Source organism: Ancylomarina sp., from assembly GCF_041555295.1.
Taxonomy (GTDB): Bacteria; Bacteroidota; Bacteroidia; order Bacteroidales; family Marinifilaceae; genus Ancylomarina.
This window is the reverse complement of record NZ_JBFFKR010000002.1, coordinates 1-52,803: the sequence shown is the minus strand read 5'-3', so window position 1 is coordinate 52,803 and position 52,803 is coordinate 1. Positions and strand designations below refer to the sequence as shown.

Genomic DNA, 52,803 nt, shown 5'->3' with positions numbered 1-52,803 from the left:
GCCAAGGGCAATGCCTACCCAATATGTTTCATGATTTTAATTGAATAGATAGGGCATGAAACATAGCAAAACTTGCCCTCCACCCAGTTACAACCACCCAGCCTCAAAAAAGCCGCCAAAAACCGCTGGCTGTCAATCACAAGTGCCTTGTTTTACTTGCCAGTCACGGCCTCCCACTCGCAGGCGGCTCGCGCCTTTTATGAAGCATTGCTTGATGACCACCAACTAACCCCACCACCACCCATTTTTAATGCAGGCATTAAAAACAAAAAGGAATGAAAGATTAGCAGTAGTATTTAAATAGTGAACTATTCAGGATAAACTTTGGATCCCTTAGCTGGGATTTTTCCTCCTACCTGATAAACAAGTTATTCCCTTGCCAGTAGCAGGAGAATCCAATTTCTTACGCATTAGCTTTTTATCTCTACCAGCAAGTCAAGGTCGGGGCCTTCGGTTTTATCCGATTTTTGATTCAGGTTTATTTCTTAGGGTATAAAAATCCGATAAAAACCTTGACTGGGCAGCCCGCATAGCGGAAAATTAAAAGTTGTTTAACAGGAAGTAGCAAAAGATCTGTAGGTGAATTTAGCCGTTGATGATTTCCAACGCAATTTGCTTCCCCTGATTCTCAGCTTCAGTAATTTTTAGACTCAGCTCTTTCTCCAGGCTACCTTGAATAATCTGATTGGTCACTCTATGTTTGGCAATTAGAATACAGCCTTCAGTATCTGAATGTCGGTTACCTCCATGAAAGCGAATGCCCTTAAATTGGATGCCCATAGCATTCACGCTTTCATCATTTTGATTGTAAATCAAAGGCATCATTCTTTCATACTTCGGACTAAAACTCAGTTTGACCTGATATTGGTAAGCGGGGAGTGCCGTATGACCTTTCACCTTAATACCAAATGCCCGGACGGTATCTTCCAGTGTATAACCAAAAAAATGTCCATCAATATACATTTTCCCAATAGTGGTTTGACTTGTGAATTCTTCTCGAATAATCCTCAGATGTAAAATATCATGTTCTTTCATAATCAAGCAATTATACAAATTGATGTAGTTGAGTGCAATGCACTGTAAATCAATTCAGTAGTGATGATTTTTGACTTTAATGTATGTATTTTAAACCTATGTTTAACCATTAAAGTCATTGAAAATGAAAAATATACCATCTTTTCTGATTGGCACTGCATCAACCATGGGTATAGCAGAATCCATTGGGATTCAGCCCGACGTTCTTGATGCGGCACAAAGCCTTCCACTTGATAGTACCGAAGCCATGGTTTCAGTAGTTGGTGGAACAGTTTCGACTATAGTGATTGCTTTATTAAAGCGACTATGGGCGAAAAAAGCTAGAAAACGTGATCGCAAAAAGTGAAAGCGTAGAGACAAAAAGGAGTAAGGACATGTAGGTACCTGCTCCGTACCTGTCTCAATTCTATGTTAACTAATCATTTACTAACCCAAATTTTAAATGTCATGGGAAAATACAATCAAGGGATCCTGGGCCCATTCTCAGGTAAAGTTGGCTCCGTAGTGGGGAGCTCATGGAAAGGCGTGAATTATATCAAGTCGCTTCCTGGCCCGAATGCTTCGAATACTGAAGCGCAGCAAAAACAGAGAAGCCGATTTAAGTCGGTGGTCAGTTTAGCCTCATCATTGATGTCAAGTCTAATCCGTCCTGTATGGAATTTAGTCGGTGGCAAGATGACTGGTTATAATCTGTTTGTGAAAACCAATATGCCTGCTTTCGATGAAAGTGGAGTATTGGTGAACTATACTGACTTTCATGCTTCGATGGGAGCTTTACCTCTTCCTCAAATTTTGATACTTCAGGATGATGCAGATGTTGCTTCTGGTATTGAGTTGTCTTGGAAAGATGATAGTGCTACTGGTATCGGTTACGCCGATGACAAATTGCATCTTTTGGTGATGAACGCAGACAATGTTCACATCTTAAACACAGCTTCAGTTCGTTCTGATCAGTCAGCCGAAATTACTTTGCCAGTTTCAGCAGGTGATGTTCATGTGTATGCGTTTTTTGGAACTGCAGATGGAGATAAGTTTTCTCCAGATAGTTATTCTAAAATTGTTCTTTCTTAGAATTTATCTAAATTCTAAGTTCTTTAAGCTGCTTCGCTATGCGTTGCAGCTTTTTATTTTCTAGCCGTAAAAGTGAGTTATTTGTTACACCTATGTTGCACCTGGCTTAGTTTAAATGAAAAAAGCAGCATTTGATAAATGCTGCTTCCCTTGTAAACACTGGCGGAGAGAGAGGGATTCGAACCCCCGGTACCTTGCGGTACACATGCTTTCCAAGCATGCACAATCGGCCACTCTGTCATCCCTCCAGATGTTGAGATAACAAAAGTAGAATAAAAATTGGCTTTACAAAACATGGGTGGACAGAAAACTAATAAAGAGTTTGGTGTACTTGAGTTTTGTTTCTCTTATTCAAGCTTCTATGTAAAAAGTTTCTTCATGACAATAGATTTCGACTATCTCTTATATCTTTGCAGCTTGAAAATAAATATGACTTGCAGATTGAGGTTTTATATGCATAGCAAGTCTAAAAATAAGAAGAATGGTTTCAGTTGATGGTTTGGCGGTAGAGTTTGGTGGCACTACCTTATTTAAAGATATTTCCTTTGTTATAAACGAGAAGGATAGAATAGCCCTTATGGGGAAAAATGGGGCTGGTAAATCGACTCTATTGAAGATTATTGCAGGTGCCGACAAACCTACTCGTGGGCGAATTGGTGCTCCTAAAGATGCTGTGATTGCATACCTGCCTCAGCACTTGATGACAGATAATACACGTACCGTATTTGAGGAAGCCTCTCAAGCTTTTTCCAGGATTTTCGAAATGGAAAAGGAGATTGAGGATTTGAATCTACAAATGGGTTCGCGTACTGATTATGAATCTGAAGAGTATTATCAGTTAATAGAACGTGTTTCTGCATTAAGTGAAGTTTTTTATTCGATTGAGGAAATTAATTACGATGCTGAGGTTGAAAAAACTTTACTTGGTCTTGGGTTTATGCGCGGAGATTTCACTCGTCCAACTTCTGAATTCAGCGGAGGATGGCGTATGCGAATTGAGCTAGCAAAAATTCTTTTGCGTCAACCCGATTTAATTCTTCTTGATGAGCCAACTAACCATTTGGATATTGAATCGATTCAGTGGCTTGAGAATTTCCTTAAGGAATCTGGGAAAGCTGTGATCGTGATTTCTCACGACCGTGCTTTTGTGGATAATATTACGACTCGTACCATTGAGGTGACCATGGGGCGAATTTATGACTATAAAGTAAACTATTCGGAGTATTTGGAGTTGAGAAAGGATAGACGTCTTCATCAGCAGAAAGCCTTCGAGGAGCAACAAAGAATTATAGCCGATAATCAGGCTTTTATTGATAGATTTAAGGGGACCTACTCTAAAACGAACCAAGTATCATCTCGTGAAAAGATGCTTGAGAAAATGGTTATTGTAGAGGTTGATGAGGAAGATACTTCAGCTTTACGCTTGAAGTTTCCACCTTCACCTCGGTCAGGTAATTATCCTATTATAGCTGATGGATTAGGCAAGTCATATAATGATAATTTAGTTTTTTCTGATGCTAAATTTACCCTTGAGCGTGGAGAAAAAGTGGCTTTTGTTGGTAGGAATGGTGAAGGGAAATCGACTTTGGTAAAAGCCATTATGGATGAGATTGATTATACGGGTACTCTAACATTGGGGCACAATACCATGATAGGATATTTTGCACAAAATCAGGCTTCATTATTGGATGAAAATCTAACTGTTTTTCAAACGATTGATGATGTTGCAGTAGGCGATATCAGAACAAAGATTAAAGACATGTTGGGAGCCTTTATGTTTGGAGGTGATAATTCAACCAAGAAAGTAAAAGTACTTTCAGGAGGAGAACGTACCAGACTGGCAATGATTAAACTTTTGCTTGAGCCTGTTAACCTTTTGATTCTAGATGAGCCTACAAATCATCTTGATTTAAAAACCAAGGATATTTTAAAGGATGCATTGTTGGCTTTCGATGGAACATTAATACTTGTTTCTCACGACAGGGATTTTCTAAATGGTTTGGCTGATAAGGTCTACGAATTTGGAAATAAGAAAGTGAAAGAACATTTGTGTGGTATATCCGAATTTTTGGAGAACAAAAAAATGGAGCATCTTACTGAGTTAGAAAAGAAATAAGAATAGCTTCAATTTTAAAATCATATAAAGCTTGTAGAATTAATTTCTACAAGCTTTATTATTTCGGTATTCAGGAAATAATGGGACAAAAAAAAGACCATCCCTCAGGATAGTCTTTTTTGAAATATTGCGTTTCAGTAAATTACTTTACTGAATCCATGTATTGGATTAACTCACATACTTTAGTTGAGTATCCCATTTCATTATCATACCATGCAACAACTTTTACGAAGTTTGGAGATAATTGAATACCAGCAGTAGCATCGAAAATAGAAGTACGAGTATCACCGATAAAATCGTTAGATACAACAGCATCTTCAGTATATCCTAAGATACCTTTTAATTCGTTCTCAGAAGCTTTCTTCATCGCAGCACAAATTGCTTCGTAAGAAGTTCCTTTTTCTAAACGAACAGTTAAGTCAACTACAGATACATCAGGTGTAGGAACACGGAAAGACATACCAGTTAGTTTACCATTCAAAGCAGGAATTACTTTACCTACAGCCTTAGCAGCACCAGTAGAAGAAGGAATGATGTTTTGACCAGCACCACGTCCACCTCTCCAGTCCTTAGCAGAAGGTCCGTCAACAGTTTTTTGAGTAGCTGTTGTTGCATGTACAGTTGTCATTAAACCTTCAATAATACCGAAGTTATCGTTCAAGACTTTAGCTACAGGAGCTAAACAGTTAGTTGTACAAGAAGCGTTAGAAACGAAAGTAAGATCGTTAGTGTATTCTTTGTTGTTTACACCCATAACGAACATAGGAGTATCGTCTTTAGAAGGTGCAGACATTACAACTTTTTTCGCACCGCCATCGATATGACCTTGACAAGTTTCTTTAGTTAAGAAGAAACCTGTAGATTCTACAACGTATTCAGCAGATACTGCACCCCAGTTGATATCAGCTGGATTTCTTTCTGCAGTAACACGTACTACGTTACCATTAACGATCATTTGACCATCAACAACTTCAACAGTACCGTTGAATTTTCCGTGAGTAGAATCATATTTTAACATGTAAGCCATGTAATCTACATCTAAAAGGTCGTTAATAGCTACTACTTCGATGTTACCTTGAGCAACAGCCTGACGGAATACGAAACGTCCAATACGTCCGAATCCGTTGATACCAATTTTAATCTTTGACATTTTGTATAAAGTTTTAATTTAATAAACCCTTTGTTTCTTGTAAGGCAAAAGTATAGAAATAAATAAGAAAACGAGAGGTAAACGTGAAAAAAAATCATGTATTTCCTGATCACGCGAAAGGCTTTCTTTCTTATTAGTCAGTTTGTTATGCGAATCTGTAACGATTGCAATTAAGTGATATTAAAGCAAAAAAAAATCTCATTCTAATGAGATTTTTTACTTTTTATACTGTTTTCATGGTTTTCTGTGTTTCAACTTTAGAATATGCAGGACATTTTTTTTCAGTAGCACAAGAACTTAAAACGGTTCCTACCAACATAAGTAGGCAAAGTGCATAAAGTAGTTTTTTCATAGTGTTATTTTTTTCGAATCAAGATTCAAATTTAATATTTATAGGTTAGACTCAAGGGTTATTAAAGAAAAACTAAGCATTTTTGTTTAATAATTTGTAAAAGATAATGATAATCTTGTAACTACAGAAATTATCATTCATTTTTGAATCTAATTTTAATCATTCGGAATCATAACTTGTTTTTGTTTAAGCCAAATATGAAACTTTACAATATTAATATCTTAATTCTGTTTAAGATCAGCTTATTATTGATTTTGTTGTTGGTGATATCACCGTCTTTATTATCTCAAAATAAGGTTTGCCACTTAAAACTAATAGGAAGTGATATCTCAATATTTAGGAAGCAAGCCAAACAAATTAAGCGATATCATTTTAATGATGAAAAGACTCTGAACTTAAAAGTTGAGCAATTGAAGTCTTATTATATTGAGAAAGGCTATCTAGAAACTAATATTGATAGCATTTATAAAATTTCCGATACACTTTATGCGGTTTTTCATATTGGAAAACCATATGTATGGAAAGACTTAAATTTAGTTGTTGATAAACCTATTGGTAGGGAATATTTAGCCTTTAATTTTAAAGGCTCTAAAGGATTTTATTTTAAAGAGGGTACAGATGAGCAGTCTGTAATATTGGATTATTATTCAAATCACGGATACCCTTTTGCTACATTAAGTCTATCTGATATAAAAATTGCTGATGGTGAAATAAGAGGTCATTGTTTTTTGAGCCCTAATCAGCGAGTTGTTTGGGATAGCATGCTGATAAAAGGAGATGCTCAAATACATTCTAAATTTATTGAAAATCACCTAGGTATAAAGCCTGGGCAAGTCTATTGTGAAGAAAAATTTGAAGCGATTTCCCAATTGATTTCTAAGCTTGACTTTATATCAGAAATTAAACCATCTGAACTTGAATTATTCGATGGAGTAGCCAAAGTTCATCACTATCTAAAAAAGCAATCAGCTAATCGATTTGATGGGATTATTGGTTTTCAAAACAATAATGAAACGGATAGGTTAGAGCTCACGGGTGAAGTGAATCTGGATTTGGTTAATTCATTTCATAGGGGAGAACGTATTCAGTTTAATTGGCGAAAATTAGAAGAGAGTAGCCAGAATTTGAAAATTGATTTTCACTACCCCTATATTTTTAATTCAAAGCTGGGTACTGATTTTTCATTTCAGCTCATGAAGCAGGATAGTACTTATGTGAATACAAATTTAAGGTTGGGGCTCAATTTTCAGCAGACAGGGAACAGTGGTGTACGTTTATTCTATCAATTGAAGTCATCCAGTCTTATTTCTTCCAAGCATTTTGCAGGCTTAACGGTATTGCCTGATTTTGCAGATTCAAAATCGAATCTCTTGGGTTTTCAATATGAATATGAGAAGTTGGACAGGAGGTATAATCCTCTTAAAGGCTGGCATTGGATTCTTGATCTATCGGGTGGTGAAAATAAGATTAAGAGAAACATCAATATTCCAGACGAGTTATATGAAAATATCGATTTAAAAACGAAAATCTTTGAAGGTACCCTTAGTCTTAAAAGCTATATTCCCCTAGGTTCAAAATTGGTATATCATTGGCAAGTAATGGCTGCGTGGATGGAGCGAGTCAATTATTTTGAAAATGATTTATATCGTTTGGGAGGGATGAAAAGTATCAGAGGCTTTAACGAAGATTCTTTTAGAGCCTCAAAATATGCCCTTACTAGGCAGGAATTCCAATTTGTTCCTAGTCGAAATACAAGTATTTATCTATTCTATGATTTGGCTTGGTATGAGCAAGAAATACAAGAAAAGATAATGTCAGATCATCCTATGGGTTATGGATTTGGTTTAAACTTTTCTGCGGGATCAGGCATGTTCACTTTAAACTATGCTTTGGGAAAGCAAAATGAAGAATCTACGGATTTTAAATCTGCCAAAATCCATTTTGGATTTATCGTTAAATTTTAATTCAAAAATGGCTGAACACAGGAGTGAACAGCCATTTTAAACATCAAACTTCAAATTATTAGTCGCGATTTCATCAGTACTTTGAATTAAAATCAACAGTCAAAACTAGTCATAAGTTTGGAGTTTGTTAGATCTTGAAAATAAGTTCTTAAACATGGCGCAAACGTTTGTATTTGTTTTATATTTGCATCTATATTAAGCGAGGTGGGCTTCATTTTACCTCTTGATTTCCCTCGCTTTCTTTCAATAAAAAAAACACCCACTTAAAAGTGAGTGTTTCTATCTCTATCAGCCTTTTAGGCTAAGCTTATAATCTATAGTTCAAAAAGAGTTTTGTAATTGGTATTAATTAATTCATCTACTTTTTTATAAAAAGCTTTCATCTCATTCTTATTGATTCCTTCTTTTCTCCATTTCTTTAGGTTGTCTTGACTCAGTTTAAGGATTTTATTTTCAGCATTCTCTAGTTGTTGAATGATTCCTGTTTCTTCTTTGTTATAAGCTGCAGTTGTGTTCATATAGTCTTCACCAGCTCCTCTGGATACAGGAAAGAACTTTTTCTTCAATTCTAAGGTTTTGATACACAATTCTGCATTTTTATCTTTGTCAGCGCAAACAGTCTCTGGTAAATCAACATTTTTTAAACTCCAAGTTGGAACAGCGACTGATGCAAGAGGAAAACCAAGTAAAGTCCACATGGTTGTTAGTCTAGGATCTTCATTGTTCTTAACGCCTTGAATAACAAAAGAGGAAGTTGATATGTAACGATTGATGCAGTCTTTTACTACGATAAAGTTATTCTGATTTTCAGATAAATTTTGATATGACTTAACATCGTCTTCAGTCAGGAAATTCTCAAGAGATCGACACTGGTTTTTAAGAATGAAAGTTGGATCAAGTTGGTTGGTTCCTGCTGCTGCAAAGAATTCCTTTTCAGCATTCATATAACGTATGTAGCCATAACCTTCGTTTTCTCTGCCAGTAAATGAATAGTTTGCTCTAATGATATAACCATTAGGAGCTACTTTCTTATCATTAGCATCAAATTTCACGAAACCTTCATCGTTTGTTTCGAAATAGGCTGCTCCTCCTTTTGCATCAATCACACCAAAATTTGCTTCTAATCCCATCGGTTTTGGCAAGTTTGCAAGTAGTTTCTCAAAATCCTCTAGTGTTTTGCAACTCTGTAAGGCTTTCTTCATAATTATACCTTCTTGATCTTTAAACTTGGCATCATTATCTTCTCTTAGATTAAAAGAAGCTGAGTTCATAATCGCAAAGCCAAATTCGTTGTTCCCTCCCCAAATTTGGTGACCATTTTTATCGTTAGAGTTGATTAAGCCAACGTAAGTAAAAGCGCCATCATTGAAAAGGCGTAGTTTGTTTTGGTAACTTTCAGAGTCGCGATGTTTCCACAATATAGGACGCCCATCTTTTGTAGATTTACCTGAAATAACGGCTGTTGTACATGCTATAGAAGAACTATAAGCTAATCCTAAAAGGAAGCTTAATAGTGTGATGTGTTTAATGAATTTCATTCTAGTGTTAGTTGGTAGTCAAAAACTGAGGTTTAGTTTTCGATTGAGTTAGTTTACTGTTTTATTTGGTCGGTTAAGTATATAATTACAGAAAATAATACTCAATAGAGTAATTCCTGAATTGGCCACAATAGGTAAATCATGTGGCAAATATATTTTAAGTGCAAAAATTAAGAGAAAGGCGATAAGGATTCCCATTAGAAGGGCTGAAAACATGTTTTTTGAGTTTTCGACACTAGCTTCTTTCCCAATTTGTTCTATCCCATCAATGTCAACTTTGAAATTAATCATGGCTTCGTTGAATGCTTCAGCTTCTTTTGAGAAGAATAGTTTCGTTTTTGTTGATAAAAACTGGCCTGCTGAACTAAACTTATATTGGGCAAAAAGATCGTAATCCATTTTTTCAACCTTGATGACATCAAGCCTAACTATGGTTCTCCAATTTAAGGGATTAAGTGAGGTTAAGTTTCCCCACCATGATCCCTTTTTCAAAGTCATTCCATATGCATTCGCATCAATTAATGTATAGCCCCTTGTTTCGTAGAATTTGATAATATCTGAAACGAGAAGCTTCTTATTACGTTTTATATTGCAATTGCTCAATTTGTCCATAATGCAATTTTATTGATTACGAAAGATACTTAAAAAATATAGATGGTCTTTATTGTTTACGATTCACATCTCTTGCTGATGCTTGGGATGAAGGCATAATAAGAATATCGTTGATTGAAACATGCTCAGGACGCGTTACAATAAAAAGTAAGCTTTCAGCGATGTCTTCAGCTTTTAACGGTTTAAATCCGTCATAGACTTGTTCAGCTTTGCTTTCATCACCTTTAAAACGAACAAGAGAGAATTCAGTTTCAACCATGCCAGGAGCAATTGAGCTAACTCTGATATTGTGTGGTAATAAATCAATTCTCATTCCCTTAGTAATAGCCTCTACTGCATGTTTTGTCCCACAATATACATTTCCACCAGGATACGTTTCTTTTCCTGCGATAGAAGAAATGTTGACAATTAATCCCTTCTTGCGAGTAACCATTAGCGGACTTACACAGCGTGTTACATAAAGAAGACCTTTAATATTAGTGTCAATCATGCGATCCCAATCGTCGATAATGCCTTGTTCGATTGGAGAAACTCCAACTGCTAAACCAGCATTATTAACTAAAATATCAATATTCTTCCATTTTTCAGGTAAAGAATTTATTGTTTTTTCTACTTCTGAGTAGTTTCTTACATCAAGACATAGACTAAATACCTCTCTATTATATGTATCTTGAATTTTATTAGCGAGATTTTTAATGTTTTTTTCACGTCTGCCTGCAATAATTAAGTCAAATCCATTTTCGGCTAATTTTAATGCACAGGCTTCACCTATTCCTGCTGAGGCACCAGTCACTAAAGCTATTTTGTTCATATTCTGAGTTTTGTTGTGTTTTATGAATGTCTTTTGTTCTACAAGTATTAAGTTTAGAACTCAATTTTTTCAGCCCTAAATTTAGAAACAAAGTATCTAATTGATGTTAGTGTTCATTATTTTTTTATAAATTTAGTTAATCATCTGGCAATGGGAACAATCGTGTTACTATATAGACAGATTAATTGCTATATGTGTTTTGATCTTTAAAAGTTTATGTTTTAATAAAGTTATAATTATTGGCAAAGAATAAATAATTGGTAATCAGATGAAATGAACCGTGAATAACTAAGAGCTAGAGCGGTGACTTCCATGTGCTATTAATATAAAAATTATAAACACATGAAAAACAAGGCGAATACGTTAAAGGTTGCGGAAGAATTAGAAGGTTATAAAGACGTTTTAGATTCAATATCAATGAAATTAGGTCGAGAACTTAATGAGTTGGAGTTGCTTATTTATTCTGCCATGTGGGCTGAAAGGATTTCTTATAAAAGTTCTTACCAATGGATAAAATCTTTACCTTCAGAAGGGGATAGGGTTGTTGTTGGAGCTGGAGTAGCAAATTCTGGGGCTGTTGATATTGGTAATGATCTATGTTGTGTTTTTAAAATGGGAAGTCACAATCATCCATCAGGCATAGACCCCTACGAAGGGGCTGCTACTTGTGTTGGTGATATTATTCGAGATGTTGTGTCGCTTGGAGCAAAACCAATTATTTCTCTGAATTCTTTTCGCTTTGGTAATCAAAATCTCGATAGAACGCAATGGTTGATGGAAGAGGTGAGAAAAGGTGTCTACGATTATTCTTCCTTACAATACGTTAAAAATATTAATAGTGAAATCCGTTTCAACTCCTGTTTTAATTGTAATCCACTCGTAAATGTATTAGTTGCTGGTCTTGTACATAAAGATCATCTTATTTTAAACAGAGATATTCGTGTAGGTAGTGCTGTGTTTATTGTTGGAAATTTAACGAGTAATGATGGTATTGCTGTTGATGAAAAAACAGGTTCTGTTGCTAAAAGCAATCCAGATTTGTCAAGTTCAATGATAAAAACAATCTTAGAATTAACTGAGCAAAATGCCTTACTATGTGTTGAAAATATGGATATAGCAGGTTTAGTAAGTGCCTGTTCATCTATTGGTGCTAAAATTGAATATGGTATTGATATTGAGTTGAATAAGATCCCTTTAGCTAAGGATGATTTATCAGTGGAAGAAGTCATGTTATCTCGAACTCAGGAGAGAATGATGCTTGTAGTTGATCAAACAAAGATTGAAGATGTAAGGCATTTTTTTAATAGATCAGAAGTTCTTTGTACACAAATTGGAACGATTGTAGAGAATAAGACATTAACGTTCTTTGATGATAATGATGTGGTTGCAGAATTTTTTCCAAAAGACCTTGTTATGGGTTGTACTGCTCCTCAAGAAACGAGAAAATATATTCCGTTAACTGAGAGTAATCATAGAGATCTTTTAGAAACTATTCCTGAACCAGATGACTACTGGAAATTGATTAAACATTTGTTGAAAGATAAGAATATTGGTGTTAAATCACATATACAGTTGCACAACCAAATAGAAGAAAATCATTCACCTTCTGATGCCATTGTGTTGTATGATAAAAACACAAATCCACTGTGTTTTACAATTTCTGGAAACTCCAATTATTGCAATTCTAATGCTTTTGTTGGGACACAGATTAATGTGGCAATGGCTTTACGTCGAATTACATGTACAGGTGGAAAAGCACTAGCGATTAATGATTGTTTGAATTTTGGAAGTCTCTTAGATGAGAAAATTTACGCACAACTTGTAGAATCTGTTACGGGTTTATCTGAAGCTTGTCAATTCTATAATATTCCAGTTTTAGGCGGGAATGTTAGTTTCTATAACGAAAGTACGATCGAGGGAAATCGAATTTCTATTCAGCCAACACCAGTGATAGGAATGATGGGAATTATAGATTATCCTCAAGATCATACGTCTTATATTTACAGAAAGAAAGGAGATATGATCTTTCTTATTGGGCAATCACGTAATGATATTGCTGGATCGCAATATTTACAATGTATTAGGAAAGGTACTCCTGAGGGAATTCCTTACTTTTCACTTTACGAAGAGAAAAAAGTGAATGATTGTATTCAAAAACTAATTAAACAAAAGTTGATTGTTTCGGCACATAGCGTAGATGAGGGAGGTTTGTTTTTCAATTTAGTATCATCTGCTATGCCATTAGGCTTTGGTTTTGATGTCACTTCGCCTGCAGAAGTTCGAAAAGATGCCTTCTTGTTTGGAGAATCTCAGTCTAGAGTTGTCGTTTCCGTATCAATGGAAAACGAAGATGATTTTATTGATGCAATGATGGAGTATGGGGTATCTTTTTCAACTTTGGGACATGTTACGAAAGGGGAATTGCGCATTGATGATATTCCTTTTGGTTTTATTGATGATTATAAAACCGATTTTCAGTTGAGTTCTCCTTTTGATTGATTAGGAATCATGTAAATAAAAGTAAATTTTGTAATCGGCTTGTCTTGACAATTAATATATTTGCGTTTGGTTTCTCGACTCTATTTTTTTAGAGAATCTCAATTATCAGATTTATTAACCTTAAGAAAATATATTTTAGTGGTCAATCCATATAAAGATTTAGATAAAGGGAAAAAAGCACAGGTTGCCTTGATGTTCAATAATATAGCTAGGAAGTATGATTTCTTGAATCATTTCCTCTCTCTTGGGATCGACAAGCTATGGCGAAAAAAAGCCATAAAACTACTTCGTTCTCATCAGCCCAAACGAATGTTAGATATTGCTACTGGTACTGGCGACTTTGCTATTGCCGCCCTAGAATTGAATCCTGATTCAGTTATTGGTATCGATATTTCGACAGAAATGTTGGCTGTTGGTCGTGAGAAAATTGCTAAAAAAGGATTAAAAGATAAAATTCAGCTTTTCGAAGGAGATTCTGAAAATATTCGATTTGATAATAATTCATTTGATGCCATCACTGTTGCCTTTGGAGTTCGAAATTTTGAAAATCTGGAAAAAGGAATTAGTGAAATGTATCGTGTATTAGATAAAGGAGGAAAGCTTGTTGTGTTAGAGTTCTCAAAACCACGCAAGTTTCCGATTAAGCAACTCTACAACTTCTATTTTTTCAAAATTTTGCCTTTCTGTGGACGAATCGTTTCAAAAGATGTGTCAGCATATACTTATTTACCTGAATCTGTCGAGAATTTTCCTGATGGGGAAAAATTTCTTGAGATTTGTAAATCTTGCGGTTTTAATACGGTGAAGGAGCAAAGATTAAGTTTTGGTATTGCCTCGATTTATATTGGGACTAAGTAGAACAATAATATTTAAATAATCAGGTTATTTATTGAAACAACACATTCAAGTTTGAAGAAAGCACTTATTATATTATTGCTCTTATTCTCGTCTAGTTATCTATATTCTCAAGGGGTTTATCGTTCTGGGCGTATCTTAAACAATCAAAAAGTCGATCAGAAACGATTGCATTTTGGTTTCACTTTAGGATTGAATGCTATGGACTATGCCATTCGGAATTCTGCTAAAGATAATACACGAGCAGAACAAGTGACTTTCTCACCCGGTTTTTCAGTAGGAATTGTTTCTGATTTGAAATTACATGAGAATTTCTCTTTACGTTTTCAACCTGGTTTAGAGTTTGGAGAGCGAATGATTTTATATTCAGATGATTCTGATTTAGAAACCCCACCAGCTGAATCGATTCAAGAGAGTGTCGTAATAAACCTACCTTTTTTATTAAAGTATAGAGCAAAGAGACTCGATAATTTTCGACCTTATTTGGTTGGAGGTTTTAGCTACAAAATGGATGTGCAGGCTCCTAGTCATTTAGATCCAGAAGATAATGTCATGGTCAGTTTAAAACCTAATTATTTTAGTTTAGAGCTAGGGGCTGGTATTGATTTTTATTTACCATATTTCAAGTTTGCTACCGAGTTAAAATTCTCTCTTGGTTTGCAGGATATTTTGAATCATAAACTTGATTCTGAAAATCCAGATGCAGATTTTTACACTCATTCAATCAATAGGATGAGTTCGAAAGTGGTGACGCTTTCATTTCATTTCGAATAAGATACACCTTTTACATACACATATGATTACCGAAATTAATTTGGTTTTAAGTCCGCGCGAAGCTTCAGAAGAACGTTTCTATAAACCATTAGTGGCCAATAATTTGAAAATATATGCTTCTAGAATCACTGGAATTCAGATTCTTCGTCGATCGATAGATGCCAGACAACGAAATGTCAAAATGAACATGCGTTTTCGTGTGGCTTACGATGAGGATTTTCCTGACTTGAAATTATCTGATTTTAGCTATCAGGATGTCTCCGATGGAAAGAAAGTGATCGTAGTAGGAGCAGGGCCGGCAGGTTTGTTTGCTGCACTTAGGTTGATTGAATTAGGCTATTGTCCTATTGTATTGGAAAGAGGAAAACGAGTAGAGGACAGAAAGAAAGATCTCGCGGCAATCCATAAAGATAGAATTATTGATCCTAATTCGAATTATAGTTTTGGTGAAGGAGGAGCTGGTACATTTTCTGATGGTAAATTGTATACGCGTTCTAAAAAAAGAGGTAATATTAAGAAAATACTTGAAGTTTTGCACTTTCACGGAGCTCAGGAAGACATACTGATTGATGCCCACCCACATATTGGAACTGATGTATTGCCTAAAGTGATTGTTCGAATTAGAGAAAGTATTATTCAGGCTGGAGGCGAAGTTCATTTCTCAACAAAGGTGAACCATTTACTTATAAGCGATAATAAGATATCTGGTGTTAGAATTGAGTCTGGTGATGAAATTAAGGCAGAAGCGGTTATTTTAGCAACAGGTCATTCAGCTCGTGACATATATTACCTTTTGGATTCCCAGAAAATAGCTATTGAAGCAAAGACATTTGCAATGGGCGTTCGTATTGAGCATTCTCAGAACTTAATAGATCAGATTCAATATCATAATCCTGAAGGACGTGGAGAGTATTTGCCAGCGGCAAGTTATAGCTTTGTTCAACAGGTTGACGGACGTGGAGTGTATTCATTTTGTATGTGCCCTGGTGGTGTGATTGTTCCTGCTGCGACTGGAGATAATCAGCAGGTTGTAAATGGGATGTCATCCTCACGAAGAAACACAGCCTTTGCTAATTCTGGAATGGCTGTTGAAGTCATGGAAGAAGATCTGAAGGAATTTGAGGCGTATGGTGCTTTAGCCGGAATAAAATTTCAAGAAAAAATAGAGGCTTTAGCTTTTGAAAAGGGAGGTTCAGATTTAACTGCTCCAGCTCAGTGTATGTCTGATTTTGTAAATGGTGTTCGTAGTTCAAGCCTTCCTCAATCTTCATATCAGCCAGGACTAAAAAGTTCCGCCTTACATGAGTGGTTGCCTAAACATATCAGCTATCGTCTTCAGGAGGGGTTTAAGGCATTTGGAAGGAAATCAGAAGGTTTTCTTACTAACGAGGCTGTTATTCTCGCTGTAGAATCTAGAACGTCTTCTCCTGTTAGAGTTCCTCGTGACAATAAAACCTTGCAACATATTCAAGTTTCTGGTTTATTTCCATGTGGCGAAGGCGCTGGTTATGCTGGAGGAATTGTATCTGCAGCAATGGATGGTGAACGTTGCGTTGAAGCCTTACATAATTTGCTCCTCGAATAATATTGTGAAAATTAGTAGACATGAAAAAGCCTTTCGAATATTAATTCGAAAGGCTTTTTTATGCACGGGCGGAGAGACTCGAACTCCCGACACCTGGTTTTGGAGACCAGTGCTCTACCAACTGAGCTACGCCCGTATTTGATTGAGGTGTTACCCCCTTTGTTCGCTGACAAAAGTAGAACAAAATCTGAGATGTGCAAATTGTTTTATGAAAGAAAGAAAATAATTTTTTCTTTCTGTAAGGCTTGGTTTTGCTACTGTTTTAAGAATGAGCTTTTTAGTTTGGAATGTAGAGTGTCTAAATTTTTAATGAAATTTTCATTTAAAAGTATTAAATTATGAATTAGAGGCTTTGACTGTTAATTTAAAAAAAACGACTGATATGAAAAATACTAAAAAAGAATATAGTAATGGTGAAATTACTGTCGTATATCAGACTGATTTGTGTATTCACTCTGAAGTATGCTCAAAAGGATTAGCATCGGTTTTCCAACCAGGAACTCAGCCTTGGATAAAAATTAATGCTGCAAGCAATGATGAAATTATGAAGCAAGTGCAAAAATGCCCAACCAGAGCACTTTCATTTTATGTAAATATGCCAGAGGAGGAGGATCGAGAGGTGCCAATAGCTATTGAATCAGGATTGAAAGTAAAGGTTTTGACAAAGGGGCCGTTAATGGTTGAAGGATCAATAACATTGGTTAATACTAATGGGCAGAGAGAAATTAAATCAGGAGAAACGTATTTTTGTCGATGTGGTACATCCAAGAATAAGCCATTTTGTGATGGATCACACAATGTGATCGATTTTGAAGACTAAAAAAAAGCTCTGATACATTTTGTATCAGAGCTTTTTTTTAGGGCTAGGAGATTATTTTTCCTTGTTTTTTAGAATCTGAATTCTTAAAGCATCAACAACAAGTTCTGCAGCTGCTTCAAATGAATTAGATTGTTTTTTAGCGAAAAGTTCATTCCCTGGCAAGTTTACTTTTACTTCAACAACTTTATTCGCTTTAGGATCTGAATTTTCAATATTTAAAGTGACGTTGTAATCACTAATATTATTATCGAATTTATTTAGTTTACTCAACTTCTGATTGATAAAAGCTTCAAGTTTCTTATCTGCTTTAAAACCTACGGATTGCATCTTCATATTCATCACAATTCCTCCTATATTTTAGTGCTCAAGAGAGCATGAGTTAATATTTCGTTAAATAGTAACTGATCAGTATTAAATGTGCACAGGTGGCTTGTAATAGCCATTTTGATTAATCTTATTACTTTGAAAGTAAGTATAATTTTTCAATTAGGAAAGCCTTTGTGAATAATTATTATGATGAAGAAATGTTAATTTATCTTAAGAGCCTTATTACTAGAAGAGATAGCCTCTGGAATTTCTTTGAAATATAATTGTGAGGCTTATTTTATACTATTATTTTGATTTCTGGACACTGAATTTAGCACATGGTAAAGTTGATCATCCAGAAAGTGATTTTCGAAATCAGCCATTATGCTTTTAAATAGAGGTAAAGTTTTGCCTTCCATTATAAGTAACATGTCACCTAAGTTGTGATCTGCAATCTTAATCGGAATGTAGACAGCTTGTTTTCCTGATTTAAGTTTAAATTTCGTAATTGTGTCAGATTTGAATTTATCAATTTCTTCACCAGAATTGTAGACGTATTTTTTGCACCCATTGAAATGGAAGTTACCTCCAATTACATTTGCACCCGGGTAATCAAAAAAGTTAATAATAAAATCTGCGACTTCTTTCTGAAAATCTTCACAGTTTTCATATAATTCAAGAGCAACCTTGTCTTTGATAACATCAAATTTTCTTGAAAGTTTATAAGGAATAGAAAGGATTGTATAGAAATAGACACCTGATACAACAGCCAGAAGTGTTCCTATTATTGTAGCGGGTATTTGCCATAGGCTTATACCAAAAGCTAATTCAATACCATACCACGAGCAAATGGACCATACTAGAATCCAAAAACTCAATAGTAATTGCAAAGAGAATTTATAGATGATTTCAAATGAACTAAACATGATTTATTGAATTAAAATATTGAATGAAATTTAAAGTTAGATGTATCATTAAATATAAGCAAAAACTTTTACCAGCTTGAAGTAAAATAATTAGCGATTAATTGAAGGTATTCGCCTAAGCCTCCTGGTTGTCTGAGATACTTAATAAATGAACCTGCTGTTTGTGCAAGAAAAGATTCACTGCCAGTGTAATATTCTGCAGCACCGATAGCATATAATATAAATATGAGATACAGAATACCTAAAATTACAACATGGCGTTTTCTTAAAACGGTACTGAAGTAGAAGATTCCAATAGTTATTAGGGTGACTATTAATAATACGACTCGAATATCAACAAGGGTTGATCCAGCTTCGGTAAATTCGATCTTTTGACCAGTAAATAATAAAAACAAGGCAAGTGGAAGTCCCAAGCTAATTGATATATCAAAAATATTCGATCCTAAAATATTAGCTAGAGAGTCATCGTAGTTTCCTTTTTTAGCATCTCTAATTGATATAATGGTATCTGGAACGCTACTAGCAGCTGCAATTAATATCAATGCAACAAACAAAGGGTTTATTCCTAAGGAATCTGAAATTGCCTTACAACCTTCAACGAGTCCAGCACAAGCGGCAGCGATGACCAAAGTGGAGCCTACTAAAAGTAGCCAGCTTCGGCGTTTTCTTCCTTTGTTAGTTTTCAATACATAAGTAAGATACCTACCGTCTTCGTTTTCATTATTAGCTTGGGGTTCAAATCTTTCACCCTTTTTCATCGATATCATCGTGTATGCAAGATAGACAAGATAGAAAAGTGTAAATGCCCAGCCGTGCCAATGTGTGATATATTTACTAGAAAGCAATATAATAAGTAAGACTTCGGCAGCTATAAGGAATAAACCATCTCGAAGAATAACTTTTTTACTGATTTTTATTCCAACTATGCTTGGTACAGTTGCAAAAACGGTTCCTATAACTAGCATAGGGATAGCAATGCTATTGAATATAGCAGAACCCGTATTCCCACCTATACTTGCTGCTAAATCTCTTGCCAGGTTGGCATGTGAGGCGAATATAAGGAAAAAGACTGTTGTTAAAAGTTCAGGAATTGATGATCCAATTGCGTTTAATGAAGCTCCTTTTACACCCTCACTCATGTTTCTGCCTAGGTAGCCAGTTGCAACCTCAAAGCTATCACATGATTTTGCTATAATAATGGAGCAAAGGATCATTAATGTGAGACCTCCATACCAGGTATGGAATATAAAATTTAAGATATCCATGGTTTTCTAAAAGATGAGTTCAGACGTTGTTCTTATTTACGTCCCGAAAATAAAGGTAATTTTTTAATTAAAATCGGTAAAGTCATTATTTAAATGCCATAGGTTTTATCTGTATAGCTATTTCACGGGGCCTGATTTTACAATTATTTCGTTTTGTGTTTTCAGGTGAATATTTTTTCTTAGCTCCCTGTTTTCCAAATACTCTATAAGTAATTTAGGTTCATCTGTTACGATGATATTGGCACCAAAATCGAGAGCCCATCCCCATTTGGTTTTAGAATTAGGTGATTTTTCTCTGTTGCTATAGTTGCGAACATTTTCATTTGTGGTTGTACTTACCCAAATTCTGCAAAAATTTTGTTTCAGTTTATTTATAAGTGGAAGTAGTAACGAATCTTTTTCTGTGAGATTGATATCGAAAACAAGAGGTTTGTATTTTTTTATATAATTATTGGTATAGCGCTCTAGTTTTTTATTTTTTCTAATTATTTGTGGGATGTAAATAAGTCGATTTTTGGAGCATTTTTTTTGAAGATTGATTTTATAAAAATCATCTCTTTTTTTTATTATAATTTGATTTAAAGTATTTGTTTTATAAAGGTGTTTAACGATTTTATTCAAATGCATTGTGCACTTGTCTAAGTTGATTAAAATTTTTCCTTTTGACAGAATTAAAGCCTCGTCTAAGGTTGGTATTTTATGAAAGGTAGGCTTGCCTTCTCTATCAGTTAGAAATATTCCCTTTAAATCGTTTAATGTAAATTTTGATACTTTACCGCTTCCAGTTGTTGTCCGGTCTAATGTTTTGTCATGTATTACGACAGGAACTTTATCTTTAGTAAGCCGCACATCAATCTCTAAGATGTCTACTCCAATTTCAATGGCATTTTTTATGGCTTGTAGGGAATTCTCTGGTGCATTTGTCCAATCACCTCTATGTGCAACAACCATAACATAGGAGTCGGAAGGTATGTTTAATATTTGAAGTAGGGAATCAATTCTGTTATTAGCTTGCTGTTTTACTTCAATATTTTCACAATAACAATTCCCAATTAAAGAAAGGAATAGTGTTAGGATAAATAAGATTGTAAACAGATATCTCATAGAATAGTTCGTGTATAGATAGATGTTAAATGTTGATTAAAGAGGGGCTCCATAATCATTGCTTAGCTCTATACTTTAATTTACAATTTATATTGTAAATATTCTATGCCTAGTCTACGTGTTTTGACCAATGAAATTATTTTATCCATCACACGGTAGGTAATAGTCTTTCAAGGGATTGATTAGGAGGATAGGGTTTGGGTAATGATTAATAAAGTATTTTATTTTTTTAGAATTGTACCTGAGTAAGAAGACGCCTTGAACTTTTCCTGTCATTAGTACAACAAGGTCCGATTCATTAGTTGTAGCTGTTTTAAAAGCTTCTTCATCGATATGTTTGCTAGAGAACTCCGATTTGTGGATTTTGTAATCAAATATAAATTGAGAGAACATCTTCTTTGTAAATAGTAATGTGTTCCTAATCGTTTTCTTGAGAGTCTCTTCCTTTTCAGTAGCTGGAATTAATTGAACCACTGCATTATTGAACCTTCCAAAATAACTCGCCCAAATCATTTTTTCTTTCGACTCTTTCTTATGATCAATAGGCAGAATGATATTTGAATAATCCGTTTTGATTGATGTCTTATAGCCTACTATGAATGTTGGGATTTTAGCATTAAGAATCCATGAGAATATGTTGTTTTTTAAATAGAACTTGAAATCGTTTTTTTTATCAATTTCAATAAGCATGAAAATGATATTGAATTCTTTTATCATTTTATTTGGCTGGTCGTCTGCAATGGTTAGTTGAAATGTGCCTGCATTATCATGATCAGAGATGTAATTTTCTAAATCCTCATTTGGGATTTTATTTTTTGAAAAAGGTGAATTTGAGATTAAGACTTTTGATTTGAAGATATTAGCAATCTTTAGCGCATGATTTAAGGCTTTTTTGTTTGGATTCAATTTCTGAATAAGAAGTAGTATGTGTTGATTTTTATTATACATGTATTAAAGAAAAAATAAGTTAAATGAGATAGAGATATTGTTATTTTAATACTTTACTTCTTAACTTAATGATTAATTGTTATGGATTTAAGTTAATAATTGGTACAAGAAACGCCTTTTTATCAAGATATGTTCAATTTTGATTGATTTTAAACAGATTGATAGCCTAGAATCATTATTGCCTAAAAGAGTCGAATTGAATTCAACATAAATTCAACTTAAATAACGAGAATTATTTTCGTGTAATTATTATTAATCTAATAATTACAGGCTTGTGTCGTGTTTTTTAGCATGTTTGGCGAGATTGAATGATATTGTTTTTTCTAGACTCTAGTTTACAGTGCTTTTCTTTATTAGTACTCATTAAAAACTGTTATGAAGCATAGTTATTTAGACTAAATATGTATTTTCCACTTTTCCTTTCATTCCGTCTTTGTGTGTTCTTTTATCTTGCTCTATTTCTTATCTTAGCATCGTTGTTCATACAAATAGCTGAACATAATATAATAATAAAAGATGATAAAGGTCTCTCAAATACTTAATGTTTTAAATGCTCAGATTGTCTGTGGGAATACAGATTTAAATCAGGATATTGATTTTGGTTTTGCTTCTGATCTAATGAGTGATGTCTTGACTGTTGATTCTGACAACCTGCTGTTGGTTACGGGTTTGAATAATTTACAAACGATTAGAACTTCTGAAATGTCAGATATTCCTTATATTTTATTTGTGCGCGATAAAAAAGCCTCTGATGAAATGAAGAATCTCGCAGTGGAAAGTGGCATTACACTTATGGAATGCCGTTATTCAATGTTTCGTGCTTGTTCGCTTTTGTGTAATATGGGTTTGGAACCCGTTTATTAATTCTGACATATGGATTTTAAATTTGATATTGAAGGAGGCAATTTTTCAAAGGCTGGTGCAGCTTCAAGCGATGTGAAGAAGGTATTGAAGAAGCTTAATGTAGATCCAAAGTTGATAAAACGAATTGTTGTTTCTATTTATGAGGCTGAGGTTAACGTTGTTGCTCATGCCTACGAAGGAGAGATGAATGTTTCAATCTTTCCAGATAAGATAATCGTACGTATTGTTGATAAGGGACCCGGTATTCCTGATATTGAGTTAGCAATGCAAAAAGGGTATTCCACTGCTTCGCCTCAAGTTCGAGAAATGGGGTTTGGCGCTGGTATGGGATTGCCTAATATAAAGAAGAACACCAATGAGTTGAATATAAAATCAGAGGTTGGTGTAGGTACTGAAATTGAACTAATTAACTATTTAAATTAGAACAATGGAGAAGCTTCCTTTTTATCATGCTCTAAAAGTTGTCGAAAACGTTTGTATTGGCTGCACACATTGCATAAATGTGTGTCCTACAAAGGCAATTCGTGTGAAATCAGGTATAGCTGACATTGATAAGAATGCTTGTGTTGATTGTGGTGAGTGCTTAAAAGCTTGTCCTGTGAATGCTATTATCGTCGAACAGGACGATTTTAATCAGATATTCAGCTTTAAACAGCGAGTTGCATTATTACCTACTGTGCTATTAGGGCAATTCCCTGATGAAATTACAGAAGAACAAATCTATTCTGTAATTCAAGAAATGGGTTTTACTCATGTTTTTGAAGTTGATGAGGCTGTTGATTTATTGATTGAAGGTACTAAGGAATATATGCGAAAGCATCCACAAATGCGCCCATTTATATCTAGTTTTTGTCCATCTGTAGTTCGCTTAATTCAGGTGCGTTTCCCTTCTTTGGTTGAAAATATTGTACGTCTTAAACCAGTTGTTGATATCTCTTCTCAGTTCTATCGCAAGAAATTAATTGACGAAGGTTTCAATAATGATGAGATTGGTATTTTTTATATAACACCTTGTGCTGCTAAAATTGCAGCGGTGAAATCTCCTGTCGGTGAAGAGGAATTATTAATTGACGGAGTAATTAATATGGACTTTATTTATAATAAGGTCATGTTGAGTATAAAGAAAAATAGTAAGGAAAAGCAAAATATTTCGAATTATCGATACTTGTCAAAAACGAGTATAGAGTGGACTTTAACCAATGGAGAGGCATCTCAATACTCAGGACGTTGTTTAGCAATTGATGAGATTCATAATGTAATTGCTTTTCTGGATAAGCTAGAAAATGAAGAAATTACCGATATTGATTTTCTTGAGCTAAGGGCTTGTGATAGGAGTTGTGCAGGAGGTGTATTGAGTACCGAAAATAGATTTTTGGCTGTGGAGCGTTTAAGTAAGCGAGCCAATAAAGATATTAAGAAGCAGAAAGAGACAGAGGAGATGTATGACACTTATCGTCCTTATTTGCTCAATAATATGGCCATTTCAGAAATAGAGCCCAGATCAATATTGAGTCTGGACTCTGATATGATGATAGCCATGGATAAAATGAAAAAGATTCAGCGTATCATGAGAGTTTTGCCAGGCATTGACTGTGGAGCTTGTGGTGCGCCAAAATGTAAAGTTTTAGCTGAGGATATAGTTCAAGGGAAAGCTAAGATGACGCAGTGTGTGTTTTTACAGAAAATGCTAACAAAAGAAGAATTAATAAGCCCACAAGAATCTTTCGATATATCTGAGAGGACATGGGGTAAAGGGCGTTTTGAGAAGAAAAGCTTAAAAGGATAAAAATAGATAACAATGAAAGTAAGTGATATTGTTGAGGCGTTAGGCTTAAAGGTTTGTTCGGGAGAACAGGGCTTAAATAATGACATTGAAGGAGGTTATACTTCTGATTTGTTGAGTGATGTTATGGGTAATGCCGATTCTAATCAAGTTTGGGTAACGCTTCAAACTCATAAGAATATTATGGCTATAGCCTCATTAAAAGAATTAGCAGCTGTTATCTTGGTTAAAGGTTATGAGCCGGAAGCTGATGCGGCAAATCAAAGTAATATAGAGGGGATTCCAATTCTTTCATCAGAAGAGGAAGCTTTTGAATTGACAGGTAAGCTTTATAAACTAATTAGTGACTAGTAATTGAAATCATGCGAACGTTTCGAGTCGACTTACATACACATACAGTGCTTTCTCCTTGCGGAGATTTGGAGATGAGCCCTGTTAATATTGTGAATAAGGCTAAAGAACGAGGTATCGATATATTAGGAATAAGCGATCATAACTCAACCTTGCATGCACCGCTAATAAAAGAGTTAGCTGCAAAGGAGGGAATCGTTGTGATGATGGGAGCAGAAGTAACAACGAAAGAAGAAGTGCATTGTCTTTGTTTTTTCGAAACAGAGGAAATTCTGGCTGTTTTTCAAGCTTATTTGGAGGAGCATCTGCCACACGTACCCAATGATGACGAAAAGTTTGGTTATCAGGTAGTGGTAAATGAAGCTGATGAAATTGTAGGTGAAGTTGAATGGCTGTTAATTTCAGCTCTTGATCAGAGTATCGATCAATTAGAAAAGAAGGTTCATGAATTGGATGGCTTATTTATTCCAGCTCATATAAACAAAATGCAAAATAGTGTTATCTCACAATTAGGCTTTATTCCTTTCGATTTGAATGTGGATGCACTAGAGGTAACAAGGCATATTAGTAAAGAGTCGTTCTTGGAAAAGAACACTTATTTGAAAGGTAAGACATTTATTAAGAGCTCCGACGCTCATTGTATTGAATTGGTTGGAGATATTTATACCGAATTCCTTCTACAGGAAGCCAGCTTTAATGAAGTGAAGATGGCTTTAAGAAACGAAGATGGCCGTACAGTGAATTTATAATAAGAAGACGTGAGAGATTTGTCAGAACATATTATGGATATTATTCAAAACTCGGTGAGTGCTAATGCGACTCTTGTTGAGCTTGAAATAATTGAGGATGTGAAAAATGATAATTATAAACTAATATTTAAAGACAATGGTTGTGGTATGTCTGAAGAGGTTTTGGTAAAAGTTGCAGATCCTTTTTTTACATCTCGTACAACGAGAAAAGTAGGTTTGGGTATTTCGCTTTTAAAGCAAAATGCAGAACAGACTGGAGGTAGTTTAAATATTTGGTCTAAAGAGGGTGAAGGGACTGAGGTAGAAGTTGTTTTTTCTCATTCGAATATCGATAGGCCAGTATTGGGAAATATAGCCGAAACCATTATGTTGTTGGTGGGAGCTAATCCAGAAATGGATTTTCTATACAAGCACACAACGCCGCAGGGAGAATATGTGTTTGACACAAAAGAAGTGAAAGAAGTTTTAGAAGGAATATCGCTGAGCGACCCTAATATTCTGGTTTACGTTAAGGAAATGATAAACGAGAATATTAGTACAATTATATAAAAATGAATTTAGTTTCTAACCTTAAATATTTGAGATTATGGCAAAAGTAAAATCTCTTGCAGATCTGAAGAGAATGAAAGAAGATCTTCAGTCAAAAATGGATCTTAGAGAAAAGAGTAATGCTCCAGATAGTGTTGTGCAAATTAAAGTAGGTATGGCTACTTGTGGTATTGCTTCTGGTGCAAAAGAGGTAATGAATTTCTTTATCGAGGAAAGTGCCAAGAGAGGAATTTCAGCTATTGTAACCCAAACAGGATGCATGGGCTATTGTTTTGCAGAACCTACTATCGAGGTAATTATGCCAGGTAAGGATCCAATAGTTTTTGGTGAAGTAGATGTGAAAAAAGCCGACGAGATTATTGAGAAATACGTTAAGAATGGTGAATTGGTTGATGGGATTATACCTGTAAACTATAATACTATTGACTAATATCTAAACCTAAACACTGTTATGGAAAAGTATAAAATGCATATTCTTATTTGCGGAGGAACAGGATGTCGTGCATCTGCAAGTGAGCTTATTCAAACTAATTTAGAAAATGCACTTAAAGCGAAGGGGCTTGATGATGAAGTGCAGGTAGTGACCACAGGTTGCTTTGGTTTCTGTGAAAAAGGACCAATTGTAAAGATTCTTCCAGACAACACTTTCTATATTGAAGTAAAGCCTGAAGATGCTGATGAGATTATTGAGGAGCATATCGTTAAGGGACGCCAGGTAATGCGTTTGCTTTACAAAGATCCTGATAAAAAAGAGATTGTAAGTGATGCGAAAAATATGGGTTTCTACAAGAAACAAATTCGTATTGCACTAAGAAACTGTGGGTTTATTAATCCAGAGAATATCGACGAATATATTGCTCGTGATGGATATGGTGCACTGGGTAAGTGTTTCGAGATGACTCCTCAGGCAGTTATTGATGTGATTAAAGAATCAGGTCTACGCGGACGAGGAGGAGGAGGATTCCCAACAGGCTTGAAGTGGGAGTTTGCTGCTAAGAATGATGCTGATCAGAAATATGTAGTTTGTAATGCTGATGAGGGAGATCCAGGTGCATTTATGGACCGTTCTATCCTTGAAGGTGATCCTCACTCGGTACTTGAGGCTATGGCTATTTGCGGTTATACAATGGGTGCTGATATAGGTGTTATCTATATTCGTGCTGAGTATCCTCTTGCAATTGAGCGTTTGAAGATTGCTATTGCTCAAGCTCGTGATTATGGTTTGTTAGGTAAGGATATCTTAGGTTCTGGATTCAATTTCGACGTTGAGATGCGTTATGGAGCTGGAGCTTTCGTATGTGGTGAAGAAACTGCTTTGATCCATTCTATGGAAGGTCTTCGTGGTGAGCCAACTGTTAAGCCTCCATTCCCTGCGGAATCAGGATATAATGGTAAGCCAACTAACGTAAATAACGTTGAGACTTTTGCTAACGTTCCAGTTATCATTAACAAAGGAGCTAGCTTTTTTAATGCTATTGGTACTGATAAGTCAAAAGGAACAAAGGTTTTTGCTTTGGCTGGAAAAATTAACAATGTTGGTTTAATCGAGGTGCCTATGGGAACTACACTTCGTGAAGTAATTTACGAAATTGGTGGTGGTATCAAAGATGGTAAGAAATTTAAAGCTGTTCAAACAGGTGGTCCTTCTGGGGGTTGTTTAACCGAGAAGCACTTAGATACTCCAATTGATTTTGATAACCTTATTGCTGTAGGTTCGATGATGGGATCAGGTGGTATGATTGTTATGGATGAAGATGACTGTATGGTTTCTATGGCTAAGTTCTACCTTGAATTTACTGTTGAAGAATCATGTGGTAAGTGTACGCCATGTCGCGTAGGTAATAAGCGTCTTCACGAATTGCTTGATAAGATCACCGAAGGTAAAGGAACAATGGAAGATATCGACTTATTACGCAATTTAAGTGCTGTAATCAAAGATACTTCTCTTTGTGGTTTAGGTCAAACGTCTCCAAATCCAGTACTTTCGACTATCGATAACTTCTACGATGAATATATTTCGCACGTTAAAGATCATAAATGTGTGGCAGGTCAGTGTAAGGCGTTAATGCAATATGTTGTTGATCCTGAATTATGTGTTGGTTGTACGCTTTGTGCTCGCAATTGTCCAGTTGATTGTATTGCTGGAGAACGTAAGGAAGCTCATATTATCGACGTTGAGAAATGTATAAAGTGTGGTGCTTGTATGGATAAGTGTAAGTTTAACGCCATTAGCATACAATAAGGAGAATTGAAAAATGGAACAAATGATAAAATTAACCATCGATAATAAAGAGGTAGAGGTTGCTAAGGGAACTACTATCTATAAGGCTGCAAAAGGGATAGGAATCGAAATTCCTACGCTTTGTTATATGCACCTTGAGGATATGAAAATCGAGCATAAGCCTGGTGGATGTAGAATTTGCGTTGTTGAAGTTGAGGGCAGAAGAAATCTGGCTCCTTCATGTAATTCTAAATGTGAAGCTGGTATGAATATTAAAACTCACTCTATGAGAGTTTTGAATGCTCGTAAAACCGTAATGGAATTGATGCTTTCTGATCACCCATTCGATTGTTTGGTATGTGCAAAATCAGGAACCTGCGATTTACAATCTATAGCTCAAAACTTAGGTGTTCGCGAAATTCATTATACCGGTGCTAAGTCTACATACAAGATTGATACGTCTCCAGCTATCATTCGTGATATGGATAAGTGTATCATGTGTCGCCGTTGCGAAACTATGTGTAACGATGTGCAAACTGTAGGTGCTCTTTCTGCTGTAAACCGTGGATTCGAGTCAGTTGTTGCTCCAGCATTCGAAATGAATCTTGAGAAATCAACTTGTACTTATTGCGGACAGTGCGTGGCAGTATGTCCTACTGGTGCATTAACCGAAAAAGATCATACCAACCAATTGATTAGAGATCTTGCTGATCCTAAGAAAACGGTTATCGTACAAACTGCTCCTGCAGTACGTGCTGCTCTAGGTGAGGAGTTCGGTATGGAAGTTGGAACTTTGGTAACTGGTAAAATGGTAACTGCGCTTCGTAACTTAGGTTTCGATAGCGTATTTGATACCGATTTTGCTGCCGACCTTACAATTATGGAGGAAGGTACTGAGTTGTTAGGTCGTTTGGGTGCTCACCTTGCTGGTGATAAAGATGTTAAATTACCTATTCTTACTTCATGTTGTCCAGGATGGGTGAATTTCTTCGAGCATCACTTCCCAGAGATGAAAGATATTCCATCTACAGCTCGTTCTCCTCAGCAAATGTTTGGCCCTATTGCTAAAAACTATTTAGCTAAAGAAATGGGTGTTAAGCGTGAGGATATGATTGTTGTTTCTATTATGCCTTGTTTGGCTAAGAAGTACGAATGTCAGCGCGACGAGTTCAAGGTTGATGGTGATCCTGATGTGAACTATTCAATTTCGACTCGCGAGTTAGCCAACCTAATTAAGCAAGCGAATATGGACTTCGTTAATCTTCCTGAAGAGGCGTTTGATAATCCATTAGGAGAATCTACTGGTGCTTCAGTTATTTTTGGTACTACAGGTGGTGTAATAGAAGCTGCTGCTCGTACAGCATATGAAATATATACTGGTAAGACACTTGAGAAAGTCGATTTTACAGCTCTTCGTGGTTTGGAAGGTATTCGTAGTGCTAAAGTAGACTTCGATGGCTTAGAGCTTAATATTGGTATTGCTCATGGTTTGGGTAACGCTCGTAAATTGCTTGAAGATGTACGCGATGGAAAATCTGAATATCACGCTATTGAAATCATGGCTTGTCCTGGTGGATGTATTGGTGGTGGTGGTCAGCCATTGCACCATGGCGATACTTCGGTATTAGCTAAGCGTGCTGCTGCTCTTTATCGTGAAGATGCAGGTAAAGCGATTCGTAAGTCTCATGAAAATCCTTATATCATTAAATTGTACGAGGAGTTCTTAGGCAAGCCTTGTGGTGAGTTATCGCATAAACTGTTGCATACTCATTATTTCGACAAGCAAAATGAAATCGAAATTGAATAGTATTACTATAGATTTGAGAATTGAGATGTGAGACTTTAGATTGTTTACATCTGACTCATATCTCATATCTATTATCTTAAATATAAATATTATGGCAAAAATAAAATTAGCAAAGGACAAGATTGAAAAGCTTGTTGATATTTGCAAATCATTTAATAATGAGGGTAGTGAGCTGATTAATGTGCTTCATCAAGCTCAGCATAACTTCGGTTATCTTCCTGCTGAAGTGCAGGAAGTTGTTGCACGTGAATTAAATGTTTCAGTTGCGCATGTATATGGTGTTGTTACTTTCTATTCATTCTTCACTATGGTTCCTATGGGTGAGTTCCCTATTTCAGTATGTATGGGGACGGCTTGTTACGTACGTGGTGCAGAAAAGGTGTTAGAAGAGTTTAAAAAGCAACTTAAGGTGCCTATTGGAGAAACGACGGCAGATGGTAAATTTTCTATTTCATGTCTTCGTTGCGTGGGTGCTTGTGGTTTGGCTCCGGTTGTAACAATTGGTGAGCGTACCTATGGACGTGTTGCTGCGGGTGATGTTGCTGATATCCTAAAAGAATATCAAAACTAGATTTTGATTTAATAGAAAATGAAGCCTTCGGAATTTTCGAAGGCTTCATTTTACCGTAAGTTGCAGATAGTGAAATTTGTATAGTGCGAAATTTATTATAATTTCAAGGTCGTAATCTGAATCTGTTGGCTGTGGTTGAGTGGGTAATGTTGTTCTCTTTATATTGACATGTCTTACAAAAAGCATTTAAAAACTTATTTTTCGTTTTCCTCTTCAGAAAGGAAGAGTCTGATTATTCTTCTGACTATTCTAGTAGTCGTTTTTGTATATCCCTTTTTTATTCTTGATGATCATGTTCTTGTTTGGAATAGTAATCCTGAGAAGCAGAAACAATTGGATAGCCTTTTGTCAGTTTTACAAAACAAATCAGATGGTAGGCAAGTAGCAGTTAAACCTCAAGAATTATTCTTCTTTGATCCTAATAAGGTTGATAGCTTAGGTTTATTATCCCTAGGTTTTTCAAGTTATCAGGCTAAGAATCTTTTAAAATATAGAAGCTCAGGAGCCCGAATATCTAAAGATTTTGATCTGAAGAAGATATATGGCATGACAGATGTTCTGTATCAGAAGCTACAACCTTTTGTTCATATTTCACCAGAGAAGTATATAGGTAGTCCTGTATTTAAAGCTCAGTTAAGGCCATTTGATCCTAATAAAGCTGATTCTTTGACTTTATTAAGTTTGGGTTTTTCAAAATTTCAAACTCGCAATATCCTTAATTATAGAAGAAATTCTGGTTGGTTTAATAAAAAGGATGATTTGATTAAGATTTATGGTGTTGATTCTTCAGATTTTAGGATATTTGAGAAATATATTGTAATAGAATCAGATCGAAACATGAGAGAAAGCTACTTGTTTTCGTTTAATCCCAATAGTATAAATAGGAGTGGTTGGGATAGTTTAGGTGTTAGAGAAATTACAATTAATAGAGTGAAGAAGTTTTTAGCTAAAGGTGGGCGTTTCCAAAAGGCAGAAGATTTGAAGAAAATATATGGGTTTGATTCCTTGAAATATTCAGAATTATACTCGTATATCGATATCCCCAAAGAAAAAGCTGTTGAAACAGTTCTGATTGATTTGAATAGGGCAGACTCGATTCAGTTGCTTGCATTGCCAGGAATTGGTCCATATCTTTCACAGCGTATTATCAATTATCGCGAAAAACTTGGTGGTTTTTATAGTATGAATCAATTGGTGGATGTTTACGGATTAAAAAAGAGTCGGGTTGATAGTATGTGTTCTTCTCTTAAAATTGATTTGAGTCGTTTGCGTAGTATTAATGTTAATATTGCTACAATTGGAGAATTGAGTATTCACCCATATATAAGTTATCGAGAAGCATCTGATATTTTACGTTTAAGAAAACGTAGAGGGCAGATTTTAGATTTGGAAAGCCTTCGAAAGAAGAAAATATTCCAAGATTCAGCCTTTAGTAGAGTGAAACCCTATCTAAGTTTGGAATAAATCACTAAATAAGTAGCTTGTTTTGAGGCATGGAATAGGCTAAATACCTCAGTTTTTCACTTGAATCAAATTAAATTAAAGTATTTGGGTAGATTTTTATAAATTTACTTGAAATATCGTGAATGAATTAATAAGTTTGCGGCTCATTTAGAAATAATTAAATAAAAGAAGAAACTATGATTATTATTCCTATGAAGGAAGGCGAAAACATTGAAAGAGCCTTAAAAAAATTCAAAAGAAAATTCGAGAAAACAGGTGTGATCAAAGAATTACGTGAGAGAAAGGTTTATGTAAAGCCTTCAATTAAAAAAAGAAAAGCGAAGATTCACGCGATTTATGTTGAGCAAATGCAATTGAACGAAGATTAATTTCTTTTGAAAAAGGTTTCGATGTCTTATTTTTTTTGTAATTTAGTTTATCTAGACTATGAATTAAAAGTGTATGAGATATAAGGAATCTTTTCTGTCTTATTTACGGTATGAGAAACGATACTCCAAACATACTTTGGTATCATACGATTGTGATTTAAGTCAATTTTTTTTGTTTTTATCGTCCTATGGGATTGAAGAAGGTGAAATTGGTGATTTGAATTTCAAAGATGTTAGGAAATGGATTGTTTCTTTAATGAACGAAGGCTGCTCAGCCCGAACTGTAAATAGGAAGTTATCTTCTTTGAAATCCTTTTTTAAATATTTATTGCGAGAATCGCTAGTTCAACAAAATCCTATGGATCGAGTTGTTGGGCCCAGGCAAGGGAAGAAGCTTCCGAATTTTGTTGCCGAGCACAGTATGCGATTGTTACAAGAAATAGATTTTGGTGAAGGATTCGAAGGGATTCGAGACAGACTGGTAATTGAAATGTTTTATCAATCTGGCATGCGTTTATCTGAATTGATGAACCTAAAGGTGTCAAGTTTTGATCGTTCTGCCTCTGTTGTTCGAGTTTTAGGTAAGAGAAATAGGGAGAGGATTATTCCTGTTAGTGATAATCTCGAGACACTTCTGAATGAGTATTTAGAGTATAGGTTGTTGGTTTGTTCTAGTAAGGATGGGATTTTGTTTGTTACAAACAAGGCAAAGCCTGCATATGAAAAGCTGTTGTATAGGATCGTGATAAAGCATTTGTCAAAGATTACAACACTTTCAAAAAAAAGTCCTCACGTGTTACGCCATACTTTTGCGACACATTTACTTAATAATGGAGCTGAGTTGAATGCTATTAAAGAGTTGTTAGGACATTGTAATCTGTCTGCTACTCAAATATACACTCACACTAGCTTTGAGAGGTTAAACGATGTTTATAAACAGGCTCACCCCAGAGCTTAAAATTGGAGGATAGAGTATGAAAATTAACATTCAGGCAGTCGGTTTCAATGCTGATGTACAATTGGAGGATTTTGTTAATGCAAGAGTAAATAAGTTGCTCAAGCTTGATGATGATGTGACAAATGTTGAGGTCTTTTTAAGAGCTGAAAAACCATCGGTTGTAGAAAATAAAGAAGTAGAGATAAAATTTAATATCCCGGGAGGTGATATATTTGCACAAAAGCAAAGCAAAACATTTGAGGAAGCGGTTGATTTAGCGACAGATGCCTTAAAGCGTCAGATCACTAAGAGAAAAGAAAAGCTTCGTGGAAAATAATTGGAAATATTATTTGATAGTTTTGTTATATAGGTAAAATGTTTTTACATTTGCAGACCATTTGTGAGGGGATTGTATGTCCTTGTGCGAATGGTCTGTCAATTGCCAGTGTAGCTCAGTTGGTCAGAGCAGCTGATTTGTAATCAGCAGGTCGTCGGTTCGAATCCGTCCACCGGCTCTTTTTTTATTGATATATTATTGGGGAGATACCAAAGTGGCCAACTGGGGCGGACTGTAACTCCGCTGACTTCGTCTTCGTAGGTTCGAATCCTGCTCTCCCCACATTGAATTTTCACATATACTATATATGGTAGTTGTGATTTGCGGGAATAGCTCAGTTGATAGAGCATCAGCCTTCCAAGCTGAGGGTCGCGAGTTTGAGTCTCGTTTCCCGCTCAATAAGTTTTGCCGTTGTAGCTCAGGGGTAGAGCGTTTCCTTGGTAAGGAAGAGGTCATGAGTTCAATTCTCATCAATGGCTCAAGAAAATATAAAATATTGTTTTAATTGTTGTCTAATCATTAATTAACTTTTCGAGTTATGGCTAAAGAACATTTTGATAGGTCAAAACCACACGTAAATATTGGTACTATCGGTCACGTTGATCACGGGAAAACTACCTTAACTGCCGCTATTACAACTGTATTGGCAAAAAAGGGTTTCTGTGAAATAAAATCTTTCGATTCTATCGATAATGCACCTGAAGAAAAAGAAAGAGGTATCACTATTAATACTGCTCACGTAGAGTATTCTACAGAGAACCGTCACTACGCTCACGTTGACTGTCCAGGTCACGCTGACTACGTAAAGAACATGGTTACTGGTGCTGCTCAGATGGATGGTGCGATTTTGGTTTGTGCTGCAACTGACGGTCCTATGCCTCAGACTCGCGAGCATATCCTTTTAGCTCGTCAAGTAAACGTACCTAAAATGGTAGTTTTCTTGAACAAAGTTGACATGGTTGACGATGAAGAGATGCTAGAGTTGGTAGAAATGGAGATGCGTGAGCTTCTTGAGTTTTACGAATTTGATGGTGATAATACTCCTATTATTGCTGGATCTGCTCTTGGTGGATTGAACGGTGAGCCAGAGTGGGAAGAGAAGATTATGGAGCTTATGGCTGCTGTTGATTCTTGGATTCCAATTCCTCCACGTGATGTAGATAAGCCATTTTTGATGCCTATTGAAGATGTATTCTCTATTACTGGTCGTGGAACTGTTGCTACAGGTCGTATCGAAACTGGTATTGTTAAGACAGGTGAAGAACTTCAGATTATCGGTTTAGGTGCTGAAGGAATGAAAACTGTTTGTACTGGTGTTGAGATGTTCCGTAAGATTCTTGACGAAGGTCAAGCTGGTGATAACGTTGGTTTATTGTTGAGAGGTATAGATAAATCTGCTATTAAGCGTGGTATGGTTATCTGTCACCCTAAAACTATTACTCCTCATACAAAAATCAAAGCTGAGATTTATGTATTGAAGAAAGAAGAAGGTGGACGTCACACTCCATTCCATAACAAATACCGTCCTCAGTTCTATATCAGAACTCTTGATGTAACTGGTGAGATTACTCTTCCAGAAGGTGTTGAGATGGTAATGCCGGGTGATAACGTTACGATCAACGTTGAGTTGATTACTCCTGTTGCTTGTTCTATCGGTTTACGTTTTGCTATCCGTGAAGGTGGTAGGACTGTAGGAGCTGGTCAGATTACTGAAATTGTTGAGTAATTTTTGATATAAAGAATGATTCGGATTTACTTCCGAATCACTCTTCTTTACGGATGTAGCTCAGTTGGTAGAGCACTGGTCTCCAAAACCAGGTGTCGGGAGTTCGAGTCTCTCCATCCGTGCTAAAGGATATTTTGTCTTATGAAATAAGTCTCACAAACTGGATTTATTTAGACTGTGAGACATCTTCCATGTGAATTAATAAAACTTTAATTACAAGCACATGAAATTAGTAAATTATATTAAAGACGTTTATATAGAATTAACAGAGAAAGTATCGTGGCCATCATGGACTGAGCTTCAAAGCAGTGCTATCGTAGTAATGATAGCTTCAGCGATTATTGCAATTGCAATATCGGCAATGGATTTCGGATTCAAAGCAATGATGGACACAGTATATAGTATGTTTTACTAATCACTGAAACTTTAAGATGGCTGAAATTGACAAAAAATGGTATGTTCTACGGGCTGTAGGAGGAAAAGAAAAGAAGGTCCAAGAGTATATCTTAAGTGAGATTTCTAATCTTGGACTTCAGGATTACGTATCACAGGTTCTCATTCCAACCGAGAAAGTGTTTGTGGTGCGCAACGGTAAAAAGATTAGCAAGGAAAGAATTTTCTTACCAGGCTATGTTTTAATCGAGGCAGCATTGACAGGCGAAATTCCTCACATCCTTCGTAGTGTTACGAATGTGATTGGCTTCCTGGGGGATACTAAAGGCGGCGACCCGTCTCCATTGCGACAATCAGAAGTGAATCGTATATTGGGTAAGGTTGACGAACTTACTAATAAAGATGAGGAAATTAGTATTCCTTATTTTGTTGGCGAGTCGGTAAATGTGACTGATGGACCATTTAATGGTTTTGCTGGTGTGATAGAAGAGGTGAATGCAGAGAAGAGAAAACTTAAAGTTATGGTTAAGATCTTCGGACGTAAGACGCCTCTCGAATTAAGTTTCATGCAAGTAGAAAAAGAATAAAAAACCTTTAGAAAAGTAAAACTATGGCTAAAGAAGTAGCAGGATTAATAAAGTTGCAGATCAAAGGTGGTGCTGCAAATCCTTCACCTCCAGTAGGACCGGCATTAGGTGCTAAGGGAGTAAATATTATGGATTTTTGTAAGCAATTCAATGCTAGAACGCAAGATTTGGCTGGGAAAGTTGTTCCAGTTGTAATTACCGTTTATAAAGATAGCTCTTTTGAATTCATTACAAAAACTCCTCCTGTTGCTGTTCAGGTTTTAGAAGCTGCAAAATTAAAATCAGGTTCTGCGGAATCTAACCGTATTAAGGTTGGATCTATTACTTGGGAACAAGTAAGAGAAATCGCAGAAGGCAAGATGAAAGATTTAAATGCTTTTGAAGTTAAGAGCGCCATGAGTATGGTTGCTGGAACAGCAAGAAGTATGGGTGTCACTATTTCTGGTGATAATCCACTTAATCAATAATTTTTAATACTGCAATTAAAATGGGTAAACTAACAAAAAATCAAAAGTTAGCTTTAGAAAAAGTCGAAGCAGATAAGATCTACACTATCGACGAAGCCGTTGCATTGGTTAAGGAGATTACCACTACTAAATTTGACGCTTCAGTGGATATGGATGTCCGCTTAGGAGTTGACCCAAGAAAAGCGAATCAAATGGTTCGTGGTGTGGTGACTCTACCTCATGGTACTGGTAAAGATGTTCGTGTTTTAGTACTTTGTACTCCTGATAAGGAAGAAGAAGCTAAAGCGGCAGGTGCTGACTTTGTTGGACTTGACGAATATATCGCTAAGATCAAAGGAGGATGGACTGATATTGATGTTATCATTACTATGCCAACTGTTATGGCTAAAGTAGGTGCACTAGGACGTGTATTAGGGCCACGTGGTTTAATGCCAAACCCTAAGAGCGGAACTGTAACTATGGACATTGCTAAAGCTGTGAACGAAGTTAAGGCAGGAAAGATAGATTTCAAGGTCGACAAATATGGTATTATTCACTCTTCAGTTGCTAAGGTATCTTTTGAAGTAGATAAAATCAAAGATAATGCTAAAGAATTCGTAGGTATTATCAATAAATTGAAACCAACTTCATCAAAAGGGACTTACATTAAGAGTGTATACCTGTCAAGTACAATGAGTCTTGGGATTCAAGTAGATCCTAAGTCACTTATTGACTAATCAAATTATTTTTTAATCGAGACCTTGGTAATCATGAAAAAGGAAGACAAAATTCAGATTATTGATAGCTTGACAGAACAAATCAACGCATCAAATCACTTTTATCTAGCTGACACTTCAGGAATGAATGCAGAAGCAACCTCTACTTTACGTAGAGCTTGTTTTGAGAAGCAAGTTAAAATGATTGTTGTGAAGAATACTTTGCTTCGTAGTGCTTTGGTAAAAGCAGAAGTTGAGTGCGACGGTTTGACTGAAATACTTAAGGGAGCTACCTCTCTTATGCTTTCAGAAGTGGGAAATGTTCCTGCTAAGCTTATCAAAGAATTCAGTAAAGGAAAAGATTTACCAGCTTTAAAAGGTGCTTTCGTAGAAGGTGCTGTTTATATTGGAGCAGGTGAGTTAGACACTCTTGTAGCTATTAAGTCTAAAGAAGAATTAATTGGTGACATTATTGCAGCGTTGCAGTCTCCAATTCAGAAAGTTATTTCTGCTTTAGAAAATGGTAAGGGTGAAGATACTGAAGAAATAGTATCAGAGTAAGAGTAATATATCTAGAGTATTTAAATTTAAAAAATCAACCAAAATGGCAGATTTAAATAAGTTTGCAGAAGAATTAGTTAATTTGACTGTTAAGGAAGTAAGTGAATTAGCTCAAATCTTAAAAGATGAGTACGGAATTGAGCCAGCTGCTGTTGCTGTTGCTGTAGCTGGTGGAGCTGCTGCAGGTGAAGCTGCTGAGCAAACTGAATTCGACGTTATTCTTGTGGCTCCAGGTGGTGCGAAACTTGCTATCGTGAAATTAGTTAAGGAATTAACAGGTTTAGGTCTTAAAGAAGCTAAGGCTACTGTTGATGCTGCTCCTACTGCATTGAAAGAAAAAGTTTCTAAAGTAGAAGCTGAAGCATTAAAAGCACAATTAGAAGAAGCTGGAGCTGAAGTTGAAATTAAATAGAATCACTAAGACCTTTAAATAAGGTATTATGGTTTAGAGTTTCATTGATTTGGAACTCTAAGCCTTTTTGTTGTTTATTATTGTTTAGGTTCAATTAATTTTAAGTAAATGTCTTCAAATACTATTAGTCAAAGAATTAGTTTTGCTTCAAATAAGAATCAGTTTTTATATCCTGACTTTTTGGAAGTACAATTAAAATCTTTTCAAGACTTTTTTCAGTTGGAAACAATTTCTGAAAAAAGAAAGAGCGAAGGATTATTTAAGGTATTTAGTGAGAATTTTCCAATTACCGATACGCGTAACAATTTTGTATTGGAATTTCTTGACTATTTTGTTGATCCACCACGTTACTCCATCGAAGAGTGTATAGAGCGAGGTCTTAGCTATTGTGTCCCACTTAAGGCTAAACTAAAGCTATATTGTACTGATCCTGAACATGAGGATTTTGATACAGTAATTCAGGATGTATATCTTGGAACCGTACCTTACATGACAGAAAAGGGTACCTTCGTAATCAATGGTGCAGAACGTGTTGTTGTATCTCAGCTTCATCGTTCACCAGGTGTATTCTTCGGACAAAGTTTGCATACCAACGGAACTAAATTATATTCCGCACGTATTATTCCTTTTAAAGGATCATGGATTGAATTTGCTACTGACATTAACAATGTCATGTATGCTTATATCGACCGTAAAAAAAAGCTACCAGTTACCACTCTATTAAGATCGATTGGTTTCGAAAGCGATAAAGATATTCTTGAGATCTTTGATCTCGCTGATGAAATTAAAGTTTCAAAAACCGGACTTAAAAAAGTTGTTGGTCGTAAACTTGCCGCTCGTGTTCTTAAATCTTGGATTGAAGACTTCGTAGATGAGGATACAGGAGAGGTTGTTTCTATCGAACGTAATGAAGTTATTATTGATAGAGAAACTATAGTTGAACCAGAACACATTGAAGAAATTCTTGAATCAGGGGCTAAGACTATCTTATTACACAAGGAGCAGCAGAATCTTGCTGACTACGCAATTATTTATAATACATTGCAGAAAGACCCTTGTAACTCTGAGAAAGAAGCAGTTCTTCATATTTATCGTCAATTAAGAAACTCTGAGCCACCAGATGAGGCTACAGCACGTGACGTAATTGATAAATTATTCTTCTCTGACAAACGTTACGATTTAGGTGATGTTGGACGTTATAGAATTAACAAAAAACTAGGTCTTAATACTGATAGAGATACTAAAGTATTGACCAAGGAAGATATTATTGAAATTATAAAGTACCTTATCAAGCTATTGAATGCGCGTACTGATGTGGATGATATTGATCACTTAAGTAACCGTCGTGTTCGTACTGTTGGGGAACAATTATATAGTCAGTTTGGAGTTGGTTTAGCTCGTATGGCTCGTACGATTCGTGAAAGAATGAACGTTCGTGACAATGAGGTATTTACTCCTATTGATTTGATTAACTCGAAGACATTATCTTCAGTTATCAATTCATTCTTTGGAACTAATGCTTTATCTCAGTTTATGGATCAAACGAATCCACTTGCTGAGGTAACTCATAAGAGAAGAATGTCAGCTCTTGGACCAGGTGGTCTGTCTCGTGAGAGAGCAGGTTTCGAGGTTCGAGATGTTCACTATACTCACTATGGTCGTTTATGTCCTATTGAAACACCAGAGGGACCAAATATTGGTTTGATCTCTTCATTGTGTGTATTCGCTAAGATTAATGATCTTGGGTTTATTGAAACACCATACCGTAAGGTTGTTGACGGAAAAGTTGATTTAAGTAATGAAGGCGTTGGATATCTTTCTGCTGAAGAAGAAGAAGGATTGACTATTGCTCAAGCTAATGCGCCATTAAATGACGATGGTTCATTTGTAAATGCTAAAGCAAAGTCACGTAAAGATGGTGACTTCCCATTTGAAGAGATTCAGAACTTAGATCTTATGGACGTTGCGCCTAATCAGATTGCTTCTATGGCGGCTTCGTTGATTCCGTTCCTTGAGCATGATGATGCCAACCGTGCTTTGATGGGATCGAATATGATGCGTCAGGCTGTTCCTGTTATCAAACCTGAATCTCCAGTTGTAGGTACAGGTCTTGAAGCAACTGTTGCTAAAGACTCTCGTACTCAGATTGTAGCTGTAAGAAATGGTGTGGTGAAATTTGTTGATGCAACAAAAATCATAATCGACTACGAAAGAACCGAGGATGAGGCATTTGTAAGTTTTGAATCAAACGTTATCACTTACAAATTACCAAAATATCAAAAAACTAACCAGGGAACGACTATCGACCTTAAGCCAATTGTATCTAAGGGCGATAAGTTGGTTAAGGGACAAATCCTAACAGATGGATATGGAACTCAAACTGGTGAGTTAGCACTTGGTCGTAACCTTAAGGTGGCGTTTATGCCATGGAAAGGTTATAACTATGAGGATGCGATTGTAATTTCTGAGCGTATTGTCAAGGATGATGTATTTACTTCAATTCATGTTGATGAGTACACTCTTGAAGTACGTGATACAAAACGAGGAATGGAAGAATTAACTTCCGATATTCCAAATGTTAGTGAAGAAGCGACACGTAACCTTGATGAAAATGGATTGATTCGTATTGGTGCGAATGTAGAACCTGGTGATATCCTTATCGGTAAGATTACTCCAAAAGGAGAATCTGATCCTTCTCCTGAAGAAAAATTGCTTCGTGCAATATTTGGTGACAAAGCAGGTGATGTAAAAGATGCATCTCTTAAAGCTTCACCTTCACTTCGTGGTGTTGTGATTGAGAAAAAGTTATTCTCTCGTGCCGTACGCGATCGTAAGTCGAAGCAAAGTGATAAGCCAATACTGCAGAAACTTGATGAAGAATTCGATAGTACTGTTGTAGCTTTAAACAACCTTCTTATTGAGAAGTTGTTTACCATTACAAATGGTAAAACTTCACAAGGTGTTAAGGATTATTTGAGTGTTGATTTGATTCCTAAAGGCGTTAAGTTTACTCAGAAATTATTAGCGGAGATTAATTATCTGCAAGTTGACCCTAATAAGTGGACAACTGATAAGGATAAGAATGATACCATTAAAACCTTACTGCATAACTACGTAATTAAGTACAAAGAGCTTGATAGTGCAAGTAAGCGTAAGAAATACAATGTTACTATCGGTGATGAAATGCCAGTAGGTATCATCCAAATGGCCAAGGTTTATGTTGCTAAAAAACGTAAACTACAGATTGGTGATAAGATGGCTGGTCGTCACGGTAATAAAGGTATTGTTTCGCGTGTTGTTCGTCAAGAAGATATGCCATTCCTTGAGGATGGAACGACTGTTGACATCTGTTTGAACCCACTTGGTGTACCATCTCGTATGAACCTTGGACAGGTATTTGAAACCGTTCTTGGTTGGGCAGGTATTGAGCTTGGGTTGAAATTTGCGACACCGATTTTCGATGGTGCAAGTCTAGACGAAATTACTGCATATACTGACAAAGCTGGTGTTCCTGCTTTTGGTAGAGCCTACCTTCATGATGGAGGTACTGGTGTAAGATTTGATCAACCTGCTACGGTTGGTGTTATCTACATGCTGAAACTAGGTCACATGGTTGATGATAAGATGCACGCGCGTTCTATCGGTCCTTATTCTCTGATTACTCAGCAACCACTTGGTGGTAAGGCTCAGTTTGGTGGTCAGCGATTTGGAGAGATGGAGGTATGGGCTCTTGAGGCCTTTGGTGCTGCTCATGTTCTACAAGAAATCTTGACCATTAAGTCGGATGATGTAATGGGTAGAGCGAAAGCTTATGAAGCTATCGTTAAAGGTGAACCTATGCCAGCTCCAGGTATTCCTGAATCTCTAAATGTGTTATTACACGAACTTAGAGGTCTTGGCTTGAGCGTTAAATTAGTATAAGCCTTATATAGAAAGTGAATGTTGGTTTTCCGACATTCACTTTTCATGAATCAATTTGTTAATATCCTAATTTTCAATATATGGCATTCAGAAGAGATAACAAAGTAAAGAGTAATTTTACAAAAATCTCTATCAGTCTTGCTTCTCCAGAAGAGATCTTAGAAAGATCTAGTGGTGAAGTTTTAAAGCCTGAAACCATCAACTATCGTACTTACAAGCCAGAACGTGACGGTTTATTCTGTGAAAGAATTTTCGGTCCTGTAAAGGATTATGAGTGTCACTGTGGTAAATACAAGCGTATCCGTTATCGCGGTATTGTTTGTGACCGATGTGGTGTTGAGGTAACCGAGAAAAAAGTACGTCGTGAGCGTATGGGACACATCCAATTGGTTGTGCCTGTAGCGCATATTTGGTATTTTAAATCGTTGCCAAATAAAATTGGTTACCTTTTAGGTTTACCAACAAAAAAATTAGATACTATTATCTATTACGAGCGTTATGTCGTAATTAATGCAGGTGTTAAAGCCGCTGATGGTATCAACTACCTTGATTTCCTTACAGAAGAAGAGTATCTAGATATTCTGGACGAACTTCCAATGGAAAATCAACATCTTGATGATGAAGATCCAAATAAGTTTATTGCTAAGATGGGTGCTGATGCACTTTGCAGTCTACTTTCTCGTTTAGATCTTGATGCATTATCGTATGAATTACGTCATAAGGCTAGCACTGAGACTTCACAGCAACGTAAAAACGAAGCTTTGAAACGTCTTCAAGTTGTTGGTGCTTTCCGTGACTCTAAGGAAGTAAACAACCCTGAATGGATGGTTGTTAAAGTTGTTCCAGTAATTCCACCTGAATTGCGTCCTTTGGTACCTTTGGATGGTGGTCGTTTTGCAACTTCGGATTTAAATGACCTTTATCGTCGTGTAATTATCCGTAACAATCGTCTTAAGAGGCTAATTGAAATCAAAGCTCCAGAAGTAATTTTACGTAATGAGAAACGTATGCTTCAGGAAGCTGTAGATTCACTATTTGATAACTCACGTAAATCTAATGCGGTTAAGACAGAAAATAACCGTCCTTTGAAATCTCTTTCAGATTCACTAAAAGGTAAGCAAGGTCGTTTCCGCCAGAATCTATTGGGTAAGCGTGTTGACTATTCTGCTCGTTCGGTAATTGTTGTAGGTCCAGACTTGGAAATGCACGAGTGTGGTATCCCTAAGGATATGGCAGCTGAACTTTATAAGCCTTTCGTTATTCGCAAGCTTATTGAGCGTGGAATTGTTAAGACTGTAAAGTCAGCTAAGAAAATCGTTGATCGTAAAGATCCTGTGGTTTGGGATATTCTTGAGAATGTTTTGAAAGGACATCCAGTGCTACTTAACCGTGCCCCAACTCTTCACCGTTTGGGTATTCAGTCTTTCCAACCAAAATTGATTGAAGGAAAAGCGATTCGTCTACACCCTCTCGCATGTACTGGTTTCAATGCCGACTTCGATGGTGACCAGATGGCGGTTCACTTGCCTTTAGGAAATGAAGCTGTTCTTGAGGCTCAAATGTTAATGTTGTGTTCTCACAATATTTTGAACCCTGCTAACGGTACACCGATTACTGTTCCTTCACAGGATATGGTACTTGGTTTGTATTACATTACTAAATCAAGAACAGGTTGTAAAGGAGAGGGTATTACTTTCTATTCTGCTGAAGAGGCTATGATTGCTTTCAATGAAAAAGCAGTTGATCTTCACGCTATCATTAAGGTGAAAGTGAAAGATTTAAATGAGAAGAACGAATTGGTTGACACTATTGTAGAGACAACTATTGGTCGTATCATTATGAATCAGCATACACCTGAAGGTGCAGGATTTTTGAATCAGTTGATTACCAAGAGAGCTCTTCGTGATATCATTGGAAACATTTACAAGATGTGCGGTGTTCACGCAACTGCTAAATTCCTTGATGATATTAAAAACCTAGGTTACCGTTCGGCTTTCGAGGGTGGACTATCGTTTAACCTTTCTGATGTTACTGTTCCTGCAGAGAAGGATGCAATGGTAGCTGATGGTTATGCGCAAGTTGAAGAAGTAAAGAATAACTATAATATGGGATTCATTACTAATAACGAGCGTTACAACCAGATTATTGATATATGGACGCATGTAAATGCTAATTTGACTCAAACATTGATGACTCAGTTAGAAACCGACAATCAAGGTTTCAACTCTGTATACATGATGCTTGATTCTGGAGCTCGTGGATCGCGAGAGCAGATTCGTCAGTTGGGTGGTATGCGTGGTTTGATGGCTAAGCCTCAGAAGTCTGGAGCTAAAGGTGGTCAGATTATTGAGAATCCAATTCTTTCAAACTTTAAGGAAGGTCTTTCTGTACTAGAGTACTTTATTTCTACTCACGGTGCTCGTAAAGGTCTTGCGGATACGGCTCTAAAAACAGCCGATGCGGGTTACTTAACTCGTCGTTTGGTTGACGTTGCTCAAGACGTTATTATCCACGAACCAGATTGTGGTACTTTAAGAGGTTTAACTGCATTTGCAATTAAAAATCAGGAAGAAGTTGTTGCTTCTTTATTTGAAAGAATCTTAGGTCGTACAACTGTTCATGATATTTACCATCCATTAACAGGAGTACTTCTAGTTGCTTCTGGAGAAGAAATTACAGAAGAAATTGCTGAGGCTATTGAAGCTTCTCCAGTTGAAGCTGTAGAGATTCGTTCAGTATTAACTTGTGAAGCTCGTAAGGGTGTTTGTGCTAAATGTTACGGACGTAACCTTTCTAGTGGTGAGCTTGTTCAAAGAGGTGAAGCTGTTGGTGTTATTGCTGCACAGTCAATCGGTGAGCCAGGTACACAGTTAACGCTTCGTACTTTCCACGTTGGGGGTACAGCGGGTAACGTTTCTGCGGAGAACTCGGTTATTTCTAAATATGATGGTTTTGCTGAGTTTGATGAATTAAGAACTGTTGAGCATACAACTGAGGATGGTAAGAAATACGATGTTGTAATTGGTCGTTTGGCTGAATTACGTATCGTTGATAAGAATACTAATATTGCAGTATCAACACATTCTATCCCTTATGGTTCTAAACTATACTTTAAGGATGGTGCTGATGTTGCTACAGGTGAATTGGTTTGTGAGTGGGATCCTTATAATGCCATGATCATTTCAGAATTCTCTGGTAAGATTTCATTCGATCATTTAATTGAAGGTATCACTTTCAGTGAAGAGTCTGATGAAGCAACCGGTTTTGCTGAGAAAGTAATTATTGAATCTAAGGATAAGGCTAAGAATGCTAGTGTTAGAATCTTAGGAGCTGACGGTGCAATTCTTAAATCTTATAACTTACCAGTAGGCGCTCACGTCTCGGTAAGCGAAGGCGATATGATTAAAGTTGGTGAATCTGTAGTTAAGATTCCAAGAAACGTTGGTAAAACAGGTGATATTACTGGGGGTCTTCCTCGTGTTACTGAGTTATTTGAAGCTCGTAACCCATCTAATCCAGCAGTTGTTTCTGAGATTGATGGTGAAATTGCTTTCGGTAAAATCAAGCGTGGTAATCGTGAAGTTATTGTTACTTCAAGAACTGGCCAAGAGAAGAAGTACCTTGTACCTCTATCTAAGCAAATGCTTGTTCAAGAGAGTGATTATATTAGAGCTGGTACGCCACTATCTGATGGAGCTACAACTCCTGCTGATATTCTTGCAATTAAAGGTCCTACAAAAGTTCAGGAGTATATCGTGAATGAAGTACAGGATGTATATCGTATGCAGGGTGTGAAGATTAATGATAAGCACTTTGAGATTATCGTACGTCAGATGATGCGTAAAGTTATTATTGCTGATCCAGGAGATACAATTTTCCTTGAAAAACAAATTGTTGATAAGCAGTTATTTATGCTTGAGAATGATGAGATCTTCGGTAAGAAAGTTGTTGTTGATGCAGGTGATTCTAATGAATTAGTTTTAGGACAAACAGTTACTGCTAGACAATTACGTGATGTAAATTCAGTATTGAAACGTAAGGATTTGAAGTTGGTTGTTGCACGTGATGTTATCGCTGCTACTTCAACTCAGATTCTACAGGGTATTACCCGTGCGTCTCTACAAACTAAGAGCTTTATGTCAGCTGCTTCTTTCCAGGAAACAACTAAAGTATTGAACGAGGCTGCTATTCGTGGTAAGATTGATAATTTGGAAGGTTTGAAAGAGAACGTTATTTGTGGAAAATTAATTCCTGCAGGTACTGGTCTTCGTGACTACAAAGATATTGTAGTTGGAGCTAAAGAAGATTACGAAAAACTTCTTGCTAACAAATCGACTGTAGAGTAAGCATACTCTTAATAAATATAAAGGCTGTTTCATTTATTGAAACAGCCTTTTTTTATGTCTTAGTCCGAATATATTTTCTTATTTTAGCTAAACTTAATATCAAAATAAACTTCTTAAACAGAACCAAAAATATTTATAATGGAAGACAATAAAAAAGGGAATCAAATTGATATTCAACTTAGCGAAGAAGTGGCTCAAGGAACCTATTCGAACTTAGCTGTTATTACACATTCAAGTTCAGAATTTGTAGTAGATTTTGTAAGAATAATGCCTGGTGTACCTAAAGCAGATGTTAAATCTAGAATCATACTAACTCCAGAGCATGCTAAGCGTTTGATGTTGGCTTTACAAGATAATATTAGCAAATTTGAATCGATGAATGGTCCTATCAAAAATGTTGATGGAGGACAAGGATCTCAAGGGCCAATTATCCCAATGGGATTCGGACCAACTGGTCAGGCTTAGAAAATTAATGCATAAATGGAAAGCGGAGGTTCATATAGAACCCCGCTTTTGTATTTAGTTGTCAAGTGACTATTCGATTTTAGCTTCTGTGTTTTATACTTGTTACTAATTCTTAATTTGAATAAGCTAAAGGCAGTAAGAGCTATTAAAATACTTATAAGTATTCCATATTCAGAATTAATATTCAAACCGCTGTTTTTTATCGAAGCAACTAAAAGGTAAGAAAAGCAAATGGCAGTCGTAAAACTTGCAGGTAGACTAAGCACATAATGCAATTTGTTTTTTTAGCTAAATACACGGCGCCTGATATAACATCAAATATTGGGCCTAGGCGAGCAATGTTTTTAAACTGAATGGTAAATATTCTCCATGTGGATAATAATAAAATTGACCCCGACTTTTAATCTTATGGAGGGAGTTTCTATTGAATCTTCTGCTTGGAAAAATTCTTCAATAAGTTTGGCGTAAATTAAAAACATCCGATAACAAGAGTAGTAATTGCTAATAGAAATACAATCATATGATCTTTAACTTATGGTTTTATTAAGAGATATTAAAGTTATCATTAATAATAAATGAGAAAATAGTTCCGATCATTTTTTTTGAATGGACAGGAGTGGTGGAGTCACATATGCTGATAAGCTCTTGTATAACATGCATTATTACTAATCGATATATTAGCTAATTGACTGAAAACAAGACTAAAAGGGTTATCTTTCATATATCATGATAAGTGCTTATCTAAATTTGTTTTAAGTAGTCTATTCCATATATTTGCTAAGCCTGATTTTAGGCCCCAATAAAGCTTGAAACCGAATAATAACAAATTGTAATCGAAGAGACTGATAATTCTGTTTTCACAAATGTTGAAACTGATAAATTTTGAGAGATATTCGATTATAAACTGATAAAACATATATAACAATGAAAGGATTAAAAATTGTTGTTCTTGCCAAGCAGGTTCCCGATACACGTAATGTTGGGAAAGATGCTATGAAAGCTGATGGAACTGTGAATAGAGCTGTTTTGCCTGCTATCTTCAATCCTGAAGATTTAAATGCACTTGAGCAAGCATTGTGTCTAAAAGATAAATACCCTGGTACAGAGATCACATTATTGACTATGGGGCCAGGTAGAGCTGCTGAAATCATTCGTGAAGGTTTGTATCGTGGAGCAGATAATGGTATCCTTTTATCTGACCGTGCTTTTGCAGGTTCTGATACTCTAGCTACTTCTTACGCATTATCTTGTACTCTTAAGAAAATGGGTAAGATTGATATTATCATTGCTGGTCGTCAGGCTATTGATGGTGATACTGCTCAAGTTGGACCTCAGGTTGCTGAGAAATTGGGATTTCCACAGATTACTTATGCTGAGGATGTTATTTCAGCAGAGAATGGTAAAATCATTGTTAAGCGTCGTTTAGAACGTGGTGTTGAAACTGTTGAAGGTACTCTTCCAATGGTAGTAACCGTAAATTCTTCGGCTCCTGACTGTCGTCCACGTAATGCAAAGTTTGTAATGAAATACAAGCATGCGAGAGCGGTTTCTGAAATGCAAAATGCTGATGAAGATTATATCGTATTACATAACAACCGTCCTTACTTAAACATTGGTGAGTGGAGTGTGAACGATATCGATACTAAGGCTGAAGAATTAGGTTTAACTGGATCGCCTACTAAGGTGAAAGCGATTGAAAATGTCGTGTTCCAAGCTAAAGAAGCTAAAGTCCTTGAGCCTTGCGATGCTGATATGGATGAGCTAATGAAAGAGTTAATTGCTAACCATACTATTGGTTAATCGATTGGTTTTTCCTATCATTTCAATGTAGAATTTTAAAATTAAGAACCGTGAATAACATATTTGTATATTGCGAAATAGAAGAGGGACAGATTGCTGATGTAAGTCTTGAACTTTTAACCAAAGGTAGATCGCTAGCTGATGATGTAAAATGTAACCTCGAGGCTATTGTTATTGGTGCCGATCTTAAAGGGATTGAGAAGCAAGTAATCCCTTATGGTGTTGATACTCTATGGTTAGCTGACGACAAAAGTCTTTATCCATACACAACTTTGCCTCATACTTCAATCATTGTAAAATTATTTGAAGAAGAGAAACCTCAAATCGCTTTGATGGGGGCTACAAGCATTGGTCGTGATTTAGGTCCTCGTGTTTCTTCAGCTCTTCATTCAGGTCTAACTGCTGACTGTACTAGTTTGATTATTGGTGACCATGAAGACAAGAAAAACAAAAAAGAGTATAAAGATCTTTTATATCAGATTCGTCCTGCTTTCGGTGGTAACATTGTAGCAACTATTATTAACCCAGATTGTCGTCCACAAATGGCTACAGTTCGTGAGGGTGTAATGAAGAAAGAGATTCGTTCTGAAGCTTACAAAGGAAAAATTAAGAATATCGAGGTTGAAAAATATGTAAAGCCAGAGGATTTTATTGTGAAAGTTATCGAACGTCACATGGAAGAATCTAAGGTTAATATCAAAAATGCTGGTATTGTAGTTGCTGGTGGTTATGGTGTTGGTTCAAAAGAAAACTTCGACAAGTTATTTGAACTGGCTGATGTTATTGGCGGCGAAGTAGGTGCTTCTCGCGCTGCCATTGATGCTGGTTATGCTTCTCATGATCGTCAAATTGGTCAAACAGGTGTAACTGTACGTCCAAAGCTATATATTGCATGTGGTATTTCTGGTCAGATTCAGCACACTGCTGGTATGGAAGAATCATCAATGGTGATTGCTATCAATACTGATAAGAATGCTCCAATCAACAATTTTGCTGACTATATAATTACAGGTGATATTGCTGATGTGATTCCTAAGATGATTAAGCATTACAAGCTGAATACCAAATAATATTTTTAGTAATTAGTGAGTAAGGAAAACAGTCGTTAGACTATTAAGCATAGCGATTCATTACTTACAATAAAATACATCTAAAGAAATGGCTAATTTCTATACAGATAACGAGGATATGAAGTTCCATTTGGAACACCCGTTAATGAAAAAAATTGTTGCGCTTAAAGAGCGTGGCTTCGAGGATAAAGAAACGTATGACTATGCTCCTCTTGACTTTGAGGATGCTATGGATAGCTACGATCGTACCTTAGAAATTGTAGGTGAAATTTGTGGTGATATCATTGGCCCTAACGCTGAAGGAGTTGATCAAGAGGGGCCTAGAGTTGAAAACGATCGTGTTATTTATGCTAGAGGAACTCAAGAAAATCATGATGCTTTAACAAAAGCTGGTTTGATTGGCATGAGTCTTCCACGTGAGTATGATGGTCTGAATTTTCCTCTTGTACCTTATGTAATGGCAGCTGAGTTAGTTTCACGTGCTGATGGTGGTTTCGCTAACATCTGGGGGCTTCAGGACTGTGCTGAAACAATTCACGAATTTGCTTCAAAAGAGCAAAAAGAAAATTACTTGCCACGTTTTGCCAAAGGTGCTACTGCAGCTATGGACTTAACTGAGCCAGATGCAGGTTCTGACTTGCAAGCAGTTCAGTTGAAAGCAACTTATAATAAAGAAGAAGATCAGTGGTATTTGGACGGTGTAAAGCGTTTTATTACCAATGGTGATGGTGATGTATCTCTAGTATTAGCTCGTTCTGAGGAAGGGACTAATGATGGTCGTGGTTTGTCTATGTTTATCTATGACAAAAAGCACATGGCTGTTAAGGTTCGTCGTATTGAGCATAAAATGGGTATTATTGGTTCTCCTACTTGTGAGTTGGTGTTTACTAATGCTCCTGCTGAATTGGTAGGTTCTCGTAAAATGGGACTTATTAAATATGTAATGTCATTGATGAACGGTGCACGTTTAGGTGTAGGTGCTCAATCAGTAGGTATTGCAGAAGCGGCTTACCGTGAAGGGTTAGCTTACGCTAAAGAACGTCGTCAGTTTGGTAAAGCAATTATAGAATTCCCAGCTGTTTATGAAATGTTGACCAATATGGAGGCGAAGTTGAATGCTTCTCGTTCTATGTTGTATGAAACCTGCCGTATGGTTGATGTTTATAAATGCTACTACCATATTTCTCAGGATCGTTCTTTAGATAAGGATGAGAGAAATGAGATGAAGAAATATCAGAAGATTGCTGATGTATTCACACCTCTATTGAAATTGTTTGCTTCTGAGTTCTGTAACGAAGTGGCATACGATTCATTACAAATTCACGCTGGTTCTGGGTATATGAAAGATTACCCAATTGAACGTTTAGTTCGTGATGCACGTATTACTAATATTTACGAAGGAACGACTCAATTACAAGTTGTTGCTGCTGTTCGTGGGGTAACGACGGGTTCGTATCTTGCTCAAATTAAGTTCTACGAAGGTGAAGAGCTTAGCCCTCAGTTAGAGTACATCAGAACAACTCTTAAGGGTATGACTGAAAAGTACGAAAAAGCTGTTGCTAAAGTAAGCGAGATTAATGCTACTGCAGATCACAATGACTTCTTGGATTTCCACGCACGTCGTTTGGTTGAAATGGCTGGTTATATCGTCATGGGTTATTTGATGTTATTGGATACAACTCGTAACGATAAGTATCAAGCTTCATGTGAGGTATTTGTTAAGATGGGTAAAGCAAAATGTGCTGCTCACCTTGATTATGTTTTAAGTTCAGATTTGAAAGACCTGGGTATCTTTAAAAAATAAGACCTAATTATTTCATTAGATATAGAGGGAGCTGCAATTTGTAGCTCCCTTTTTTTATAGGATATAAATAGGCTGTATAATACAGTATTATAGCTGTTCTAAATAGTCTAAAATGGTTTTTCAATTACATTCTCCTTTTAAAAGATTAGCTTTCTTTAAATGTTGTTTAATTTATTATAATATATTTGTAAACGACAGGCTATTTTATAGCTTATTCGAATCATAAAGCACGCTAATACTAATCATATGATACATGATTAGATCTTAAGACAATTGATATCTCGATATTGAGATGAACAATCTTTTGGTACTATGGAATCAGAAAACAACGAATATTTTATTGCCAAATGGAAATCCCAGTATAAGAAGGGATTACTAGAATATATTATCATCTTACTTTTGCGTTCACGTCCTTGTTATGGATATGAGCTCATTAGTGATATGAATCAGTTTACTTCACTCGAAATTGCCGAGGGAACCATTTATCCACTTCTAAATAGACTTAAGAAAGAAGGTTTAGTAACTTCAGAATGGGCAGAACAGGAATCTGGTATACCAAGAAAATACTATAAGCTTACTGAGGATGGATTAACAATTCTTAGTACTATGAATGAATACGTTGGATCTTTGAATGTTTCTGTAGATAAGATTCTTAAAAAAACGAATTCTCTGAAATAATCATTTAATATATAGACAGCTATGCAAGAATATATCTTATCCTTAGATCAGGGAACTTCTATTTCAAGAGCTATCATTTTTGATAGAGATGGTAAAATTATTGCGATTTCTCAAAAAGAATTTGAGCAATTTTCTCCACGCTTAAG

Annotated in this window: 49 protein-coding genes and 7 tRNA genes; 43 read left to right on the top strand and 13 right to left on the bottom strand. The window is 36.0% G+C overall.

What is annotated here, in order from left to right; translation table 11 throughout:
- Window positions 1-585: 585 nt before the first annotated feature.
- On the bottom strand, window positions 586-1,035 hold the full coding sequence (locus ABY905_RS00540) for a DUF5675 family protein (RefSeq protein ID WP_372639458.1): 450 nt from the start codon (window positions 1,033-1,035) through the stop codon (window positions 586-588).
- A gap of 124 nt (window positions 1,036-1,159) precedes the next feature.
- Here ABY905_RS00540 and ABY905_RS00535 point away from each other — a divergent pair, with 124 nt between their 5' ends.
- Both ABY905_RS00535 and ABY905_RS00530 read left to right on the top strand, forming a co-directional pair.
- The gene (locus ABY905_RS00535; RefSeq protein ID WP_372639457.1) at window positions 1,160-1,381 is read left to right on the top strand and encodes a hypothetical protein; all 222 of its coding nucleotides are present in this window, start codon (window positions 1,160-1,162) and stop codon (window positions 1,379-1,381) included.
- Window positions 1,382-1,482: 101 nt separating this feature from the next.
- Window positions 1,483-2,106 carry a DUF6266 family protein gene (locus ABY905_RS00530; protein WP_372639456.1) on the top strand — a complete coding sequence of 208 codons (624 nt, stop codon included), beginning with the start codon at window positions 1,483-1,485 and terminating at the stop codon, window positions 2,104-2,106.
- Between the two features lie 160 nt (window positions 2,107-2,266).
- Here ABY905_RS00530 and ABY905_RS00525 read toward each other — a convergent pair.
- A tRNA-Ser gene (locus ABY905_RS00525) sits at window positions 2,267-2,354 on the bottom strand.
- A 233-nt stretch (window positions 2,355-2,587) separates the two neighbouring features.
- Here ABY905_RS00525 and ABY905_RS00520 point away from each other — a divergent pair.
- The gene (locus ABY905_RS00520; RefSeq protein WP_372639455.1) at window positions 2,588-4,222 is read left to right on the top strand and encodes an ABC-F family ATP-binding cassette domain-containing protein; all 1,635 of its coding nucleotides are present in this window, start codon (window positions 2,588-2,590) and stop codon (window positions 4,220-4,222) included.
- 142 nt (window positions 4,223-4,364) lie between these two features.
- Here ABY905_RS00520 and gap read toward each other — a convergent pair whose 3' ends face one another.
- Window positions 4,365-5,372, bottom strand: coding sequence for a type I glyceraldehyde-3-phosphate dehydrogenase (gene gap, locus ABY905_RS00515; protein WP_372639454.1), 1,008 nt, complete (start codon window positions 5,370-5,372; stop codon window positions 4,365-4,367).
- 223 nt (window positions 5,373-5,595) lie between these two features.
- Window positions 5,596-5,724, bottom strand: coding sequence for a hypothetical protein (locus ABY905_RS00510; RefSeq protein ID WP_372639453.1), 129 nt, complete (start codon window positions 5,722-5,724; stop codon window positions 5,596-5,598).
- A gap of 197 nt (window positions 5,725-5,921) precedes the next feature.
- Between ABY905_RS00510 and ABY905_RS00505 the strand changes: the two genes are divergently transcribed.
- Window positions 5,922-7,688, top strand: coding sequence for a BamA/TamA family outer membrane protein (locus tag ABY905_RS00505; protein ID WP_372639452.1), 1,767 nt, complete (start codon window positions 5,922-5,924; stop codon window positions 7,686-7,688).
- Window positions 7,689-8,002: 314 nt separating this feature from the next.
- Here the strand turns inward: ABY905_RS00505 and ABY905_RS00500 are convergent, their stop codons facing one another.
- The 3 genes from ABY905_RS00500 to ABY905_RS00490 are packed head-to-tail and all read right to left on the bottom strand — an operon-like array spanning window position 8,003 to window position 10,649.
- Complete coding sequence (locus tag ABY905_RS00500; protein WP_372639451.1) at window positions 8,003-9,226, bottom strand: hypothetical protein; 1,224 nt, start codon at window positions 9,224-9,226, stop codon at window positions 8,003-8,005.
- Window positions 9,227-9,274: 48 nt separating this feature from the next.
- A complete protein-coding gene (locus tag ABY905_RS00495; RefSeq protein WP_372639450.1) occupies window positions 9,275-9,838 on the bottom strand; it encodes a hypothetical protein in 564 nt (187 codons plus the stop codon).
- Window positions 9,839-9,887: 49 nt separating this feature from the next.
- Window positions 9,888-10,649, bottom strand: a complete 762-nt coding sequence (locus tag ABY905_RS00490) for an SDR family NAD(P)-dependent oxidoreductase (protein ID WP_372639449.1) — start codon at window positions 10,647-10,649, stop codon at window positions 9,888-9,890.
- Between the two features lie 342 nt (window positions 10,650-10,991).
- Between ABY905_RS00490 and ABY905_RS00485 the strand changes: the two genes are divergently transcribed.
- The 4 genes from ABY905_RS00485 to ABY905_RS00470 all read left to right on the top strand — a co-directional run bounded on the left by ABY905_RS00485 (window position 10,992) and on the right by ABY905_RS00470 (window position 16,362).
- Complete coding sequence (locus tag ABY905_RS00485) at window positions 10,992-13,148, top strand: AIR synthase related protein (protein WP_372639448.1); 2,157 nt, start codon at window positions 10,992-10,994, stop codon at window positions 13,146-13,148.
- 138 nt (window positions 13,149-13,286) lie between these two features.
- A complete protein-coding gene (ubiE, locus tag ABY905_RS00480) occupies window positions 13,287-14,006 on the top strand; it encodes a bifunctional demethylmenaquinone methyltransferase/2-methoxy-6-polyprenyl-1,4-benzoquinol methylase UbiE (protein ID WP_372639447.1) in 720 nt (239 codons plus the stop codon).
- Between the two features lie 51 nt (window positions 14,007-14,057).
- Window positions 14,058-14,777: a porin family protein gene (locus ABY905_RS00475; protein WP_372639446.1), complete on the top strand. Its 720-nt coding sequence runs from the start codon at window positions 14,058-14,060 to the stop codon at window positions 14,775-14,777.
- Window positions 14,778-14,799: 22 nt separating this feature from the next.
- Window positions 14,800-16,362 carry an NAD(P)/FAD-dependent oxidoreductase gene (locus ABY905_RS00470; RefSeq protein WP_372639445.1) on the top strand — a complete coding sequence of 521 codons (1,563 nt, stop codon included), beginning with the start codon at window positions 14,800-14,802 and terminating at the stop codon, window positions 16,360-16,362.
- Window positions 16,363-16,425: 63 nt separating this feature from the next.
- On the opposite strand, the gene ABY905_RS00465 is transcribed toward ABY905_RS00470, so the two are convergent.
- A tRNA-Trp gene (locus ABY905_RS00465) sits at window positions 16,426-16,498 on the bottom strand.
- A gap of 246 nt (window positions 16,499-16,744) precedes the next feature.
- Here ABY905_RS00465 and ABY905_RS00460 point away from each other — a divergent pair.
- Window positions 16,745-17,182 (top strand): (4Fe-4S)-binding protein, encoded by a 438-nt coding sequence (locus ABY905_RS00460; protein ID WP_372639444.1) that lies wholly within the window; start codon window positions 16,745-16,747, stop codon window positions 17,180-17,182.
- 51 nt (window positions 17,183-17,233) lie between these two features.
- Here the strand turns inward: ABY905_RS00460 and hpf (ABY905_RS00455) are convergent, their stop codons facing one another.
- The 5 genes from hpf (ABY905_RS00455) to ABY905_RS00435 all read right to left on the bottom strand — a co-directional run bounded on the left by hpf (ABY905_RS00455) (window position 17,234) and on the right by ABY905_RS00435 (window position 21,731).
- Entirely contained in the window at window positions 17,234-17,515 is a 282-nt protein-coding gene (gene hpf, locus ABY905_RS00455; protein ID WP_372639443.1) for a ribosome hibernation-promoting factor, HPF/YfiA family, read from the bottom strand.
- A gap of 266 nt (window positions 17,516-17,781) precedes the next feature.
- Window positions 17,782-18,414, bottom strand: a complete 633-nt coding sequence (locus tag ABY905_RS00450; protein ID WP_372639442.1) for a hypothetical protein — start codon at window positions 18,412-18,414, stop codon at window positions 17,782-17,784.
- A 68-nt stretch (window positions 18,415-18,482) separates the two neighbouring features.
- Entirely contained in the window at window positions 18,483-19,679 is a 1,197-nt protein-coding gene (locus ABY905_RS00445; RefSeq protein WP_372639441.1) for a sodium:calcium antiporter, read from the bottom strand.
- A gap of 117 nt (window positions 19,680-19,796) precedes the next feature.
- Complete coding sequence (locus ABY905_RS00440) at window positions 19,797-20,783, bottom strand: glycerophosphodiester phosphodiesterase family protein (RefSeq protein ID WP_372639440.1); 987 nt, start codon at window positions 20,781-20,783, stop codon at window positions 19,797-19,799.
- 141 nt (window positions 20,784-20,924) lie between these two features.
- Complete coding sequence (locus tag ABY905_RS00435) at window positions 20,925-21,731, bottom strand: hypothetical protein (RefSeq protein WP_372639439.1); 807 nt, start codon at window positions 21,729-21,731, stop codon at window positions 20,925-20,927.
- A 516-nt stretch (window positions 21,732-22,247) separates the two neighbouring features.
- Here ABY905_RS00435 and ABY905_RS00430 point away from each other — a divergent pair.
- The 34 genes from ABY905_RS00430 to ABY905_RS00265 form a co-directional block, all read left to right on the top strand.
- The gene (locus ABY905_RS00430; RefSeq protein ID WP_372639438.1) at window positions 22,248-22,595 is read left to right on the top strand and encodes a hypothetical protein; all 348 of its coding nucleotides are present in this window, start codon (window positions 22,248-22,250) and stop codon (window positions 22,593-22,595) included.
- Between the two features lie 9 nt (window positions 22,596-22,604).
- Window positions 22,605-23,018, top strand: a complete 414-nt coding sequence (locus ABY905_RS00425) for an ATP-binding protein (RefSeq protein WP_372639437.1) — start codon at window positions 22,605-22,607, stop codon at window positions 23,016-23,018.
- Window positions 23,019-23,022: 4 nt separating this feature from the next.
- Window positions 23,023-24,381, top strand: a complete 1,359-nt coding sequence (locus tag ABY905_RS00420) for a [Fe-Fe] hydrogenase large subunit C-terminal domain-containing protein (RefSeq protein ID WP_372639436.1) — start codon at window positions 23,023-23,025, stop codon at window positions 24,379-24,381.
- 12 nt (window positions 24,382-24,393) lie between these two features.
- Window positions 24,394-24,729 (top strand): serine kinase, encoded by a 336-nt coding sequence (locus tag ABY905_RS00415; protein WP_372639435.1) that lies wholly within the window; start codon window positions 24,394-24,396, stop codon window positions 24,727-24,729.
- Window positions 24,730-24,740: 11 nt separating this feature from the next.
- The gene (locus ABY905_RS00410; RefSeq protein ID WP_372639434.1) at window positions 24,741-25,478 is read left to right on the top strand and encodes a PHP domain-containing protein; all 738 of its coding nucleotides are present in this window, start codon (window positions 24,741-24,743) and stop codon (window positions 25,476-25,478) included.
- 18 nt (window positions 25,479-25,496) lie between these two features.
- Window positions 25,497-26,027 (top strand): ATP-binding protein, encoded by a 531-nt coding sequence (locus ABY905_RS00405; protein WP_372639433.1) that lies wholly within the window; start codon window positions 25,497-25,499, stop codon window positions 26,025-26,027.
- Window positions 26,028-26,064: 37 nt separating this feature from the next.
- Complete coding sequence (locus tag ABY905_RS00400; RefSeq protein ID WP_372639432.1) at window positions 26,065-26,457, top strand: ferredoxin; 393 nt, start codon at window positions 26,065-26,067, stop codon at window positions 26,455-26,457.
- Window positions 26,458-26,478: 21 nt separating this feature from the next.
- Window positions 26,479-28,269 (top strand): NADH-ubiquinone oxidoreductase-F iron-sulfur binding region domain-containing protein, encoded by a 1,791-nt coding sequence (locus ABY905_RS00395; protein ID WP_372639431.1) that lies wholly within the window; start codon window positions 26,479-26,481, stop codon window positions 28,267-28,269.
- 13 nt (window positions 28,270-28,282) lie between these two features.
- On the top strand, window positions 28,283-30,055 hold the full coding sequence (locus ABY905_RS00390; protein ID WP_372639430.1) for an NADH-dependent [FeFe] hydrogenase, group A6: 1,773 nt from the start codon (window positions 28,283-28,285) through the stop codon (window positions 30,053-30,055).
- Between the two features lie 91 nt (window positions 30,056-30,146).
- Complete coding sequence (locus ABY905_RS00385; protein ID WP_372639429.1) at window positions 30,147-30,626, top strand: NAD(P)H-dependent oxidoreductase subunit E; 480 nt, start codon at window positions 30,147-30,149, stop codon at window positions 30,624-30,626.
- Window positions 30,627-30,794: 168 nt separating this feature from the next.
- The gene (locus ABY905_RS00380; protein WP_372639428.1) at window positions 30,795-32,090 is read left to right on the top strand and encodes a helix-hairpin-helix domain-containing protein; all 1,296 of its coding nucleotides are present in this window, start codon (window positions 30,795-30,797) and stop codon (window positions 32,088-32,090) included.
- 176 nt (window positions 32,091-32,266) lie between these two features.
- Window positions 32,267-32,458, top strand: a complete 192-nt coding sequence (gene rpsU, locus ABY905_RS00375; protein ID WP_372639426.1) for a 30S ribosomal protein S21 — start codon at window positions 32,267-32,269, stop codon at window positions 32,456-32,458.
- Window positions 32,459-32,531: 73 nt separating this feature from the next.
- The gene (locus ABY905_RS00370; RefSeq protein WP_372639425.1) at window positions 32,532-33,416 is read left to right on the top strand and encodes a tyrosine-type recombinase/integrase; all 885 of its coding nucleotides are present in this window, start codon (window positions 32,532-32,534) and stop codon (window positions 33,414-33,416) included.
- A 16-nt stretch (window positions 33,417-33,432) separates the two neighbouring features.
- Complete coding sequence (gene hpf, locus ABY905_RS00365) at window positions 33,433-33,732, top strand: ribosome hibernation-promoting factor, HPF/YfiA family (RefSeq protein ID WP_372639424.1); 300 nt, start codon at window positions 33,433-33,435, stop codon at window positions 33,730-33,732.
- Window positions 33,733-33,836: 104 nt separating this feature from the next.
- A tRNA-Thr gene (locus ABY905_RS00360) sits at window positions 33,837-33,910 on the top strand.
- Between the two features lie 22 nt (window positions 33,911-33,932).
- Window positions 33,933-34,014 (top strand) — tRNA-Tyr (locus ABY905_RS00355).
- 41 nt (window positions 34,015-34,055) lie between these two features.
- A tRNA-Gly gene (locus ABY905_RS00350) sits at window positions 34,056-34,128 on the top strand.
- A gap of 11 nt (window positions 34,129-34,139) precedes the next feature.
- Window positions 34,140-34,211, top strand: a tRNA-Thr gene (locus tag ABY905_RS00345).
- Window positions 34,212-34,270: 59 nt separating this feature from the next.
- A complete protein-coding gene (tuf, locus tag ABY905_RS00340; RefSeq protein ID WP_372639423.1) occupies window positions 34,271-35,458 on the top strand; it encodes an elongation factor Tu in 1,188 nt (395 codons plus the stop codon).
- Window positions 35,459-35,507: 49 nt separating this feature from the next.
- Window positions 35,508-35,580: transfer RNA gene (locus ABY905_RS00335), tRNA-Trp, on the top strand.
- 101 nt (window positions 35,581-35,681) lie between these two features.
- Window positions 35,682-35,873: a preprotein translocase subunit SecE gene (secE, locus tag ABY905_RS00330; RefSeq protein WP_372639422.1), complete on the top strand. Its 192-nt coding sequence runs from the start codon at window positions 35,682-35,684 to the stop codon at window positions 35,871-35,873.
- Window positions 35,874-35,889: 16 nt separating this feature from the next.
- Window positions 35,890-36,438: a transcription termination/antitermination protein NusG gene (gene nusG, locus ABY905_RS00325; RefSeq protein WP_372639421.1), complete on the top strand. Its 549-nt coding sequence runs from the start codon at window positions 35,890-35,892 to the stop codon at window positions 36,436-36,438.
- A gap of 23 nt (window positions 36,439-36,461) precedes the next feature.
- Window positions 36,462-36,905 carry a 50S ribosomal protein L11 gene (gene rplK / locus ABY905_RS00320; RefSeq protein ID WP_372639420.1) on the top strand — a complete coding sequence of 148 codons (444 nt, stop codon included), beginning with the start codon at window positions 36,462-36,464 and terminating at the stop codon, window positions 36,903-36,905.
- A gap of 20 nt (window positions 36,906-36,925) precedes the next feature.
- Window positions 36,926-37,621: a 50S ribosomal protein L1 gene (gene rplA / locus ABY905_RS00315; protein WP_372639419.1), complete on the top strand. Its 696-nt coding sequence runs from the start codon at window positions 36,926-36,928 to the stop codon at window positions 37,619-37,621.
- A 33-nt stretch (window positions 37,622-37,654) separates the two neighbouring features.
- Window positions 37,655-38,161 (top strand): 50S ribosomal protein L10, encoded by a 507-nt coding sequence (rplJ, locus tag ABY905_RS00310; RefSeq protein ID WP_372639418.1) that lies wholly within the window; start codon window positions 37,655-37,657, stop codon window positions 38,159-38,161.
- Between the two features lie 43 nt (window positions 38,162-38,204).
- Window positions 38,205-38,573, top strand: coding sequence for a 50S ribosomal protein L7/L12 (gene rplL, locus ABY905_RS00305; protein ID WP_372639417.1), 369 nt, complete (start codon window positions 38,205-38,207; stop codon window positions 38,571-38,573).
- A 108-nt stretch (window positions 38,574-38,681) separates the two neighbouring features.
- Window positions 38,682-42,494 (top strand): DNA-directed RNA polymerase subunit beta, encoded by a 3,813-nt coding sequence (gene rpoB, locus ABY905_RS00300; RefSeq protein WP_372639416.1) that lies wholly within the window; start codon window positions 38,682-38,684, stop codon window positions 42,492-42,494.
- 80 nt (window positions 42,495-42,574) lie between these two features.
- Window positions 42,575-46,840: a DNA-directed RNA polymerase subunit beta' gene (gene rpoC, locus ABY905_RS00295; protein ID WP_372639415.1), complete on the top strand. Its 4,266-nt coding sequence runs from the start codon at window positions 42,575-42,577 to the stop codon at window positions 46,838-46,840.
- Between the two features lie 138 nt (window positions 46,841-46,978).
- Window positions 46,979-47,305 carry a DUF3467 domain-containing protein gene (locus ABY905_RS00290; RefSeq protein ID WP_372639414.1) on the top strand — a complete coding sequence of 109 codons (327 nt, stop codon included), beginning with the start codon at window positions 46,979-46,981 and terminating at the stop codon, window positions 47,303-47,305.
- A gap of 924 nt (window positions 47,306-48,229) precedes the next feature.
- Window positions 48,230-49,105, top strand: coding sequence for an electron transfer flavoprotein beta subunit/FixA family protein (locus tag ABY905_RS00285; RefSeq protein WP_372639413.1), 876 nt, complete (start codon window positions 48,230-48,232; stop codon window positions 49,103-49,105).
- 50 nt (window positions 49,106-49,155) lie between these two features.
- Window positions 49,156-50,175, top strand: coding sequence for an electron transfer flavoprotein subunit alpha/FixB family protein (locus ABY905_RS00280; protein ID WP_372639412.1), 1,020 nt, complete (start codon window positions 49,156-49,158; stop codon window positions 50,173-50,175).
- A gap of 88 nt (window positions 50,176-50,263) precedes the next feature.
- Entirely contained in the window at window positions 50,264-51,979 is a 1,716-nt protein-coding gene (locus ABY905_RS00275) for an acyl-CoA dehydrogenase family protein (RefSeq protein WP_372639411.1), read from the top strand.
- 312 nt (window positions 51,980-52,291) lie between these two features.
- Window positions 52,292-52,657 carry a PadR family transcriptional regulator gene (locus tag ABY905_RS00270; RefSeq protein ID WP_372639410.1) on the top strand — a complete coding sequence of 122 codons (366 nt, stop codon included), beginning with the start codon at window positions 52,292-52,294 and terminating at the stop codon, window positions 52,655-52,657.
- Between the two features lie 21 nt (window positions 52,658-52,678).
- A partial coding sequence (locus tag ABY905_RS00265; protein WP_372639460.1) for an FGGY family carbohydrate kinase occupies window positions 52,679-52,803 on the top strand: 125 nt, incomplete at its 3' end.

Excerpts from the sequence above, each read along its gene's own strand:
- ABY905_RS00540 (WP_372639458.1), bottom strand. The coding sequence starts at position 1,035 with ATGAAAGAACATGATATTTTACATCTGAGGATTATTCGAGAAGAATTC.
- ABY905_RS00535 (WP_372639457.1), top strand. The coding sequence starts at position 1,160 with ATGAAAAATATACCATCTTTTCTGATTGGCACTGCATCAACCATGGGT.
- ABY905_RS00530 (WP_372639456.1), top strand. The coding sequence starts at position 1,483 with ATGGGAAAATACAATCAAGGGATCCTGGGCCCATTCTCAGGTAAAGTT.
- ABY905_RS00520 (WP_372639455.1), top strand. The coding sequence starts at position 2,588 with ATGGTTTCAGTTGATGGTTTGGCGGTAGAGTTTGGTGGCACTACCTTA.
- gap (WP_372639454.1), bottom strand. The coding sequence starts at position 5,372 with ATGTCAAAGATTAAAATTGGTATCAACGGATTCGGACGTATTGGACGT.
- ABY905_RS00510 (WP_372639453.1), bottom strand. The coding sequence starts at position 5,724 with ATGAAAAAACTACTTTATGCACTTTGCCTACTTATGTTGGTAGGAACC.
- ABY905_RS00505 (WP_372639452.1), top strand. The coding sequence starts at position 5,922 with ATGAAACTTTACAATATTAATATCTTAATTCTGTTTAAGATCAGCTTA.
- ABY905_RS00500 (WP_372639451.1), bottom strand. The coding sequence starts at position 9,226 with ATGAAATTCATTAAACACATCACACTATTAAGCTTCCTTTTAGGATTA.
- ABY905_RS00495 (WP_372639450.1), bottom strand. The coding sequence starts at position 9,838 with ATGGACAAATTGAGCAATTGCAATATAAAACGTAATAAGAAGCTTCTC.
- ABY905_RS00490 (WP_372639449.1), bottom strand. The coding sequence starts at position 10,649 with ATGAACAAAATAGCTTTAGTGACTGGTGCCTCAGCAGGAATAGGTGAA.
- ABY905_RS00485 (WP_372639448.1), top strand. The coding sequence starts at position 10,992 with ATGAAAAACAAGGCGAATACGTTAAAGGTTGCGGAAGAATTAGAAGGT.
- ABY905_RS00470 (WP_372639445.1), top strand. The coding sequence starts at position 14,800 with ATGATTACCGAAATTAATTTGGTTTTAAGTCCGCGCGAAGCTTCAGAA.
- ABY905_RS00460 (WP_372639444.1), top strand. The coding sequence starts at position 16,745 with ATGAAAAATACTAAAAAAGAATATAGTAATGGTGAAATTACTGTCGTA.
- hpf (WP_372639443.1), bottom strand. The coding sequence starts at position 17,515 with ATGAAGATGCAATCCGTAGGTTTTAAAGCAGATAAGAAACTTGAAGCT.
- ABY905_RS00450 (WP_372639442.1), bottom strand. The coding sequence starts at position 18,414 with ATGTTTAGTTCATTTGAAATCATCTATAAATTCTCTTTGCAATTACTA.
- ABY905_RS00445 (WP_372639441.1), bottom strand. The coding sequence starts at position 19,679 with ATGGATATCTTAAATTTTATATTCCATACCTGGTATGGAGGTCTCACA.
- ABY905_RS00440 (WP_372639440.1), bottom strand. The coding sequence starts at position 20,783 with ATGAGATATCTGTTTACAATCTTATTTATCCTAACACTATTCCTTTCT.
- ABY905_RS00435 (WP_372639439.1), bottom strand. The coding sequence starts at position 21,731 with ATGTATAATAAAAATCAACACATACTACTTCTTATTCAGAAATTGAAT.
- ABY905_RS00430 (WP_372639438.1), top strand. The coding sequence starts at position 22,248 with ATGATAAAGGTCTCTCAAATACTTAATGTTTTAAATGCTCAGATTGTC.
- ABY905_RS00425 (WP_372639437.1), top strand. The coding sequence starts at position 22,605 with ATGGATTTTAAATTTGATATTGAAGGAGGCAATTTTTCAAAGGCTGGT.
- ABY905_RS00420 (WP_372639436.1), top strand. The coding sequence starts at position 23,023 with ATGGAGAAGCTTCCTTTTTATCATGCTCTAAAAGTTGTCGAAAACGTT.
- ABY905_RS00415 (WP_372639435.1), top strand. The coding sequence starts at position 24,394 with ATGAAAGTAAGTGATATTGTTGAGGCGTTAGGCTTAAAGGTTTGTTCG.
- ABY905_RS00410 (WP_372639434.1), top strand. The coding sequence starts at position 24,741 with ATGCGAACGTTTCGAGTCGACTTACATACACATACAGTGCTTTCTCCT.
- ABY905_RS00400 (WP_372639432.1), top strand. The coding sequence starts at position 26,065 with ATGGCAAAAGTAAAATCTCTTGCAGATCTGAAGAGAATGAAAGAAGAT.
- ABY905_RS00395 (WP_372639431.1), top strand. The coding sequence starts at position 26,479 with ATGGAAAAGTATAAAATGCATATTCTTATTTGCGGAGGAACAGGATGT.
- ABY905_RS00390 (WP_372639430.1), top strand. The coding sequence starts at position 28,283 with ATGGAACAAATGATAAAATTAACCATCGATAATAAAGAGGTAGAGGTT.
- ABY905_RS00385 (WP_372639429.1), top strand. The coding sequence starts at position 30,147 with ATGGCAAAAATAAAATTAGCAAAGGACAAGATTGAAAAGCTTGTTGAT.
- ABY905_RS00380 (WP_372639428.1), top strand. The coding sequence starts at position 30,795 with ATGTCTTACAAAAAGCATTTAAAAACTTATTTTTCGTTTTCCTCTTCA.
- rpsU (WP_372639426.1), top strand. The coding sequence starts at position 32,267 with ATGATTATTATTCCTATGAAGGAAGGCGAAAACATTGAAAGAGCCTTA.
- ABY905_RS00370 (WP_372639425.1), top strand. The coding sequence starts at position 32,532 with ATGAGATATAAGGAATCTTTTCTGTCTTATTTACGGTATGAGAAACGA.
- hpf (WP_372639424.1), top strand. The coding sequence starts at position 33,433 with ATGAAAATTAACATTCAGGCAGTCGGTTTCAATGCTGATGTACAATTG.
- tuf (WP_372639423.1), top strand. The coding sequence starts at position 34,271 with ATGGCTAAAGAACATTTTGATAGGTCAAAACCACACGTAAATATTGGT.
- secE (WP_372639422.1), top strand. The coding sequence starts at position 35,682 with ATGAAATTAGTAAATTATATTAAAGACGTTTATATAGAATTAACAGAG.
- nusG (WP_372639421.1), top strand. The coding sequence starts at position 35,890 with ATGGCTGAAATTGACAAAAAATGGTATGTTCTACGGGCTGTAGGAGGA.
- rplK (WP_372639420.1), top strand. The coding sequence starts at position 36,462 with ATGGCTAAAGAAGTAGCAGGATTAATAAAGTTGCAGATCAAAGGTGGT.
- rplA (WP_372639419.1), top strand. The coding sequence starts at position 36,926 with ATGGGTAAACTAACAAAAAATCAAAAGTTAGCTTTAGAAAAAGTCGAA.
- rplJ (WP_372639418.1), top strand. The coding sequence starts at position 37,655 with ATGAAAAAGGAAGACAAAATTCAGATTATTGATAGCTTGACAGAACAA.
- rplL (WP_372639417.1), top strand. The coding sequence starts at position 38,205 with ATGGCAGATTTAAATAAGTTTGCAGAAGAATTAGTTAATTTGACTGTT.
- rpoB (WP_372639416.1), top strand. The coding sequence starts at position 38,682 with ATGTCTTCAAATACTATTAGTCAAAGAATTAGTTTTGCTTCAAATAAG.
- rpoC (WP_372639415.1), top strand. The coding sequence starts at position 42,575 with ATGGCATTCAGAAGAGATAACAAAGTAAAGAGTAATTTTACAAAAATC.
- ABY905_RS00290 (WP_372639414.1), top strand. The coding sequence starts at position 46,979 with ATGGAAGACAATAAAAAAGGGAATCAAATTGATATTCAACTTAGCGAA.
- ABY905_RS00285 (WP_372639413.1), top strand. The coding sequence starts at position 48,230 with ATGAAAGGATTAAAAATTGTTGTTCTTGCCAAGCAGGTTCCCGATACA.
- ABY905_RS00275 (WP_372639411.1), top strand. The coding sequence starts at position 50,264 with ATGGCTAATTTCTATACAGATAACGAGGATATGAAGTTCCATTTGGAA.
- ABY905_RS00270 (WP_372639410.1), top strand. The coding sequence starts at position 52,292 with ATGGAATCAGAAAACAACGAATATTTTATTGCCAAATGGAAATCCCAG.